Origin of the sequence: Dyadobacter sp. CY326 (assembly GCF_021390515.1) — a bacterium.
Taxonomy (GTDB): domain Bacteria; phylum Bacteroidota; class Bacteroidia; order Cytophagales; family Spirosomataceae; genus Dyadobacter.
The window spans coordinates 230,687-288,357 of the sequence record NZ_JAJUXI010000003.1 but is presented as its reverse complement, the minus strand read 5'-3'; the positions used below and the strand labels follow the sequence as shown (position 1 = coordinate 288,357).

General features: G+C 44.9%; 46 protein-coding genes and 1 tRNA gene (2 of these 47 running past the window's edge). 23 read left to right on the top strand and 24 right to left on the bottom strand.

Annotated features, from left to right (window positions below; genetic code table 11):
• Together LZG73_RS05640 and LZG73_RS05635 are read right to left on the bottom strand one after the other, a co-directional pair.
• Window positions 1-1,806, bottom strand: partial view of a tetratricopeptide repeat protein gene (locus tag LZG73_RS05640; protein ID WP_233846778.1) — the 5' portion only. It extends 1,206 nt beyond the left edge of the window; only the first 1,806 of its 3,012 coding nucleotides appear in the window; it begins with the start codon at window positions 1,804-1,806; the stop codon falls past the left edge of the window.
• 157 nt (window positions 1,807-1,963) lie between these two features.
• Entirely contained in the window at window positions 1,964-2,215 is a 252-nt protein-coding gene (locus tag LZG73_RS05635; RefSeq protein ID WP_233846776.1) for a hypothetical protein, read from the bottom strand.
• Between the two features lie 20 nt (window positions 2,216-2,235).
• Between LZG73_RS05635 and LZG73_RS05630 the strand changes: the two genes are divergently transcribed.
• Window positions 2,236-3,270 (top strand): tetratricopeptide repeat protein, encoded by a 1,035-nt coding sequence (locus LZG73_RS05630; protein WP_233846774.1) that lies wholly within the window; start codon window positions 2,236-2,238, stop codon window positions 3,268-3,270.
• Between the two features lie 4 nt (window positions 3,271-3,274).
• On the opposite strand, the gene menD is transcribed toward LZG73_RS05630, so the two are convergent.
• From menD to LZG73_RS05600, 6 genes are all read right to left on the bottom strand, one after another.
• A complete protein-coding gene (gene menD, locus LZG73_RS05625; protein WP_233846772.1) occupies window positions 3,275-4,987 on the bottom strand; it encodes a 2-succinyl-5-enolpyruvyl-6-hydroxy-3-cyclohexene-1-carboxylic-acid synthase in 1,713 nt (570 codons plus the stop codon).
• An 80-nt stretch (window positions 4,988-5,067) separates the two neighbouring features.
• Complete coding sequence (locus LZG73_RS05620; RefSeq protein ID WP_015810559.1) at window positions 5,068-5,931, bottom strand: RNA polymerase sigma factor RpoD/SigA; 864 nt, start codon at window positions 5,929-5,931, stop codon at window positions 5,068-5,070.
• Window positions 5,932-5,995: 64 nt separating this feature from the next.
• A complete protein-coding gene (pnp, locus tag LZG73_RS05615) occupies window positions 5,996-8,134 on the bottom strand; it encodes a polyribonucleotide nucleotidyltransferase (RefSeq protein ID WP_233846771.1) in 2,139 nt (712 codons plus the stop codon).
• 108 nt (window positions 8,135-8,242) lie between these two features.
• A complete protein-coding gene (gene rpsO / locus LZG73_RS05610) occupies window positions 8,243-8,518 on the bottom strand; it encodes a 30S ribosomal protein S15 (protein WP_233846769.1) in 276 nt (91 codons plus the stop codon).
• Window positions 8,519-8,620: 102 nt separating this feature from the next.
• Window positions 8,621-10,120, bottom strand: coding sequence for an LptF/LptG family permease (locus tag LZG73_RS05605; RefSeq protein WP_233847538.1), 1,500 nt, complete (start codon window positions 10,118-10,120; stop codon window positions 8,621-8,623).
• Window positions 10,121-10,122: 2 nt separating this feature from the next.
• Window positions 10,123-10,515 (bottom strand): START-like domain-containing protein, encoded by a 393-nt coding sequence (locus LZG73_RS05600; protein ID WP_233846767.1) that lies wholly within the window; start codon window positions 10,513-10,515, stop codon window positions 10,123-10,125.
• A gap of 201 nt (window positions 10,516-10,716) precedes the next feature.
• On the opposite strand from LZG73_RS05600, the gene LZG73_RS05595 reads away from it, so the two are divergent.
• The 4 genes from LZG73_RS05595 to LZG73_RS05580 all read left to right on the top strand — a co-directional run bounded on the left by LZG73_RS05595 (window position 10,717) and on the right by LZG73_RS05580 (window position 13,790).
• A tRNA-Met gene (locus LZG73_RS05595) sits at window positions 10,717-10,790 on the top strand.
• A 132-nt stretch (window positions 10,791-10,922) separates the two neighbouring features.
• A complete protein-coding gene (locus LZG73_RS05590) occupies window positions 10,923-12,701 on the top strand; it encodes an ABC transporter ATP-binding protein (protein ID WP_233846765.1) in 1,779 nt (592 codons plus the stop codon).
• 106 nt (window positions 12,702-12,807) lie between these two features.
• On the top strand, window positions 12,808-13,509 hold the full coding sequence (locus LZG73_RS05585; protein ID WP_233846763.1) for a 2OG-Fe(II) oxygenase: 702 nt from the start codon (window positions 12,808-12,810) through the stop codon (window positions 13,507-13,509).
• A gap of 5 nt (window positions 13,510-13,514) precedes the next feature.
• Window positions 13,515-13,790, top strand: a complete 276-nt coding sequence (locus LZG73_RS05580) for an Ada metal-binding domain-containing protein (protein WP_233846762.1) — start codon at window positions 13,515-13,517, stop codon at window positions 13,788-13,790.
• On the opposite strand, the gene LZG73_RS05575 is transcribed toward LZG73_RS05580, so the two are convergent.
• From LZG73_RS05575 to LZG73_RS05565, 3 genes are read right to left on the bottom strand one after another with little or no spacing between them, the layout of a single operon-like run.
• Window positions 13,774-14,685 carry a DNA-3-methyladenine glycosylase gene (locus tag LZG73_RS05575; protein ID WP_233846761.1) on the bottom strand — a complete coding sequence of 304 codons (912 nt, stop codon included), beginning with the start codon at window positions 14,683-14,685 and terminating at the stop codon, window positions 13,774-13,776. The two genes, LZG73_RS05580 and LZG73_RS05575, sit on opposite strands and share 17 nt — an antisense overlap.
• Before the next feature lie 60 nt (window positions 14,686-14,745).
• Window positions 14,746-15,765, bottom strand: coding sequence for a DNA polymerase III subunit delta (gene holA / locus LZG73_RS05570; protein ID WP_233846760.1), 1,020 nt, complete (start codon window positions 15,763-15,765; stop codon window positions 14,746-14,748).
• 24 nt (window positions 15,766-15,789) lie between these two features.
• Entirely contained in the window at window positions 15,790-16,386 is a 597-nt protein-coding gene (locus LZG73_RS05565; RefSeq protein WP_233846759.1) for an ACP phosphodiesterase, read from the bottom strand.
• Window positions 16,387-16,482: 96 nt separating this feature from the next.
• On the opposite strand from LZG73_RS05565, the gene LZG73_RS05560 reads away from it, so the two are divergent.
• Entirely contained in the window at window positions 16,483-16,998 is a 516-nt protein-coding gene (locus tag LZG73_RS05560; RefSeq protein WP_233846758.1) for a peptidylprolyl isomerase, read from the top strand.
• Between the two features lie 66 nt (window positions 16,999-17,064).
• On the opposite strand, the gene LZG73_RS05555 is transcribed toward LZG73_RS05560, so the two are convergent.
• A complete protein-coding gene (locus LZG73_RS05555; RefSeq protein ID WP_233846757.1) occupies window positions 17,065-17,550 on the bottom strand; it encodes a dCMP deaminase family protein in 486 nt (161 codons plus the stop codon).
• A gap of 68 nt (window positions 17,551-17,618) precedes the next feature.
• On the opposite strand from LZG73_RS05555, the gene LZG73_RS05550 reads away from it, so the two are divergent.
• Complete coding sequence (locus tag LZG73_RS05550) at window positions 17,619-18,701, top strand: hypothetical protein (RefSeq protein ID WP_233846756.1); 1,083 nt, start codon at window positions 17,619-17,621, stop codon at window positions 18,699-18,701.
• Window positions 18,702-18,703: 2 nt separating this feature from the next.
• Here the strand turns inward: LZG73_RS05550 and LZG73_RS05545 are convergent, their stop codons facing one another.
• From LZG73_RS05545 to LZG73_RS05535, 3 genes are read right to left on the bottom strand one after another with little or no spacing between them, the layout of a single operon-like run.
• Window positions 18,704-20,482, bottom strand: a complete 1,779-nt coding sequence (locus LZG73_RS05545) for a ComEC/Rec2 family competence protein (RefSeq protein WP_233846755.1) — start codon at window positions 20,480-20,482, stop codon at window positions 18,704-18,706.
• 3 nt (window positions 20,483-20,485) lie between these two features.
• On the bottom strand, window positions 20,486-21,772 hold the full coding sequence (locus LZG73_RS05540) for a T9SS type A sorting domain-containing protein (RefSeq protein WP_233846753.1): 1,287 nt from the start codon (window positions 21,770-21,772) through the stop codon (window positions 20,486-20,488).
• Entirely contained in the window at window positions 21,753-22,700 is a 948-nt protein-coding gene (locus tag LZG73_RS05535) for a PhoH family protein (RefSeq protein ID WP_233846752.1), read from the bottom strand. Before LZG73_RS05535 ends, LZG73_RS05540 begins: the two co-directional genes overlap by 20 nt.
• A 246-nt stretch (window positions 22,701-22,946) precedes the next feature.
• On the opposite strand from LZG73_RS05535, the gene dnaB reads away from it, so the two are divergent.
• Window positions 22,947-24,560: a replicative DNA helicase gene (gene dnaB / locus LZG73_RS05530; protein WP_233846751.1), complete on the top strand. Its 1,614-nt coding sequence runs from the start codon at window positions 22,947-22,949 to the stop codon at window positions 24,558-24,560.
• On the opposite strand, the gene rlmD is transcribed toward dnaB, so the two are convergent.
• Complete coding sequence (gene rlmD / locus LZG73_RS05525) at window positions 24,557-25,957, bottom strand: 23S rRNA (uracil(1939)-C(5))-methyltransferase RlmD (protein ID WP_233846750.1); 1,401 nt, start codon at window positions 25,955-25,957, stop codon at window positions 24,557-24,559. The genes dnaB and rlmD overlap by 4 nt on opposite strands.
• A 63-nt stretch (window positions 25,958-26,020) precedes the next feature.
• On the opposite strand from rlmD, the gene LZG73_RS05520 reads away from it, so the two are divergent.
• The 3 genes from LZG73_RS05520 (at window position 26,021) to LZG73_RS05510 (ending at window position 30,979) form a co-directional block, all read left to right on the top strand.
• Window positions 26,021-28,225 carry a gliding motility-associated C-terminal domain-containing protein gene (locus LZG73_RS05520; protein WP_233846749.1) on the top strand — a complete coding sequence of 735 codons (2,205 nt, stop codon included), beginning with the start codon at window positions 26,021-26,023 and terminating at the stop codon, window positions 28,223-28,225.
• Between the two features lie 492 nt (window positions 28,226-28,717).
• Window positions 28,718-29,371, top strand: a complete 654-nt coding sequence (locus LZG73_RS05515; RefSeq protein ID WP_233846748.1) for an NAD(P)-dependent oxidoreductase — start codon at window positions 28,718-28,720, stop codon at window positions 29,369-29,371.
• Between the two features lie 285 nt (window positions 29,372-29,656).
• Window positions 29,657-30,979 carry a porin gene (locus LZG73_RS05510; RefSeq protein WP_233846747.1) on the top strand — a complete coding sequence of 441 codons (1,323 nt, stop codon included), beginning with the start codon at window positions 29,657-29,659 and terminating at the stop codon, window positions 30,977-30,979.
• Here LZG73_RS05510 and LZG73_RS05505 read toward each other — a convergent pair.
• Window positions 30,976-31,431, bottom strand: coding sequence for an SRPBCC family protein (locus LZG73_RS05505; RefSeq protein WP_233846745.1), 456 nt, complete (start codon window positions 31,429-31,431; stop codon window positions 30,976-30,978). The two genes, LZG73_RS05510 and LZG73_RS05505, sit on opposite strands and share 4 nt — an antisense overlap.
• A gap of 111 nt (window positions 31,432-31,542) precedes the next feature.
• Between LZG73_RS05505 and LZG73_RS05500 the strand changes: the two genes are divergently transcribed.
• On the top strand, window positions 31,543-31,989 hold the full coding sequence (locus LZG73_RS05500) for an SRPBCC domain-containing protein (RefSeq protein WP_233846743.1): 447 nt from the start codon (window positions 31,543-31,545) through the stop codon (window positions 31,987-31,989).
• A 51-nt stretch (window positions 31,990-32,040) separates the two neighbouring features.
• Here LZG73_RS05500 and LZG73_RS05495 read toward each other — a convergent pair whose 3' ends face one another.
• Window positions 32,041-34,158: a Tex family protein gene (locus LZG73_RS05495; protein ID WP_233846742.1), complete on the bottom strand. Its 2,118-nt coding sequence runs from the start codon at window positions 34,156-34,158 to the stop codon at window positions 32,041-32,043.
• 97 nt (window positions 34,159-34,255) lie between these two features.
• Here LZG73_RS05495 and LZG73_RS05490 point away from each other — a divergent pair, with 97 nt between their 5' ends.
• From LZG73_RS05490 to LZG73_RS05480, 3 genes are all read left to right on the top strand, one after another.
• Complete coding sequence (locus LZG73_RS05490) at window positions 34,256-35,101, top strand: ThuA domain-containing protein (RefSeq protein ID WP_409014310.1); 846 nt, start codon at window positions 34,256-34,258, stop codon at window positions 35,099-35,101.
• A gap of 28 nt (window positions 35,102-35,129) precedes the next feature.
• Window positions 35,130-36,032 (top strand): helix-turn-helix transcriptional regulator, encoded by a 903-nt coding sequence (locus LZG73_RS05485; RefSeq protein WP_233846741.1) that lies wholly within the window; start codon window positions 35,130-35,132, stop codon window positions 36,030-36,032.
• An 88-nt stretch (window positions 36,033-36,120) separates the two neighbouring features.
• On the top strand, window positions 36,121-36,576 hold the full coding sequence (locus LZG73_RS05480) for an SRPBCC domain-containing protein (protein ID WP_233846740.1): 456 nt from the start codon (window positions 36,121-36,123) through the stop codon (window positions 36,574-36,576).
• On the opposite strand, the gene LZG73_RS05475 is transcribed toward LZG73_RS05480, so the two are convergent.
• On the bottom strand, window positions 36,577-36,810 hold the full coding sequence (locus LZG73_RS05475) for a hypothetical protein (RefSeq protein WP_233846739.1): 234 nt from the start codon (window positions 36,808-36,810) through the stop codon (window positions 36,577-36,579).
• A gap of 56 nt (window positions 36,811-36,866) precedes the next feature.
• A complete protein-coding gene (locus tag LZG73_RS05470) occupies window positions 36,867-38,090 on the bottom strand; it encodes an RsmB/NOP family class I SAM-dependent RNA methyltransferase (RefSeq protein ID WP_233846738.1) in 1,224 nt (407 codons plus the stop codon).
• 109 nt (window positions 38,091-38,199) lie between these two features.
• Between LZG73_RS05470 and LZG73_RS05465 the strand changes: the two genes are divergently transcribed.
• On the top strand, window positions 38,200-39,438 hold the full coding sequence (locus LZG73_RS05465; RefSeq protein ID WP_233846737.1) for a sodium:proton antiporter: 1,239 nt from the start codon (window positions 38,200-38,202) through the stop codon (window positions 39,436-39,438).
• Between the two features lie 44 nt (window positions 39,439-39,482).
• Here the strand turns inward: LZG73_RS05465 and LZG73_RS05460 are convergent, their stop codons facing one another.
• Window positions 39,483-40,709 carry a GAF domain-containing sensor histidine kinase gene (locus LZG73_RS05460; RefSeq protein WP_233846736.1) on the bottom strand — a complete coding sequence of 409 codons (1,227 nt, stop codon included), beginning with the start codon at window positions 40,707-40,709 and terminating at the stop codon, window positions 39,483-39,485.
• Window positions 40,710-41,190: 481 nt separating this feature from the next.
• Between LZG73_RS05460 and LZG73_RS05455 the strand changes: the two genes are divergently transcribed.
• From LZG73_RS05455 to LZG73_RS05435, 5 genes are all read left to right on the top strand, one after another.
• Window positions 41,191-41,628: a DUF2147 domain-containing protein gene (locus tag LZG73_RS05455; protein ID WP_233846734.1), complete on the top strand. Its 438-nt coding sequence runs from the start codon at window positions 41,191-41,193 to the stop codon at window positions 41,626-41,628.
• A gap of 137 nt (window positions 41,629-41,765) precedes the next feature.
• Entirely contained in the window at window positions 41,766-42,779 is a 1,014-nt protein-coding gene (locus LZG73_RS05450) for an LLM class flavin-dependent oxidoreductase (protein WP_233846732.1), read from the top strand.
• Window positions 42,780-42,815: 36 nt separating this feature from the next.
• Window positions 42,816-43,757 (top strand): YafY family protein, encoded by a 942-nt coding sequence (locus tag LZG73_RS05445; protein WP_233846730.1) that lies wholly within the window; start codon window positions 42,816-42,818, stop codon window positions 43,755-43,757.
• Window positions 43,754-44,290, top strand: coding sequence for an NADPH-dependent FMN reductase (locus LZG73_RS05440; RefSeq protein WP_233846728.1), 537 nt, complete (start codon window positions 43,754-43,756; stop codon window positions 44,288-44,290). The genes LZG73_RS05445 and LZG73_RS05440 overlap by 4 nt, the downstream gene beginning before the upstream one ends.
• Window positions 44,291-44,447: 157 nt before the next feature.
• Window positions 44,448-45,734, top strand: a complete 1,287-nt coding sequence (locus LZG73_RS05435; protein ID WP_233846726.1) for an O-acetylhomoserine aminocarboxypropyltransferase/cysteine synthase family protein — start codon at window positions 44,448-44,450, stop codon at window positions 45,732-45,734.
• Window positions 45,735-45,778: 44 nt separating this feature from the next.
• Here LZG73_RS05435 and LZG73_RS05430 read toward each other — a convergent pair whose 3' ends face one another.
• Window positions 45,779-47,923: a S9 family peptidase gene (locus LZG73_RS05430; RefSeq protein ID WP_233846724.1), complete on the bottom strand. Its 2,145-nt coding sequence runs from the start codon at window positions 47,921-47,923 to the stop codon at window positions 45,779-45,781.
• 325 nt (window positions 47,924-48,248) lie between these two features.
• Between LZG73_RS05430 and polA the strand changes: the two genes are divergently transcribed.
• Window positions 48,249-51,122 carry a DNA polymerase I gene (gene polA, locus LZG73_RS05425; protein WP_233846722.1) on the top strand — a complete coding sequence of 958 codons (2,874 nt, stop codon included), beginning with the start codon at window positions 48,249-48,251 and terminating at the stop codon, window positions 51,120-51,122.
• A 79-nt stretch (window positions 51,123-51,201) separates the two neighbouring features.
• Here the strand turns inward: polA and LZG73_RS05420 are convergent, their stop codons facing one another.
• Window positions 51,202-52,797, bottom strand: a complete 1,596-nt coding sequence (locus LZG73_RS05420) for a SusD/RagB family nutrient-binding outer membrane lipoprotein (protein ID WP_233846720.1) — start codon at window positions 52,795-52,797, stop codon at window positions 51,202-51,204.
• Between the two features lie 44 nt (window positions 52,798-52,841).
• Complete coding sequence (locus tag LZG73_RS05415) at window positions 52,842-56,096, bottom strand: SusC/RagA family TonB-linked outer membrane protein (protein WP_409014319.1); 3,255 nt, start codon at window positions 56,094-56,096, stop codon at window positions 52,842-52,844.
• Window positions 56,097-56,812: 716 nt separating this feature from the next.
• Between LZG73_RS05415 and LZG73_RS05410 the strand changes: the two genes are divergently transcribed.
• Window positions 56,813-57,671, top strand: the beginning of a protein-coding gene (locus LZG73_RS05410) for a family 16 glycoside hydrolase (protein ID WP_233846719.1). 869 nt of this gene lie beyond the right edge of the window; 859 of the gene's 1,728 nt are visible here — the first part of the coding sequence; the start codon lies at window positions 56,813-56,815; its stop codon lies off the right edge, out of view.

Genomic DNA, 57,671 nt, shown 5'->3' with positions numbered 1-57,671 from the left:
CTGCTCGCGGTTCATATACACGTATGCACGTGCCTTCTGGAAAAGGGCATAATCCTTGTCAACCTTTCCTTTCGCCGCAACTTGCTCATAAGTCTTGATCGCCTCGTTGTAATTTTTGGCGGCCAGGTAACAATCGGCGAGCCTTGAATAGGCGTCTTCGATCATCTGCGGTTCCATTCCTTCAATGTTGTTGGTAAATTCCTTGAAGTAAGTTAGCGCTTGTCCGTATTTCTTTTGGTTATAATAAATGTAGCCCAATGCGTACAAACTCTTCCTTGCATAAATGCCCGCTTTCGGATTTTTGGAGATCTGGTTGTAAAGCGCTGCCGCTTCATCCACTTTCTTCAATCCATAAGTCGACTCCGCTTTGTAATAAGTCGCCTGAATAAAGAGTTGCTCGTCAATCGGGAATTTAATCGACTTGTCAAACATCACAATTGCATTGTCAAACTTTTCCTGATTGAAATCCAGCACACCCTGATTGAATGTAAGCCGCTGATAGGTGCCATTTATTTTAGCATTACGCTTACGCAGCCCCTCAATGTACTTTATCGCTCCCACAGAATTGCTCGCACCTGCATATCCTTCCGCTACTAATTCGGTGGCTTCTTCGGTATGCGTGCTTTGCGGATACTTGGTCATGAAGTCATTCAGCTCTTTTACGGCCTCATTATTACTTCCCGACTCTAATTGCACCTTAGCATGGTTGTAAGCCGCTTCTTCCTTAATAACGGGGTTAAAGTCTAACTTAGCGGCATTGTCGAATGATGTTAAAGCAAAGCTTAAATTAGAAGTCTTTAAGTAGCTGATTCCCAGTATATAAGATGCGTACTGCGAAACAGAATCCTTGCCCGGACCAACTGGCTTTAATGTCGTAATTGCACCTTCATAATTGCTATTTCTGAACTGCGCGTGACCATAGTGGAGTGCGACGGTTGGCGGCACAACGCCGGGCTTCATACGCTTATATCGCTCATACGCTGTGACGGCTGCAGCGTAGTCGCCTTTCTCGTAATAAACTTCTGCCACATAAAGTGCAACGTCATCCAATTTAGTATTTCCCCGCTGCTGCTTCAATACTTTCTCTCCGTAAGCTAGTAGCTCATCATAACGCTTCAACTGATATAGAGAAGATATAATCCAGTTAGGAGCATCGTTTTTGTAGAAAGGATGATCCTCGATCCGCTGGAAATCCTGATAAGCTTCTTCGAATTTGTTTTTCTGGTAATTGATAACGCCTGCATAGAAGGAAGCGTCACCCGCGTTGGCAAAGGATGTTTCCGTTTTTACCTGGTTAAACAATGGCAGCGCAGCGTCCAATTGCTGTGTATTGTAATAAGACATTGCCAACTGGTAAGTGCTTTCTAGCTTATTGCCACCGTTTCCTTGCACGGCAACCGCCTTTTCCAGATAAGTTATTGCTTTGTCATATTCCCCCGCCGCATAATAGTAACGGCCCAGATCACCATAGATTTGCTGTGCTTTTGGATGTTCTGAGTGGTTTTTAACAAACCGGTCGACCTGAATTTCAGCCTCGGGATAGTTTAAATAAAGTCCTGTAACTGCAACATAATATTCCGCCGTGACCTTGTTATAATTGGTGCTGCTCAGCAACTTATCATCCTTACTCAAATATTCATTGAATTCCTGCCTGGCTGCTACAAAATTAGACTTCTCATAATATTCAAGGCCGTTTCGGAAATTGGCTTCGGGCTCCGTAACACTCATTGTACTCTGAGCGATAACCGAAGATGCGCCAACATATAAAACCATTCCCAAAGTGGAGGCGCCGTGTTTAAAAACCATAGAGATTGTGTTGGTAAATTTTTGATTTGAATTAGTGAGATCGAGCATATCCGTTAAAAGAGCATTTTGGTCCGCACTTACCTCTTAAAATTGTTTGCTATCTAACGAAATGTGCATTAAAACCGTATACGCTGATAGCATGGGCATTTTTTATTGATCAGAAGATCAATTCGTTCCTGCGCAAAGTCGTCGAAAAATCATCATGCATTGCATCAAAACGCGCTGTAACAGCTGATATAAACACGTCATCCATGCATTTTTCTAATTCTGCTTCGCTTTCAATTTCGTAGTCGTCGATTTTGTAAGTTTGCTCATACATGCCAGATTCGATCTTGACAATGTATTTATTGTTCCATTGATAGAGACCAATCTTGTAATTGGCGTTGGGAATATCTTTAATATATCTCATTTATAAAAAGTTGCAACCTTATGATTATCAGTAATAAACTAAAAGAAATACTAATTTTATTAGTGCTAATATTGTCTTGTTGTACGAGTCAGGATAAAAAAGACGCTGCTGACTTTTTTCTGAAAGCGAACCAAGCATTAAATCAAAAGAACTATGCCGAGGCGCTGCGATTGTACGACGAAGCAATTGCCAAAAATGCAGATTTTTCCGACGCCTATCTTAACAAAGGAATAACTTTATTGAAATTGGGCAAGCCCGGCGATGCTTACGAGGTTTTGACAGAAGCGATCAAGATTGACCCGACTCTTACACAAGCAAATCTAGTACGCGCTGAATCGGGCCTCGATTTAGGCCGGTTGCGGGAAGCAAAGCAAGACTTGAAACAAATCGAAAAGGAGTTTAAAGATTCAACCCGGTTTTTTCTGGTTCGTGGAAATCTATTAAGCGCCGAAGGAAATGCTTCACTCGCACTTGCCGATTATGACAGGGCCATTCAGCTGGACAAGTTGAATGTGGAGGCTTACGTCAATCGCGGCGCCATTTTTTATGGACAAAAGAATACAAAGTCGGCGAAAGAGGATTTTGAAAATGCATTGGCGGTTAGTCCCGGACAACCGGAGGCGCTCAACAATCTCGGATTAATCGCGACAGCCGAGCAGAACTGGTCCACTGCCCTATCCTACTTTGATAAGGTGTTAAGCAAGGACCCGAGCGATCCTTACTCGCTCAATAACAAAGGGTATGTGCTGTTACAAACTGGCCGGGCCAGCGAGGCGAAACCACTTATCGAGAAATCACTTGAAAAGCTTCCCTCAAATGGATATGCGCTGCGCAACATAGGAATTTATTACCAGCAGTCGGGACAGCTTGACAAGGCCATTGAATCCTTTTCCAAAGCAATCGACATTGCTGAGCCGGTAGAAATGTTATATGGCCTCGCAGGTCGTGCATATTGGGCCCAGAATAAAAAAGCGGACGCTTGTAAAATTTGGAAGCAAGGGGTTGTCTTGAAAGACTCGATTGCTGTTATCGAAGCAGCAAAAAATTGTCCGTAACAGCCTACGCTTTACAAGCTCTTTTTAAGGATTTCCAAACTTGCTCATTTTCGTAAGGATCTGTAAAAATTTCCAACAGACTGATGCCTTCGTTTTCCAGGAACTGATTAATCGATGTCTCCAATGTTTCCAATGCATTGCAACTGAAATACGCGATGTCCGAGTCCTCGCAAGTTCGCTTTGCAGAGAAAGCATGCCGCGTTTCAAAATAGGTTTCCAGCTCAGGCAATCCAGCCGGTCCATCAATCATTCGGAAAATGTTTCCGCCTGCATTATTGATTACAACGATTTTCAAATTCTGCGGAAGCGATTCGATGAGTAATCCATTGCGATCATACATGAATGCAACGTCTCCGACAATTAGCAAGGTCTCTTCATTATTCATCAATGCAGCTCCAACAGCGGTGCTCACACAGCCATCAATTCCACTTGTTCCGCGGTTGCAAAAGACACCGGGAATGTATGGCGGCAAGTCTAAAACATTGACGTAGCGAATAGACATGCTATTGGCAACATGTAACTGATACACTTTTCTTGTATACTTAATGACTAAATCTAACGATGTTAGATCGTTTATCTTTGAAAGATTTTGTAAGTAATCTGCCTTGATGCGACTTGACTTTGTATCTTGGATATTCCAATTTTGAATGAATTGTGAATCAGTCTCCGGATCTGAGTTTTGCACAAAAAGCTGATAATCAATCTTTTCAAAGAGATTTTGAAAGAAATACTGCGGGGAAGTTGGAATGATGTTTGTCACTGACTGCATTGGATCAGCGAGAAATGCGTCTTCACTTATATGCCAATGCGCCTTTGGTGGATTTTTTCGAATGAATTGCTTGAAATCCTTCGAAATGAATGACAGACCAGTTGTTATAAGCAAGTCAGGGACCAGATTTTGAATGTCTGTTCTGCCTAAAAAGAGGTCGTGATTGCGTATTATTTTATCGCCTGTAGTGTTCGCAATGTGATCGGCCAGGATTGGGATGTCCCATTCTTCTGATATTTTATTCAGCACTTCGCTCAGCTCCGGATCAGGCATGTTCTGGCCGACAGCGATCAGGATTTTTGGGAAATCCTCGAAATCATCCAACAAATTATTCCACGTTTCCGGAGATAAAATGCTTTCCGAAGCTTGCCGCGTTATCACTTTCAAGTCGGCCGATGCAATCATGTCCTCACCCGCACCCGGATAAAACGGCTCCCTGATGGGCACATTAATGTGAACCGGCCCCGGTGGCGTCGTTGACGCCAGTGTCACTGCTTCATTTGCAATGCGGTTGATCGCCCACTGCACATCCTTATGCGCATAGTCTGACGACAATTCGAATGAACGCTTAATATGTTTGCCGAAAATCTCAGACTGATAAATGGTTTGTCCGTCGTATTGGTGCAGCCATTCCTTGGGCCTGTCTGCCGAGATTACAACCAATGGAACTTGCTGAAAAAACGCCTCTGAAACGGCCGGAGCAAAATTGTAGACTGCACTGCCGGACGTGCATATTAAAACCACTGGAACGCGCGTTTGCTGCGCTATGCCGAGTCCTATAAATCCAGCTGAACGTTCATCCATGCATACATGCATTGCGAATCCGCCATGACGTGCAAATGCAAGTGTTAGTGCTGCACTGCGCGATCCTGGTGAGGCGACGACATGCCTTACGCCTTGCTGGTAACAAATGGCGGCAATGTCCACCAATGGTTGTAAAATAGCCATAACTACAAATAAAAATAGCCTCTTGCGAGGCCATTTAATCATTAATCTATTTCAATACTAGGTTCAACATAACACGCTGATTAACCCAAATATGTTTTAAGCGCTTTGCTTCTCGAAACGTGACGCAATCTTCTGATCGCTTTTTCCTTGATCTGGCGAACGCGTTCGCGGGTAAGGTTAAATTTCTCACCGATTTCTTCAAGTGTCATTGCATGCTCTCCGTTCAAACCGAAATACAATGCGATAACATCTGCTTCGCGCTGAGTCAATGTGCAAAGTGCACGCTGAACTTCTTTACGCAATGATTCATTGACCAAACCTGAATCAGGCTTGTCTTCCAAATCATTCTCCAAAACGTCCAAAAGGCTGTTTTCTTCACCTTGAACGAATGGCGCATCCATGGAAACGTGGCGACCTGAGATCTTCATTGTGTCAACAACCTCAGATGAAGAAATTTCAAGCACTTCCGCTAATTCCTCAGGTGAAGGCTCGCGTTCGAAACGCTGTTCCAGTTCTGAGAAAGTCTTGGATATTTTATTTAAAGATCCAACACGGTTAAGGGGTAAACGTACAATCCTCGATTGCTCAGCAAGTGCTTGCAGGATCGATTGACGAATCCACCAAACCGCGTATGAAATGAATTTAAAACCTCTTGTTTCATCAAAACGTTGTGCAGCTTTTATCAGACCTAAATTTCCTTCGTTGATCAAATCACCCAGCGACAAGCCTTGATTTTGATATTGCTTTGCCACAGAAACCACAAAGCGAAGGTTTGCCTTGGTTAGTCTTTCCAATGCAAGCTGATCACCATCCCTTATTTTTTGAGCTAATGTCACTTCCTCATCCGGCGTCAACAAATCTACCTTACCGATTTCCTGTAAATACTTGTCTAACGACTGACTTTCCCGGTTGGTAATTTGCTTACTGATCTTTAGCTGTCTCATCTATCTTTTATTATTTTTATATATAACGACATTAAATACTGCCCCTGTTACCAAAAACACTATTTTAATCATTTTTGTTCTCTGGCTTAGGCAGTAACACCTTGCGGGATAAGCGGTATTTTCCAGTTTTTTTGTCGATTTCAACCAATTTAACCTGCACTTCCTCTCCTACTTCAAGCACGCCGTCCATTTTTTCAAGACGCTCCCATTTGATCTCAGAGATGTGAAGCAATCCATCCTTACCCGGCAAGAATTCAACAAATGCACCAAATGGCATAATTGACTTCACTTTGCCGCTATACACTTCACCAATTTCAGGCACGAGAATGATTCCTTTGATGCGGGTAACCGCTTTATCCATCGAAGTCTTGTCAGCAGAAAATATACTTACATACCCTGCTCCATCTTTTTCTTCGATAGAAACTGTTGCGCCAGATTCTTTCTGAATGTCCTGAACAACTTTTCCACCAGGCCCGATCACCGCGCCAATCATCTCACGATCAATCTTGATAACGATCGCGCGAGGTGTGTGTGGTTTCAGGTCTGCACGGCTTTCAGTCATCGTTTTATTCATCTCGCCCAGTATGTGCAACCTGCCAGCTTTCGCCTGCATAAGCGCCTCTGTCAATACTTCGAAAGAAAGACCGTTCACTTTCATATCCATCTGGCATGCAGTGATCCCTTTTTCCGTTCCTGTTACTTTGAAGTCCATATCTCCCAGGTGATCTTCATCACCTAGGATGTCTGAAAGAACTGCATACTTGCCTGTTTTTTCATCGGATATAAGACCCATAGCAATCCCTGAAACCGGTGCTTTAATCTTCAAACCTGAATCCATCAATGCAAGGGAACCTGCGCAAACTGTCGCCATGGATGACGAACCATTTGATTCAAGAATGTCGGAAACGATACGGATTGTGTATGGATTATCCTCTGCAACGGGCAACACCTTTTTCAATGCGCGCAATGCGAGGTTACCATGTCCTACTTCACGACGGCCAGGTCCCCGGTTTGGTTTTACTTCCCCTGTTGAAAAGCCTGGGAAGTTGTAATGCAGCATGAATTTGCTGTAACCGTATTTCATTGGCGTGTCAACAATCTGCTCGTCGTTTTTCGTACCCAATGTCACAGTTGTCAAAGACTGCGTTTCTCCTCTTGTAAACAAAGCAGAACCGTGTGCATTTGGTAAAAAGTCAACTTCGGAAGCGATAGGACGAACTTCATCCAGTTTACGACCATCCAGGCGAATCCTTTCATCTAGAACCAGACGACGAGATGCTTCCCAGACAAGATCATTGAAATAACGTTTCGCCAGCGCTTTGTCGAATCCTTCTTCGTCTTCTGGAATAGAAGCCGCAAATTCTTCCCAAACTGCCTTGAAACCGTCTTTTCTAACTGTTTTATTGGTAGAGCCCAACTGGGTTACCGCATATATTTTGTCGTAAGCAAATGCTCTCAAACGCGCTTCCAATGCTTCATCCGCTGCATCGCCAACATATTCTCTTTTTTCTGTTTTGCCAACTACCGCTTCAAATTCTTTCAAAGCCAAGCACTGCTGCTTGATGACTTCGTGCGCAACTTTCAAAGCTTCTACGACTTCTTCTTCGGAAACTTCGCTCATTTCGCCTTCAACCATTGCGATGTCATCATAAGTCGCGCCCACCATCAATTCCAATGTGGCACGCTCCAATTCCGCTGCACCTGGATTGACAACATACTGACCGTCAATTTTAGCAACGCGAACCTCTGAAACCGGACCACCAAAAGGAATGTCAGACGCTGCAAGCGCAGCAGATGCTGCCAATGCCGCCAATGCGTCTGGCAATGCAGTTGCGTCAGCCGACATCAGCAATATATTTACCTGCACTTCTGCGTGGTAATCGTCTGGAAATAACGGGCGCAAAACGCGGTCAACCAGGCGGCTTGTCAAAACTTCCGGATCGGATAGCTTGCCTTCACGACGTTGAAAACTTCCCGGGATACGACCGGCAGACGCAAACTTTTCTTGATAATCAACCGATAATGGTAAAAAATCAAGACCTTCCTTAATATCTTTATTGGCAACAACGGTCGCAAGCAGCATGGTGTTACCCAAACGCACTACAACCGAACCGTCGGCCTGCTTCGCTAATTTTCCTGTTTCAATGGTGATTTCCCTGCCGTCTGGCAATGGTATAGTCTTGGTAACTATATTAAAGAGCATAAAATAATGTTTTTTGTAGCTGCGAAACGCCATGCTGACGTTCCAAAATTTGTTAATTCCGCAAAAAATCAGGGAACTTTCATCTTGATGAAGTTCCCTGATTTTAAATTACTTACGTATGTTCAATTCAGCGATAATCGCACGGTAGCGGTTAATGTCTTTTTTGAACAGATAATCCAACAATCTTCTGCGCTTACCTACCATTTTAAGTAGGCCAAGTCTTGTATCATTGTCTTTTTTGTGCGTTTTTAAGTGATCGTTCAAGTAGTTGATACGATACGTAAATAAAGCAATTTGTGATTCAGCAGATCCAGTGTCTCCGCCTTCTTTCTTAAAACCCTTTGACTCGAAGATTTCAGCCTTCTTTTCCGCGGTTAAATACATAATTGTAACAACAGATTAATTATTTATAACTTTTTACAGCACCCTGCCGTAAATAAGGTCGCAAAATTACGATTTTTGGCCTGAATAAAAAATATAATTTTCCTATGATTGAATAAGTTCTCTTTTCCCAAATCTACTTGCCCACACGGTTTTTATTCTTTTCGCAATCATCATATAACCATCTTTTTCAAAAAGCCGTGAATCGCTCCTGGCCCGGTCTACAAAGTATAAACCTGTCAAAAACAGCACCGTATTGGCCATCCAGGCACCGACGGGCACAACAAGTAATCCTTCCTTCACCCACTTGTCGCCCTGATTTGTCAAAACATAAAGCAGAATAAAGAAGACGATCGATACGAGGACCGGCACCCCAAATCCGCCTTTTTTAATGATTGCACCCAACGGCGCACCGATCAGGAACATGATCAAACAAGATATGGCGCTGGTGTATTTGTGGTGTTTTTCCAATTCATACTTGTTCGCATCCTTCAATTTCGTCTGCAAATATTCCGTTTGCGACTTCGTGTAACTAAGCATGCTGTTAGAAGCACTTTTTGTATTCTGTAAAATCTCTTTTTTCAAACTGTCCGTAACCGGTTTTGCCAGCAGCGAATCAATCCATGGACCTTTTGTAAGCGTTTTATCAGTGCCTGAGCGATAATTGTAAGAATAATATTGCTGACTGCCGGACACGAGGTTTTTTCTGGTTTCATTGTAAGAATTGCGCAGCGAATCAGCCGTTGAAGTCAGATCACTGATGTTCTTCATGAACTCATGATATTTGAACTGTCCCTCGTCCGTCCGTTTCATGCCGAATGAGGCCAGACTTTCGGTCAACCGGAAATGTTTGAAAGAGTTACGGCTGAAATTGGAATAATTCGGCACGCTGCTTCCGCCTATCGGTGAAGATATATACGCAGGTCTCGCGCCGCCTGAACTGACCTCATCCGTGTAGCGGGTCCCGTTATAAAGTTCGATCACCAAATATCGGTTATCGTTGATTGAATACATGCGGCCAGAATCGGCAAGGATGATTTCGGTGTTGCCAAATTCATACGAACGGTTGCTATGCTTGTAAATCACCATTCGTTTCAGCTTGCCATTCTCCTCCTTCTTATCAACCTTAATGCTGAATCCCGGCAAGTCGTTGTAAAAAATTCCTTCCTTGATTTTTAATGTTGCTTTTGTGGTCTTAATATCATACAAAAGGCTATAACCCTTTAAGTTAGCCCAGGGCGACACGCGGTCATTGAAGTAAAATGAAAACACACTCACGGAAACCGCGACAATGAAAAGCGGCGCCATGGCCCTTACAACCGATATTCCGGCACTTTTAATGGCAGTAAGCTCAAAGAATTCGCCCAAGTTACCAAACGCCATCAGCGACGACAGCAACATCGCCAGCGGAAGTGCTGTTGGGACTGTAATCAGGCTGAAAAAGAAGAATAATTGTGCGTAGTCGGTGATCCCGAGATCTTTGGAAACAAAATCGTCAATATAAAAAATCATGATCCGCATCAAAAACACAAAGACCACGACGGACATTGTTATAAAAAAAGGCCCCCAAAAGGACATTAAAACAAGCTTATCAAGCTTTTTCATCATCAACTACCAACGATATCTCTTAAATTATCAATAAAGCCATCCCAAAGTGACGCCATTTCGTCCTCATCACGGTTGGAAGAATAATCCGTCACGCGCAGGAATGTTGTCTGGGTTAACTCGCTTACTTCAAGTTTTAGTTCCACGTGATTGTTATCAAGGTTATCATCACTTGTATTTTCAAAATCAAATCTTACGGCCTTGTTAATCCGCAAACCCGTTTGTCTGGCAATGTGGCTGTCGCCGTCCCATTGGAAATCAAAACGGTGGTCGGGCAGGACTGTGACCCTTTCAGCAAACCATTGTTCCAGTCCCGAGGGTGTCGATATATATGGAAATAGTACTTTTGGAGAGGATCGTAATTCAAACTCAGTTACAAATTTATATTTTTCCATACGAACGAAAATTAAAAAGGGTTAACCACATTAGTGCCGCCTTATATGCTGATTTTAAAAGTTGTAATATAGCATAATTCAACAATAAATGTCACCAAACTTAATTTTTGCTCTGTTATCCTAACGGAAATTTCAGTTTAAAATTGGAAAATCAGGTTGGAGGTTAAGATTTTTTAACATACTTTTGCACCATAATAAGACGGCGGGGTAGCTCAGATGGTTAGAGCGTAGGATTCATAACCCTAAGGTCGGCAGTTCGATCCTGCTCCCCGCTACAAAGTTTCAGACATCCCGATGGATGTCTTTTTTGTTGCCCTTTCTGCCAATATCACTGCTCTTTCGAGAATTAAAATCCTAAACTTTCGGTTTGTCATAATAGTCAAACGATTGATTCGCCTCACAGCTCTATGAAATTACTATTACAATACCTAAGCCGGTATAAAGCGCTCATTTTCCTTGCGCTTGTCCTGGCCGCTATAAACCAGGTATTTTCGTTACTAAACCCCTACATTCTCGGAAATTACCTGATCGATCCATACGCCAACAAAGCGCAGTATTACCGTGACAATGCCCTGGATAACCAGTTTTTCAGAGGCATCACCATTGGTTTACTGATGATTATCGGCGTTGCGATGGTCTCTCGCATTGCCAAGGCATTCCAGGATTATGTTGTGAATGTTGTAATTCAAAAGTTTGGAGCCAGCCTGTATACCGACGGTTTGCGCCACGCATTGCGCCTCCCGTTCCAGGATTTTGAAGACCAGCGCAGCGGAGAGACACTTTCAGTTTTGCAAAAAGTACGGGCCGATTGTGAAAAATTCATCACCAGCTTTGTTAATGTCCTCTTTGCCACGCTCGTAGGCATTGTTTTCGTTGTCGTCGTGGCTTATAAACTGAGCCCGATGCTGCCGCTGATTTATCTGGTCGGTTCGGTCGTCCTCGCCATTTTGACTAGTGTTTTGAGCCGAAAAATAAAGGTCATTCAGAAGAACATTGTGAAGGAAACAACAGCCTTAGCTGGTTCAACAACCGAATCGCTGCGCAACATTGAACTGGTGAAAAGTCTTGGACTTACCAATCAGGAAATCACGCGTTTGAATACGACCACATTCAAAATTTTAAAACTGGAATTGCGGAAAGTAAAGAGCATTCGTTCCATCAGCTTCATACAAGGCACTTTTGTGAACTTTTTGCAGCAATGCATTATGTTCGCGTTGCTGTTTTTTGTATTCCGCGACCGGATTACGGTGGGTCAAATGATGATGATGCAATTTTATTCTTTCTTCATTTTTGGCCCTTTACAAGAACTTGGCAATGTGATCCTCTCCTATCGCGAGGCCGAAGCGTCGCTTAACAACCTGCAATTGCTGCTCGCAAGACCGGTTGAGCACAAACCCGCCAATCCAGAGGTCATTTCTGAAATAGAAGCGCTGCGTTTCGACCACGTGCGTTTTCAGCATCAGTCTGCCATCCGGCCTGCGTTGGAAAACATTTCATTTGACGTAAAACGAGGCGAAACGATTGCATTCGTCGGGCCTTCGGGTTCGGGAAAAACAACACTTGTGAAGCTGCTTGTCGGCCTTTATCATCCGATTTCCGGAAGCGTTTTTTATAATAATGTCAATGGAAGTGAAATAGATTTTGACGAAATCAGGAACAAAATAGGCTTCGTGACGCAGGATACGCAACTTTTTTCAGGAACAATTAAGGAGAACCTGCTTTTCGTAAACCCAACCGCCACGGACGAAATGATCAATGACGTGTTAATCAAAGCGGCTTGCTATAATCTGCTTTCAAGAGCGGAAAATGGCATCGACACGGTCATCGGCGAAGGCGGACTCAAACTTTCGGGTGGTGAACGCCAGCGTTTATCCATTGCCCGTGCGCTCCTGCGCGTGCCGCACTTGATCATCTTCGACGAAGCCACTTCCGCGCTGGATTCGCTGACTGAAGAAGAAATTTCAAACACAATCCGCAACATTACCGATCAGCGTCAGCACATTACGGTGATGATCGCACACAGGTTGTCGACCATCATGCATGCCGATCGCATCTATGTTTTGGAGAAAGGGAACATTGTTGAAACCGGCAGCCACAATGCATTGATCGACGAAAAAGGCTTGTATTATGCCATGTGGCGTCAGCAAATTGGCGAACGCAAAGACGAGCAAGTGCTTTCTGCTTAGTTTTTAAAAAAGCCAAAAGCATAGCAAGATTCGGGTTTTTCATTCCTGCAATCACTGATAGTTTTGCTGCATAGAAAGTGAGCAAGAACTCAGACCGAAAAGCAAAATGAAAAACATCGAAGCGTTCGATTGGAATGCAATTACCGAAGCATTGCACAGCAAAGGATATGGATTAATCGAGCAAGTGTTGGAGCCTGCGGAATGCCAAGCCTTGATCGCATCTTATAATGAATCAGCGCATTACAGGAAAACGATCACAATGGAACGTTATCGCTTTGGTTTGGGTGAATATAAATATTTCGCCTATCCATTGCCGGACATTATACAAAGCCTGCGCGAGCGATTTTATCCGAAACTTGCCCCCATAGCACACCATTGGATGCAGGCGCTCAACATTGGGCAGCATTATCCCGCTGAGTTCAGCGACTTTCAAGCACATTGCCATGACAACCAGCAGACCAAGCCAACGGTGCTGATTTTGAAATACGGCGAAGGCGGCCACAACACATTGCATCAGGATTTATATGGCGACATTTTCTTCCCCATTCAACTAGTAATCTTCCTCAGCGAACCGGGCGAAGATTATGAAGGAGGCGAATTTGTCCTGACCCAGCAAATGCCCCGAGCGCAATCCAGAGCCATTGTTTTGAAACCAAAGAAAGGAGATGTGCTGCTTTTTACCACCAATTTCAGACCGATAATAGGAACCAAAGGTTACTATCGCGCCAATATGAAGCATGGCGTGAGTGAGGTAAAATCAGGCAATCGCTACACGTTGGGAATCATCTTTCATGATGCTTTGAGCTGACAAAAATGATTTACCATTCAGAACTTGGACACTATTCCTTCGCGACGAGCCGCAAATTGAAAGCGCTCATTGACAATGGTTTGGTCAAATTAGGTGGAAACGGGAAACTGAAAATTTACGGCACATTAAACTGTTCTTCCGGCAAGCGAATGAAGCAAGAAAACAGAGTGTTTTTCCGCTCAGAAGAAGATGCGATTTTGCATGGTTTTCGGCCTTGCGGGCATTGCATGCGGAGCGCCTATGCGCAATGGAAAGAAAAAGTATTTATTCCAAAACCTTGACCGTGAGGCTTCTCCACAAATAAAAAACGAGATAACTTTCCCAACCGGCAAAATTGCTGAATAGCGCTTCGATCTTGCTCGTTTCACTCCTTTCATGGATAATGTTGTGGCTGGAAAGCGCATTCAGCAAACCAATGTCGCCATGCGGAATGCCCTCTGGTTCTTTAAGCGATTTCATCAATGCATAATTGGCAGTCCAGGCGCCGATTCCTTTGTGCGCCGTCAATGCCTTTTTACGGGCAGTGAAGTCCGGCAAAGCGCGTAAAGATTCCTTATCCAGACTCCCGCTGGCAAATGCTTTGGCAATGCCAATCACGTAATCTGCCTTTTGTTGGGAAAACTGCATTGCCTTCAAATCGTCAATGTCTACATTCGCCAAAATCTCTGGCTCCGGAAATGTGTAATAGGATTCGTTGTTAAAGTCAATCCTCGGGCCGTAACGCTCAACCAGTCGGCGTTTAACCTTGTACGCAAAAGACAAATTAATCTGCTGACCTATGATGCACCAGCAAATGGCTTCAAACAAATTGGAAATCCCAATCAGCCGAAGGCCTTTGTAGCGCTCGGTCATGTAAGCCAGGCGACCGTCGGTTTTCAACTTATCGTAAAAAGGCTGAATGTTGGTGTCCATATCAAACCACTCGCGAACATAGGCAACGAGATAAGCCTTGTTTTCCTGGCTGGGCTCGCCAACCAGAATGTCCAGTTCAAGAAATCCGCCGTTTTCTTTAATGCAAATCAGCAAAATCTCTTTTTCAATCTCAATCGACTTGAAAATGGCGCCGTCTTTGATAATGTGCAGACAATCGTCATAATTGCGATTTAGGAACCAAAGACATTCGTCAAAGCTGAAAAGCGCTGGAATGGGGATTAAAATCGTGCGTTCACTATTCATTTACCAAAAATATTGCAGCCAAAAATAAGTCGAAACCTGCTTCTTGCTGCATTGTGCACTTTAATGGATTATTTTAAAAACCAGTTCTTTCAGCAATTCTCCCTCGGGAATGCTCACGCCATCCAAGCCTTTCATTCTAGCATCACATTCGCGCAGATAATGAATGATGTTCGCCACCTTGGGCAACGGATAATTGCGGATGGCCAGCAAATAATCCTTCACAAAATATGGATTAACACCCAGTTCCGCAGCAAGCCCTTTCTCCGTTTTGTCCTTGCTGGCATGCGCAAGCAGCAATTTGGAATAAAAACCAAACAGAATGATCAGTATGGGCGCCAGTGGATTATCCTTTGAATTGGCTGAAAAATAGGAAGCGATCTGATTGGCCTTCATCACGTCCCGCGTCATGAGCGCCTTTTGGAATTCAAACACATTATATTCCTTGCTGATCCCCACAAACCGCTCCACCGCAGCTGCGTCAATGCCTTCGTCCACGCGCAGGTTCACCATAATTTTGCGGATCTCATTGGACAACCTTTTCAAATCGTTGCCAATGTTATCAACCAGCATTTGCACTGCCTTCGGGCTTATTTTCACGCCTTCATGCTGACAAAATGACGCCACCCATTCCGGTAACTTGTTGTCATACATCTTCTTAGACTGCACTACAACGCCATTGTTGTTCATGGCTTTGATGAATGTTTTTCGCTCGTCTGCATTGGAGTGAAAACAAAAGACGAGCACCGTGCTGTTCAATGGATTCAGCGCATAATCTTCCAAGCGAGCTTGTTGATCCTTTTGCTCAATGCCGCCCAGTTTGTTCGCGTCTTTAACCAGGATCAACTGCCGCTCCGACATGAATGGATAACGTCGCGCATACCCGATCACGCCCGAAACGTCCGTGTCCTTTCCATATAAGACAAACTGGTTAAATCCCTTCTCAGACTCAGCAACAACTCGTTTTTCGAGCTCTTCCGCAATCGAATCAATATAATAAGGCTCGTCGCCATGCAGGAAATAAATGGGCCTGAATTTCTTGCTTCTGATTTCTTTTAATACAATATCCGGTGTCTGGGCCATTGAAATGCCTGTAATGGAAAGAAGTTAATGTGTCAATATGAACTGTTCCGATTCCTTTTGAAGTTCCGGAAAGAAGGCGGAAAATTTATCGTGATAAAAAGCTTCGTTTTCTCTCAATTCCAGCATGGCATTTCGCAATGGTGCGAGATATGGCGCCCGTCTTGAAAGCCTGTGAAAAGTAAGGTCCACGCCTTCGAGCGAGGCATAGGTTGTCAGCCAATCCTGCCGGATCATGGATTCCACCATCGGAGCCATTTCTTTTGTCACAAACCGAGCGTTTCGTTCGATGAGCGCGTACATGTTGCGCGCATAAGCGGCCAAGGGTTGGGAAGAGAAATTGTCAAAATATTTTGCCAGAAAATAATCGAAGTAAATGTCCATAACAATGCCCGAAAGCTTTCCCTGCGACAACGCAGCCTTATGTGTTGCCTCGCGGACCACGTCATGATGGTCTGTAAAAAAGTCAATAAACCGGTGCAATTTCAATCCTGTAACATAATCCGCATCCCAATCCGCAGTCCTTTCATCGGTCAGCCGGCCCTTCACGAAATCGCCGACATAATTTCCCATGATCACTCCCTCCTTATTTCCGGACAGCAAAATGTGTGCTAAAAAATTCATGTAAATGACAATTTGACAAATTTGCCGTACGTTTGTTTGCGCTCCTTTACTTGGAACAATTTTTTACAACAACAAGTATTTTAATCAAACTAGCAAATGAAAGTCGAAAAAAATAACGTGATAGCGTTGACATACAGCCTGCGAATTCCTGACACAGACGGGGAAACAGATGTGGTTGAAGTTGTTACAGAAGAAGATCCAATGTACTTCATTCAAGGCATCAGCGGGCTTCCGGAAGGTTTTGAGAACCAGATCGAAGGGCTTGTTGCCGGAGATATATTTGAGTTTACTGTGGCACCCGAAGAGGGTTATGGCGAGTTTGACGAAGAAGCAATTGTTGAATTGCCGAAGTCGGTTTTCCAGATGGAAGATGTTAATGAAGATGAATTGCTGCAAATCGGCAATATCATTCCAATGACCAATGAAGACGGCGAAAGAATGCACGGACAAGTTGTTGAAATCAATGGCGATATTGTTGTCATGAACTTCAACCATCCGCTTGCAGGAAAAGAGATGCATTTCAAAGGTCAGATCATCTCCATCCGCCCAGCCACTCAGGAAGAAATCAGCCACGGCCACGTTCACGGAGCCGGTGGCGTGCATCATCATTAATGATTGAATAAGTGAATGACTGAATAGAAAAAGAATATTCAGTCATTCACTCACTCACTCATTCACTCATTCACTCATTGAAACTGCATACTGCTCCACTTCCACTCCGAATCTTTTCAAAAACTCCACTCCTTCCTCAATTGCGATTCCTTTGTATGCTGCGTAGGAATTCAGGAAAATCACTTTCTTTATTTTCATTGTGTAAATAACCCGCGCGCAGGCAATGCATGGGGCTAATGTTACGAAAAGGGTCGATCCTTCGATATTGGAACCGTTTTTTACGGCAAACAGAATTGCGTTTTGTTCGGCGTGCAATGCGAGAGAGCAACTTCCTTTTGCATCTCTTGGACATCCAACTTCCGGAAATTCTTCGTCGCAATTGTGTGTTCCAGCCGGCGGACCATTGTAACCGATTGAAATAATCCGTGTGTCTTTTGTTAATACAGCACCAACCTGGGCTTTGATACAATGGGAACGCAGCGCCAGATTTTTTGCCAATTCCATGTAGATATCATCAAATTTCGGCCGCAAATTCGTTGTAAGTAAGGTCATTAGTTTGGTCAATAAATTTTACACAAACTTATAGAATTGAACACTGATTCAACAATAGATTTTCAAGTATGCGCATTAGAATGATGTTTTTGCTGGCAATGATCTTTACACACGCAACTGCATTTGCCCAGCAGGACCGCGTGGTGATAAAGCTTGCGCAAGATCCGGCATCCTTGTTGAAAACATATAAATTTTACATTCAGGAGGTTGAAGACCAACGCCTTATTCCTGGATCATCATTGGGTAAGGTTATTGCGTTGGGCAAAGAAACGCCCATTGGATTGCCTGGGAAGCTGGACAAAGAACTCTTCACTTACTGGTCGTTCGCTGCTTCGAAAAAGGATCAGACTTACTTGCCGCTTTACATTAGCGTTAAAGAACTGTCTGTGCAAGAAAAGCGCGTTGCTCCTAATAAAGTCACTGGCGAGATGAAGCTGTCTGTAAAATTCCGTTGGTATCGCAACATGCAGCCGGTGGAGCTTACCAATTATCAGACGGCTGTCAATTACACGCGTCCCGAGCGGGATTTTGATTACGAAAAGCTCATTGAGCAGTTACTCGATCAGTCATTGGCGCATTTCCAAAAGTGGATGACGCTCAATGCGGGCAAAAATCCGGCGCTCGCACGAAACGTACAACTGGTTTTCAAAGAACTTGTGACCAATGATCCGGATACGGTCTTTTATTCTCCCAAGCGCCCACTCATCTGGGACGATTTCAAAGTGCGCAATGCGAAGCCTGGCAGCAGATATGCAGCGGCTGTTTTCACGAGTTTTGGTTACGAAGGCCGATCCTATCCAAAAGACGACGACTTGGTGGTGGAAATAGGATTGAAGACATTCATGGTTAAAAGCATGTCATGGGGAAGACCGGAATCACGCACTGCCAGCACATTGCGGCATGAACAAATTCACTTCGACATTACGAGACTGGTTGTTGAGAAATTCAAAGCACGCTTGCGCAATGCGGATCTGTCGATTGAAGACTATGACAGCGAAATCCAATATCAGTTTTTGGAAGCATTCCGCGAAATGAACAACGACCAGGAACAATATGATGGAGAAACCGGTCACGGCCTCAATGCTGGCGCCCAAGCCGCATGGGACAGGAAAGTGGCGGATGAGATTGCGGCTGTCTATGCAGTGCAATAGGTTTATTTCGCCGTAACAAAAACGGTTTGCTGCACTTCCTGGCTGATGGCGTAATTCCTGATGCAAAAGTTATAAGCATTGGCATCTTCGCGTAATGCCTTGTCACTCACGACATATAGAACATCGTTTTGCTTAAAACTCATTGCCAAGTGATTAGGAATCGAATGCGTGACAACATCGTTGGACAGCCTTATTTGCAAACTCTTGGAGACGCCGTAACAAGCGAACATGAACACCACTAAACAAGCCGCTTTCAGAAACTGAAACGACCGCTTCTCATAAGTCAGCCAAATCAATAAAAGCACTGCATACAAAATGACGACCTCAACTTTGTCGAGATTCAGGTTTTCTATCAAATATCCAGGCAGCGATTTTGGAACGGAAACAGCAACATTTGTCAAGTAAGCGGAAAGCAAGACAATCTGATTAACAAGCCATTGCAGCCAAAAAATCTTAACGAGGGAAACCAGCAATAACAGCAGCGCTGCGGGCAAAAGCACATTCGTAAACGCAATGACAAATGGATTGATAAGCCAGAAATAGCTTGGAAATTGATGAAAATAGAACAGACTTAACGGAAAAGTCGCCAATTGCGCCGCGAAGGAAAGCGCTGAAATTTGCCAGACAAATTTAATGATCCGGTTGTTGGGAGTAAAAAAGTTGTTAATCGGCTCGTACAACAAAAAGATGCCGCTCATAGCAAGATAAGAGAGCTGAAAACCAACATCATACAACGCGGCCGGATCAAATAACAAAATCAAAAATGCAGAGAAAGCCAGCGTGTTCATCGCGTTCTGCTTTCTTGCAAAAACTTCTGCTACGACGAAGACAATGCACATTAACGTCGCTCGCTGGACGGATGCTGGCAAGCCCGTTACGAGAGCGTAGAAGCAGAGCAATGCAATCACTGCAACCAAATAAAGCCACTTTCCATAATGCCAGCGCTTTATCCAGCCCAATAAATGACTGATTACCAGGAAAATAATGGCAACGTGCATGCCCGAAACCGAAAGAATGTGAACCGCTCCGGAAGCCGTATAATCGGTTACCAAGTCAGCTTGCAGATCGTCGCGCCGGCCGAGCAACATGGCTTTTACAAGCCCGTAAGCATCATCGTCCGGGATATTTTCGCGTAAAACCTGAGCCGACCATTCCGAAATGTTAGTGCTCCAACGCTGAAACACAAAAGTCTGCTCACCCGGCAAAATTGTAAATGAATTGTTCGAAAGATAATCCGTCCAAACGATTCCTTTGTTCCTAAGAAACGCCCGATAATCAAACTGCATGGGGTTTTTGGCTTCCATAGGCTGTTCCAATGTTCCGCTAACGATCACCCACTCGCCAGGTTTTGGAATGGAGGTCGCATCGTCGGAAACATTGATCAGTGCTTTCACAGAGACCGGAAGCCATTGTTTGTTAATCCTGATGCGCTTGATGATCGCCTCAAAACGCACAGTTTTGGCTCTTTTCTCAGGCAATGTTGTGATTTCGGCTTCATATGCCGTGTAAGTTTTACTATTCAGTGCAGCAATGTTCGTGTCGTTGCGCTGCTCAAACATTGTCTTCGAGAAGCCACCAATAGCAACCGAAAACATGGCAAACGTAACACCAAAAGCGCTTTTGAAACTTTTGGCATAACACAACATTGACACCAGAAAACAGGCGCAGATAATACCAAAAAATATGATTTGCGAATGCAGGAATGCCGGAAACAGAGAACTTAGCAAAATGCCCGCAATGTAAAACAGCACGATCCCGACGAAGGGGGCGCGAGGCAGCATATGTTAGCGGACTACAAAGCGTTTGGTAATCGTTTGTCCGCCAGACGAAACTTTATAAAAATACAAGCCGCTTGGAAACTTGTTTACATCCAGATAATTGAGGTTAACCGCATCAGAAACAATGCGATGGCCCCTTTGGTCAAATACGTTCACGGTAAAAATCTGATAGTTTGGTGTGTATATATTGGCAGTTAATTGGTCACTGACGGGGTTCGGGTAAAGCTCCACAAGCAAGTTATCGCCAGAGATTTTTGAATATTCAACAAGCTTTGCACGTCGCGGACTCAATTGTAAAACCGCATGCATGCGCTCCTTTTGGTCATTCGTAAAAACGCTCATACATGCGTCAGGCGAATAATCCATGTAGTTTTCAATCATATTTCGCGTGGTTACGCCTCGGCAATCTGAAAAGACGGGCGTGCAGGAAATGTCGGTCGTTTCGTTTTTCGTAAAAGCAGTCGGCGTGTCGGCACAATGATCGGTGCCGCAATTCCGGTCGCCCCAGATGTGTATCAATCCAAGCCAATGCCCGACCTCATGCGTGGTCGTGCGGCCCAGGTTGTAAACGGCACTCGTGATCGCGGGCGAATTCCTGCCAAAATAACGAAAGTCAATGATCACGCCGTCCGTTAATGCATCCACAGCTTTTTCCGCCTCGTTGGAAAGGCCAGTCGTTAGCTCATTGATTTCGGTTACAACGGGAAACTGAGATGTGCCTAGATAACGGTCAGAAAGCCTGCAAACCCAGATATTCAAATAACGGTTTGTAAGCCATGCCGGTGAAATTGCAGCCAGTTCGTCAGCGTCGGTGATCGGACTGAACTGTGTTTTTTCATTAAATGTCCTGACAACTGTCACAAGCTTGAATCGAATGCCTGTGTCGACGCCCAGTGAGTCCGTATAAAATCCTTTGTAACCCGAAGTGTTGCTGTAATCTTCATTCAAAACGTCGATCTGGCTCTGAATCTGGTCGTCCGAAATATTCGCATTGCCCTGGCCGCCAATAGGATTGCCTTCCTCACTGTGAATGACATGGACAACAACGGGAATGGTCACGATCTCATCCGCAGACGTCCGCAAAGCCTTGTTGACTTTGATCCTGTTCTGAATCGCTTCTTCGGACTTGTTTCGCAGCTTTTGTAATGCCGGATATCTGGAAAGTTTTAATGCTTCCAGTTCGGTGCTGGCGCAGCGTTGCAACAAAGCATCGCTATCCTGCGCCAGCATGAACGTTCTTGATAAAAATATCAGTAAAATGGTCAGCAGGGACTTACTGCTCAGATTTGTCATAAGCTGCAAGTATATCTTTAACCAAACGGTGTCTTACAACGTCAGATCCATCAAGCTCCACAAAACTGATCCCCTTAATGCCTTTCAGCACGCCTAATGAATCAATCAAGCCGGATTTGAGGTTTTTTGGCAAGTCAATCTGCGACTTATCGCCAGTAATGATGGCCTTAGAACTTGGTCCCATACGGGTCAGGAACATTTTCATCTGCATCGGCGTCGTGTTCTGCGCTTCGTCAAGCAGGATAAATGCATTATTCAGCGTTCTTCCGCGCATGTAAGCAAGCGGCGCAATCTCAATTACGCGACTTTCCAGATACAATTTCAGCTTTTCAGGAGCGATCATATCATCCAGCGCGTCGTAAATTGGTCTTAAATATGGATCAATTTTTTCTTTCAAATCACCTGGTAAGAAGCCCAGGTTTTCCCCAGCCTCGACGGCAGGACGCGTTATAATGATCTTTCTGACTTCCTTATTTTTCAATGCACGGACCGCAATGGCCACAGCAGTGTACGTTTTTCCGGTTCCGGCCGGTCCGACTGCAAACACGAGATCAAACTTTTCAGCTTGTTCCACCAGCAATTTCTGGTTTGGCGTTTTTGCTTTCACTACCAATCCCTTGTTGCCATAAATGATCACATCCGCATCATCCTCAGCGCTGGCAACAGGCGATTTTACAACTCCATTTAAATATCCTTTGACATTATCGTTGGTAACCTTCCCATATTTCTGGTAATGCGCTATCAGCGAATCCATTACATCTGTAATACGGATAATTTCCGGGGCAGTGCCCTGGATGCGGATCTCGTTTCCGCGCGAAATAATTTTGCTTCCAGGGAAAGCAGCGGCAACTTCTTTAATATTCACATTGTGAATACCCAAAAAATCTACCATTGAAACGTCCTCGAGCGTGATGATTTTTTCCAGCAAATGATTTGAAGTTTAGTGTTTGTCTATTTGTTCTAAAATTTAGTAATAATAACGAACAATAGTAAAAGAAAGCGCGAGAAATACAATTATAGTGCCAGACTTTAAAACATATATTGGGGTTATTTTGACCAACTGTTTCATTATCAGAGCCGGACAAAAATGACCGGTTTAAGAAAAAAAATTATTGCAAGAACTTCCTGCCGCATCCTTTCCTGCGCACCCTGCTTTCGTTAACTTTGTCTTAATATGGAAAACGACAGGACCTCAGGCAATTCTTTCAAATCAGGAGCTAAACAAGGCAACTCCACAAGGAAGCCCATCGGTGCCAGAACACCTGGTATCGAGCAGACTTTCAGCAAGTTACCACCCCAGGCAATCGATCTTGAAGAGGCTGTTCTGGGTGCTTTAATGATTGAAAAAGACGCCCTCACGGCCGTTGCCGACATCCTCAGACCCGACAGTTTTTATAAGGAGGCGCACGTCCGCATTTACACCGCGATCATTACGCTTTTTGCCGATTCTGAGCCGATAGACATGCTTACCGTAACGTCAAAATTGCGCAGTATGGGCGAGCTGGAACTGATCGGCGGCGCTCAATACATTATGGAGCTGACCTCCAAAGTCAACTCTGCTGCCAACATTGAATTCCATGCACGCATTATATCCCAGGCTTTCATCAAGCGCGAGCTGATCAAGGTCGCTTCGGAAATTCAGCGGGAAGCATACGAGGACACGACGGACGTTTTCAGGCTGCTTGACAAAACAGAGCAGAACTTGTTCCAGATCTCGGAATCAAACATTAAGAAAAATTACGCTGACATGGGAGCGCTGATGCGTCAGGCATTGGCAGAACTCGATCAGAAAAAGAATAATAAAGACGGGCTTACCGGAGTTCCTTCCGGTTTCAGCGCACTGGACCGGCTTACATCGGGCTGGCAGAAAACAGAATTAATGATCCTGGCGGCTCGTCCGGGTATGGGAAAAACGGCTTTCGTTGTTTCTTCGCTGCGCAATGCTGCGGTGGATTTCAATATGCCGGTCGCAATTTTCTCGCTCGAAATGTCGTCCGTGCAGCTGGTGAATCGTTTGATTTCGGCAGAAGCAGAAATTGACAGTGAAAAAATCAGGAAAGGAAGTCTAGCGCCACATGAATGGGAACAGTTGCATCACCGCATTCACCGATTGACCAATGCGCCGATCTTCATAGACGACACGCCTGCCCTATCCATTCTGGAATTACGAGCCAAATGCCGCCGTCTGAAAGCACAGCACGACATTCAAATGATCGTGATTGACTATCTCCAGTTAATGACAGGAGACACGGGCGGCAAAGGCGCTGGTAACCGAGAACAGGAAATTGCGATGATTTCAAGATCGCTCAAAAACCTTGCAAAAGAACTTGACGTGCCCGTAATCGCGCTTTCGCAGCTAAGCCGTGCCGTGGAAACGCGTGGTGGTGAAAAGCGGCCTCAGCTTTCAGATTTAAGGGAATCGGGATCGATTGAGCAGGATGCGGATATGGTTCTTTTCCTATATCGTCCTGAATATTATGGCATTACAGAAGATGAATCGGGAAATTCGGTTGCAGGAATCGGGGAAGTGATTGTTGCGAAAAACCGTGCAGGATCTTTGGATACGGTGCAATTGCGCTTTATTGGCAAATACACCAAGTTTACGGACCTTGATTCACAATTCACGCCAGCGCCATTCTCCGTGGATCGACCTATCCAGACTTCCAACCCAATTGCGTCGTTCGAAAGTCAAACGAAGCCTGCCCCGGCGGGTGGAACGCTCCGGAGCAGGGCCAATGATTTGAGTAATTTTGATTATAAAGGCCCGGATAGCGAGCCTCCTTTCTAAGCTCTCCTTACAAGCAAAGCCACATTCTCAACATGATGCGTGTTGGGAAACATGTCAACTGGCTGCACTTTTGTCACTTCATAATCTGCGGACATGAGGGCAATGTCACGTGCTTGCGTCGCAGTGTTGCAGCTCACGTACACAACGCGGTCGGGAGCAGCTTTGAGAATGGTTTCGACAACTGGCGCGTCCATTCCCGCGCGCGGCGGATCTGTAATGATCACATCCGGCCTGCCATGTGTTTGCAAAAAGCCCTCATTCATGATTCCGCGCATATCTCCGGCAAAAAATGATGTGTTCGTGATGCCATTCAGTTCTGAATTTCTTCTTGCATCCTGCACAGCCGCTTCCACATATTCCACGCCCACAACTTTCTTCGCCCGACGTGCCACAAAATTGGCGATCGTGCCCGTTCCGGTGTAAAGGTCGTACACGGACTCATTGCCCGTAAGGCCCGCATATTCGCGCGCCACGCTGAAAAGCTGATGCGCCTGCTCGGAATTGGTTTGGTAAAATGACTTAGGCCCAACCAGAAAAGTTAAGTCTTCCATTGTTTCGCGGATAAATGTCTCACCCGCATAATGAATCACTTCCTGATCCTGGTAAGAGTCATTTCCCTTCAAATTCACAATGTAATTGAGTGAAGTAATTTCGCTGTGCGTTTTGTGCAAATAAGCCATCACCTTCTCAATCGCTTCATCATTCTGCTCGCCAAACTGCACGATAACCATCACATCGCCCGAGTTGGCCGTTCGCACAACCAGATTTCGCAGCGTGCCCACATTAAACTTCACGTCGTAATAAGGAATGTTATGCAGCTCGCCAAAGTGGTGTAAGGAATTCCGGATCGTGTTCGAAGGATCGGGTTGCAAGTGGCAATGGTCCACCGTAAATATTTTATCAAAACGCTTTGGGACGTGAAATCCGAGCGCATGCTTGGTAAACTGTGCTCCCGAATCCAGTTGATCTTTTGTGAGCCAGCGCCAGTTTGAGAACGTAAATTCGAGTTTGTTTCGGTAATATTCTGTTTTTGGAGCAGCAAGGATCTCGTTAATGCTTACATTCTTGATGTGCCCGATCCGCTGAAAGTGGTCAACAACTTGCTGTCTCTTGAATTTCAGTTGGTGTTCGTATGCAATATGTTGCCATTTGCAGCCGCCGCATACAACGTTATGGAGGCAATATGGGTCTGTCCTGAGAGACGACTGTTTATGTATTTTGGTAACGATCGCTTCCTTTAATTTTTTCTTTGTTTTGACCACCTGTAAATCCACTATGTCACCAGGAGCCACATTCCCTTCTACAAAAATTACGCCGTCTTCTGATTTAAATATACATTTGCCTTCTGCCGCAAAATCGGTAATTTCAACGTATTCATACTTGATATTCTTAATCATATTCCTTTTTTAATTTTCTAAATTCTAAATCCTATCGGATAATTTCTACACCCACATCAAGCCATGAAAAAGCGGTACATCTTGTTCATTCTGATGCTGTTTGCCCTTTCAAAAACCTATGCTACTCATATCGTCGGCGGCCAACTCTTCATTACTGAAAATCCCAACACTTACTATAATTACAACATTGGCCTGACCATGTATTTCGATGCATTGAACGGCAATCCGGGCGCGGAGGACCAATTCGTTACGATCTATGTCTTTCGTAAACGCGATAACCAGCCCGTTGGTTATCTTCAGGCCCCAAAAATAGAACGAAAATCGGTCAACTATGCTAATCCGTCGTGCGGAATATCGTCGCTGGAAACTTACATGATCACTTACAGCACAACGCTAAGGCTCGAACCGACCGATTTCAGCGATCCGCAAGGCTATTATATGGTGTGGGACCGCTGCTGCCGCAATGGGACGATCACGAACATTAAGGCGCCTGGCGACGCGGGAAGCTTGTTTTATCTGGAATTTCCGCCGCTGTTCAGGAACAATGCGAATTTCAAGAACTCCTCCCCCGTTTTCTCGCCCATCAAAGGAGACTATGCCTGTGTCAATTCTCCGTTTTTCTTTGATTTTGGCGGGAAGGACGCCGATGGCGACAGCCTGACTTACAAACTGATCACGCCGATGCAGGGATTTTCCGACAAAGCCAATCCAAGCGTCGAAGCGCGCGGCTCATCGAGTTATCCGCGTCTCACGTGGATTGACGGGATTACGGTAGACAACATTATTCCGGGCCCAAAGCCTCTGACGGTTGATCCCAAAACCGGAATGCTGTCGGTTACGCCAGGCAATGTTGGGTTGTATGTGTTTGCCGTGCAGGTGGACGAGTATCGGAATGGCGTTAAAATTGGCAGTCTTACACGTGATTTTCAGCTTAAAGTCGTGGATTGTCCTAAAATGGACGCACCAAAGTTGTTATTTAAGCCCAAAGGAAAAGACACCTATTATACTCAAAACGAGATCATTACTGTTAAAGAAGGCGATCCAAATTGCTTCGAAGTGATGGTTACGGACCCTAATATCAACCAGATCATTCGTGTCAAAGGCCGCGCAGTCAACAATTCAAAAGATTACTTCTCCATTCTCCCCGCCGAATTCAAGACGACGATTGCGAACGACACGCTGAAATTCGAAATCTGCCTCGACGAATGTTTTGTCACCTACGATAACCGGCCCATCAAGATCGAGCTTATCGCGGAAGACGAAAGTTGCCCGGTTCCATTGATGGACACATTGAATATTTTCATCCGCCGCGAAAGCAGTGGTAACAATGCTCCCGAAGTCTCCACCTCTCTGCCAGGTCAATATGTGCACGTCACGGCTGGCATTCCTGTTCAATTTGATGTTTTTGGTAAAGACACGGACAAAGACAGCATTGCACTTTCCGGACGCGGTCAGGATTTTAATATGGTGGACATGGCCATGGATTTTAAAGCAACGAGCGGCAAAGCACAGATCCAGCAGAAATTCACGTGGACTCCCCCGTGCAATGCAAAGAAAGGGGACACGCTCGTCGTAGATTTCAAGGTTGAAGACATCCGCTGCATCGGCAATCCGCTTGCGGTTTCCAAGCCCGTGTATTTCATCGTTGACGAATCACCCAACAGCCCTCCTGCCGTGAAGACTTCCCTCGATGTGCAGGAAGTCACTTATACAATCGGCAACAGCTCAGCCATCATTTTCGACGTGCTCGCAACCGATCCCGACACGAACACGATCAGCCTCGTTGCGGCCGGCCGCGGGTTCAGCATCAGCGATGCCGGAATGCAGTTTGCAAATAAAACCGGGATCAAAGAGGTCACCTCTCCTTACTCCTGGTCGCCCGACTGCGCGCTGCTCGAAGGACAATCCGAAAGAGCTTTTCTGATCGACTTCATCACCCAGGATAAAAGTTGCGCAGCAGCAAGCGACACCACCACAGTCAGAGTCATCGTGAAGGACGACACTTCGGACGTCGTCCCGGAATTTCCCAATGTGATCACGCCGAATGGTGATGGCAAAAACGACTGCTTCGTGTTGGAAAATTTGCCGCAGGACAACTGTGTAAACCAGTTCAAAGATGTGACGATTTTCAATCGCTGGGGTAAGCAAGTTTACTACTCCAAAATCAGGAAAAACTGGTGCCCAACCAGCATTTCACAAGGCTATTATTACTACGTCGTCGAGTACACGAACAAGCGTTTCAAAGGAGGTTTGACAATTCTGAAATAAGATTAAGTTGCAATGCAGCGATCGCTTTTGACAAGCAATAAAATATCATAAGTTCAAAAAGTATTGACCATTCGGATAAAATAAAATGTTACTTACAAATTAAATGTAGCATACATCTAGAATACTTTGAGCTAATGAAACTTTATATACTAATCAAACAAACTAAATGTATAAAAAGTATTATTTGTATAACACATAATTTTATATTGCAACTTGTCAAAAGGTTAATACTTTTTATAATAGCTTACCATAAGAGAAATATCAAACATATCATACTAACTCGTAGTAAGTAATTGATAATCAATAAAAAATTGAAGGTTTACTCATTACAAGCCAACATTCTAATGTTGCCCAATCCAAGCATCTTAGACTTACATCCTGAATCTCAGCCACACCTTTCACTCATTTACTCATAAACTTTACACGCTTATGCAGTATTAAAGCAGCAATCACCACTTTAATTAATTTACGTTATTCCCAAATCATTAGAAAATGAAAGTAGCATTAATCGGCGCAACTGGCTTTGTTGGCACCCAAGTTTTAAAGGAATTGATATCGAGAGGACATCAGACAACTGCCATCGCACGGCACATTGATAACATTGATTCGGACAGCGACCTGGTAACTCCCAAGTCTGCAAATGTGCTCAATGCAAGTGAAGTTGCAGATGCAGTGGCTGGCCATGACGCCGTTGTCAGCACCTACAATCCGGGCTGGACAAACCCGAATATTTACGCAGAATATCTGGAAGGCGCGCAAGCCATTCAGGCTGGTGTAAAGGCGTCAGGAGTGAAACGCTTCCTCGTGGTAGGCGGCGCAGGAAGCCTCGAAGTCGCTCCCGGATTACAGCTTATCGACACGCCTGATTTCCCGGAAGAATACAAACCCGGCGCTGGGGCTTCGAGAGAATATCATAAGATCCTTTTGACAGAAAATGACCTCGATTGGACATTCCTAAGTCCTGCCATTGAAATGCACCAGGGAACGTCCGGCGTAAGAAAAGGCACATACAGAACTGCGCTTGAAAATCCTGTTTTTGATGAAAATGGAAGAAGCATTATTTCGTCAGAGGATCTTGCCGTTGCAATCGTGGATGAAATTGAACGACCTCAATTTATCAAAAAGCGCTTTACAGCTTCTTATTGATTTCGAAAGTTTAAGCAAGCCATTGATTTAGAGCAGCTTGTAATCAACTTTTTCTACATTATAAACTTATAAAGCTTTTGATAAATATAAAAAGTATTATACATATCAAAAGCTTTATTTTTATTATAAGTATCAATAGTTTAATTATTATTTAATCATCTTAACCATTTTAAAAGTATAAATTGGTAATTGAGGCTTCGAACGAAAAGTTGTCAGTGTTTGAGCAAAAAATTGAGGGAAATTAAGGTTCTTTGTACTCATTTTTCTGACACTAACTTCCTTATAATGAATTACCGTTTTGCCGGCAGCATTGTGTTTTTAATGCTGCTTTCCAACTCCCAGGCATTTTCACAACGATTCCTTATGGACCTTGTGGACACGACCAACCAGATGGGAAAAGGCATGCTTTCCATTTACCAGCGCTACAATCGGGTCAAAATAGGCGGTTACATTCAACCACAATTTCAATATATAGCAAAAGAAGGCGCTGAAACTTATAATGGCGGCAATTTTTCGCCCATGTCTAACAATCGCTTCATGCTGCGCCGCGGTCGTTTACGCGTGGATTATGCGCATTTGAATGATCACGCAGACCCTACTTCTTATTTCGTTTTCCAGTTCGACGGGACAGAGCGAGGCGTGGCCATTCGCGATTTTTGGGGACGATTTTACGAGAACAAATTCAAGATATTTGCACTGACAACCGGAATGTTTGCCCGGCCATTTGGATACGAAATTAACCTTTCGTCGGCAAACAGGGAGAGCCCGGAACGTGGAAGAATGTCACAAATACTGATGAAAACGGAACGGGATATCGGCGCTATGCTAACGGTCACCAGCCGGCAATCTGTTCGATGGCGTCAGAAATTAAAGCTTGATATTGGTGTTTTTAATGGCCAGGGCGTGGCTGGTCCTGTGGATTACGACAGTCACAAAGATGTGATCGGGCGGCTCAGTTTGAAGCCAACGAAGCTGCCGTCGTTTGGAAACTTCATCATATCTGCGGGAATTTCTGGTTACAAAGGTGGCATCACCAGTCAGGGTGAAACGCTATACCGGACGAAAATCAGTGCGGGCGAATATGTAATGCTGCGCGATTCGTCCGCTACAAATTACCGAAAAACAGCACCGAGAAATTATGCAGGAGCAGATTTCCAAATCTCGATTCCGAACGTGAAGGGTGAAACGGAATTCCGGTTCGAATACATTCGCGGGCAGCAGACTGCCACATTCGCAAGCAGCGAAACGCCCGGCGAATATCCGGTCACGAACGGAATAAAAGACCCGCTTTACATCCGCAAGTTTGACGGCGCTTACTTTTATTATGTGCAAAACCTGGGCAGTCTCCAACACCAGTTTGTGCTTAAATATGATTGGTACGACCCGAACAAGCTTGTGTCAGGCACCGAAATTGCCGACAACAAAGGCTTTACCAAAGCTGACCTTCGATATGACACCATTGGAATGGGCTACGTTTACATTCCCAACGAATCGCTGAAATTCATGTTCTATTATGATTTTGTGAAAAACGAAAAGTCTGCTGTTCGTGGATTTGAGCGCGACGCACCGGACGACATTTTCACGGCAAGGGTTCAATACAGCTTCTAATTGCCAAAGCGTTCGATCAGCACTTTCTTTCTGTATTCAAAGATCTGGGTAACCTCATTTTTGACAAAAAGTGCATTGACAATGTCGCCTATGAAACCCAATGGCACGTTGTAGTTCAAAATATCTTCCATCAAGACTCCGCCTTCAACGGCCGTGAACCGATGCTGATGATGCCAAAACGCATACGGACCAAACCGCTGCTCATCTACAAAATACTGCTTATCAGCAACATGCGTTATTTCGGTGCACCATTTCAACGGAATTCCCATAACCGGTTTGACAATGTAACGAATGATTTGTCCCGCATACATTGCGCCGCCATGGTGTTTAGAAGTGACAATAAAACCCATTTTCGCAGGCGTAATTTCCTTTAAATTCGCAGGATTGGAAAAGAATGACCACGCTTCATCCAGTGAAATCGGGAGCGTTTGCGTAAAGTATAATTCTTGCACTGTTTGACTTTTTTGTGTTTGATTAATATACGGAAAAATCCACTTTATAGACCAAATTATGACCATTGGCACGGTTTTCAATATTTATTGGCATGACCTAATTCCAAAAACATGAACAGAGAACTTATTGCAACTACGTCCATGTCGATCTATTCCAGCCCCGCATCGGTTTGGAAAGCATTGATCGATCCAGAAATTGTCAAAAAATATATGTACGGCGCGGAAGTGTATTCTGACTGGCAAGTCGGCAGCCCGATCACTTACAAAGGAGTTTGGGACGGCCAACCATACGAAGACAAAGGAATCATTCTGGAATTCATTCCGCAACGCGTGCTGAGTTACACTTATTGGAGTCCGTTATCCGGGACGGATGATTTTGAAGACAATTACGCGCACATTACATATCACATTTCTGGATTTGACGACGAAACGACGGTTACTATTACGCAGGACAATCTGCAAACCGATGAGGCTGTTGTCGCCGCCGAAGAAAACTGGATGAAAGTGCTCCGGAATATCAAGCAGATTGTTGAAGACGATCGCAAGCACGTTCTTTGATGCATTAGCAAAAAGCCAATCCGAGTTACTGCCCGGATTGGCTTAGTACATTTATAACTTCATGCTTAGCGCAATGCGCTTTCTTGCTAAGTCCACCTCCGTGACTTTCACACTTACAATTTGTTGAAGCTTCACCACTTCATTCGGATCTCTGATAAATTTGTCAGCCATTTGCGAAACATGGACAAGCCCGTCTTGCTTCACACCAACATCCACAAATGCGCCGAACGCAGTAATATTGGTGACGATTCCCGGCAACACCATGCCCACCTTTAAATCCTCAGGCTTCCTGACCGAGCTGTCGAATTCGAACTGCTTAACGCCTTCGCGTGGATCGCGTGATGGTTTTTCGAGTTCAAGCAGAATGTCTTTCAATGTAGGAAGCCCAACCGAATCACTAATGTAATTCTCCGGCTTGATTTGCTTTCTCAGCTCAGACTTTTGCATCAGGTCTTTGATCGTCGCGCCTGCATCTTTGGCCATTTGACCGACCAAATCATAACGTTCAGGATGTACTGCACTGTTATCCAATGGATTAGCACCATTTTCAATGCGTAAAAACCCTGCCGCCTGCTCATAAGCTTTCGATCCGAGCCGCGGCACTTTCAATAATTGCTGCCTTGATTTGAAGTCGCCGTTTTTTGCCCTAAAATCCACGATATTCTGCGCCAGAGCCGTTCCAAGGCCCGATACATAACGCAAAAGATGCTTGCTTGCCGTGTTGAGATTTACGCCTACGGAATTTACGCAGCTTTCCACGACTGTATCCAAAGCATTTCGCAATGAATTCTGGTCTACATCGTGCTGATACTGACCGACACCAATGGATTTGGGGTCAATTTTGACGAGCTCAGCCAACGGGTCCATCAAGCGCCGCCCTATGGAAACAGAGCCACGAACGGTTACATCCTTATCCGGAAACTCTTCGCGCGCAACATCCGAAGCAGAATAAATTGAAGCGCCCTGCTCGCTGACCATGAACAAGCCAACTTCCTCAGCTTTACCAGCTGACGCCAAAAGCTTCCTGACAAAGTCCTCCGTTTCGCGACCGGCCGTTCCATTTCCCACAGCAATCGCTTCAATCTTAAACTTTTGAATCAAATCAGATAGCCTTGCATTGGCATCGCCCGGCTTGTCAAACGGATAAATAACCTGGTCCGCGTTGAGGTTGCCCTGGCTGTCCAGCACAACAACCTTACAACCAGTCCGGTAACCGGGATCAATTGCCAGAACATTCTTTTGACCCAAAGGAGATGCGAGCAAAAGTTGTCTTAGATTTTCAGTAAAGACCTGAATAGCAGCAATGTCCGCTTTTTCCTTTGATAAATTGGCGAATTCGGTTTCAATGGAAGGTTTCAATAGTCGCTTGTAACTGTCTGAAATGGCAAGCTCCATTTGCGTCAAAACCGCTGGCGGACCTTTGCGGAACAACCGGTCCAAAGCCTCAATGGCCTGATCCTCATCGGGCGAAATGCTGACATTCAAAATGCCCTCTTCCTCACCCCGCCGAATGGCCAGCAAGCGATGCGAGGGAATACGCGATAAAGGCTCTGAAAAATCAAAATAATCCCGATATTTTACGCCTTCTTCCTCCTTTTTCTTCTTGACTTTTGAAGTAATCACCGCCCCACGCTGAAAAAGATTCCGAATCCGCGATCTGGAATCCTGATTTTCATTGATCCACTCCGCAATAATGTCTCGGGCTCCCTGCAATGCATCTTCAACTGAGCCAACCTGATCATTCAAAAACTCCTTTGCTTTGCGCTCAGGATCAGACTCTTTACCATTGAAAATCAACTGTGCGAGCGGTTCAAGGCCACGTTCGATGGCCATTCCCGCGCGTGTTTTTCTTTTCTGTTTATAGGGAAGATAAATGTCCTCTAATTCCAGCAGCGAGAAGACGTTTTCCAGCTTCTTACGAAGTTCCGGCGTCAATTTCCCCTGCTCGTCAATGCTTTTTAATATGACTTCGCGGCGCTTTTCAACTTCTTGTTGCTTTTGCCAAGAATCCTTAATCGCCCCAATCTGCACTTCATCCAAACCGCCAGTCGCCTCTTTCCGGTAACGCGAGATAAATGGCAAAGTCGCGCCTTCCTCAAAAAGCTGAATTGTCTTTCTGACCTGCTTCTCGGAAATAGCAGTTTGCTGGGCAATGAGGGAATAATTCATGGTTTAAAAACGGGTAAATGTAAGCGGCGTGGCCAAAATTATTTCCGCAAATAAAGCAGATATTCGTAGATTTAGTGACTTTAACTTTCCTAAACCGATGCATCATTTTTTCAAAATTCGCAGCATAAGCGTGCTGTCCGCCATGTTGCTGTTATTGCTGATCACACCGAACGCGCAGGCACAGCCCAATGCTAAATTCAAAGTAATCGCCTTTTTTACTGGAAAAAATGACCGTGCACATGTCAGTTTTGTGGGCGAGGCCAACAAGCGGTTTCCTGAGATGGCGAGGCAGAATAACTTTACGTATGATTCAACAAGCAATTGGAACAACCTGAATGATGCGTTCTTAGCGAAATATCAGGTGGTGCTGTTCCTGGATACGCGGCCTGAAACGCCTTCTCAGCGCGAGGCTTTTCAAAAATACATTGAAAAAGGCGGCGGCTGGCTGGGATTTCATTTTGCAGCATTTGCGCTGACGCCCTCTGCTTACCCGCAAAACTGGGATTGGTATCACAATGAATTCTTGGGCTCTGGTCAATATAAAAGCAACACCTGGCGGCCAACTTCCGCAATCCTGAAAGTGGAAGATCCCAAAAGCCTTGTTACCAAAAGCATTTCCGGAACCATGAAAGCATCACCCAATGAATGGTATCGCTGGGAAAATGATTTGAAAGCGAACCCCAACATTCAAGTGCTGTTGTCCATTGATCCTTCCAGTTTTCCGCTCGGAACGGGTCCTAAGGAGCATGAGATTTGGCACAGCGGTTATTATCCCGTTGTTTGGACCAATAAAAAATACAACATGGTTTACATGAATATGGGCCACAATGACATTGATTATGAGCACAATACGAATAAGGAGCTTTCATTTACATTTGATAATCCCGCGCAGAGCAAACTGATTGCAGACGCGATCCTGTGGTTGGGGAATGCGAAAAAGTAGTTTTTTGATTGATCTAAATGTTTTGAAAATGGAAGAAAGGCAGTCGCGGGAGTTTGATAAGGGCAAAATGTCGGGTGTTTTATGGCAATGTGATGGGATTCGGATTGGACACGCTGTCTCGAAATTTACTGAACTGTCCAGCTTCTCGTCGAGCAGCAAAACGGATGTTGTGCGTATGCATTTTGGCATGCGCGGCAATTACAGCTTCGATTACAAGCAGCTCAACAAGACATATGACCTCATTGGCGGCCATCATAACATCATGTATTCCAGCGACTTCGATATGGTGGTCACCAACAAGACGCTCGAACTCGAAACATTCGGCATTCAATTTCCCAAAGAACTGTTTGTTCAGTTCACTGCCGGTTCGAGCGATGCATTGAAACGGTTTTCGCAAGGCATCATGGAAGGAAAAAGCGTGATTCTTTCTGACAAATGGGGCGTGATCGACGCGCCTATTCAGCAGGTTATACAGCAGATTATTCATTGCAAATACGCCGATGACCTCAAAAAGCTTTTCCTTTTATCTAAAAGCATTGAATTGTTGGTTTTGTGCGCAGATGCAGTCAGCGTCTCGCAGGATAAAAAGGAGATTTACATTAAAAACGCGACGGACAAAGAAAAGATCATTGCCGTTCGCGACCTTATTCATGAGCGCGTGCATTGCCCGCCCAACCTCACTGAAATTGCCCAATCAGTGGGTTTGAATGAATATAAGCTCAAACGCGGGTTTAAGGAGACATTTAACAACACCGTTTTCGGCTATTTGACGGATCAGCGGCTCGCGCTGGCGCGTCAGTATTTGCTCGACACTGAACAAACTGCCGCTGAAATCGCAACCACGCTCGGATATGCGACGCCTCAACATTTCAATAATGCATTCAAAAAGAAGTTTGGCGTAACTCCTTATTCGGTTAGAAATAATCCGTGAAACGCAATCAGAACCGGCGCGAAAGCCATTAACATTGCGGAAGATTACAACTCATTCATCATTTACAACACGCAAAACCGAATAGAAAATGGCAGAACAACGCATTATCAGAAACAGCATTACCATTGACGCTCCCGCGTCAGAAGTTTGGGATGCACTCGTTAACCCGGAAAAAACGAAACAATATATGTTTGGTTGCGAGACCGTTTCCGACTGGAAAGTGGGAAGTGAATTGCTTTGGCAGGGTGAATATGAGGGTAAAAATATGGTGCACGTGAAGGGAGAAATCGTCGAAATCGAACCGGAGCAATTGCTCATTTACACAACCATTGACCCCAATTCAAACATTGACGACACGTCAGAAAACTATCTGAATGTGACCTATGAACTTATTCCGGAGGGAGAAAAGACGATTTTGAACGTCAGCCAGGGAGATTATTCGACTGTGGCAGACGGTGAGCGGCGTTACCAGGATTCCTACAACAATGGAGAAGGCTGGAACCCCATTCTTGTAGAAATCAAAAAGCTGGTTGAAAAAGGTTAATTAAGGATTTCCCGACTCGATCGCCCCCACCTGTTCCTCATCGGTTTCCTGCGCGGGCTCATCGGAATCGACCTTTGAGCCTGTGCTCACTTCGGGTGCGTCCGTTCCCGGCACATCCGGAGTGGGATTCATTGGGGCCATTTGGCCCGGTTCCGGGTAACTTGGCGCAGGCGGCTGCTTATCCGGCGCCTCTGCAACCAGCGTGTAATATGCTTCGTTTATCAAAAATTCCATAGTCTTTATATTTATTTTGCCTAAAATGGAAAAAACCATGCCCTAAGCCTGCCCGACTATTTCTTTTGCAACAAAGCCATATAAAACCCGTCCGACTGATCCTTTGAAGGCGAAGTGCGGTGCGCCGAAATGAACTTCCAATCCGCCTTATTGGCCCGCATGAAGCGTTTTACCTGATTTTCTGATTCGGAAGGAAGAATGCTGCAAGTTGCATAAACCATTTTCCCGCCGGGCTTCACCATTTGGCTATATGTTGTCAAAATATGCCATTGTACTTTCTTTATTTCTTCCAAAAATTGCGGTTTCAGCTTCCATTTCGAGTCCGGATTTCTTCTTAAAACTCCTAAACCCGAACACGGCACGTCCAAAAGCAACCGATCCGCTGTCCCGGCGAGCTTTTCAATGATCTCGTCAGATTGAATAACCATCGTTTCAAGATTTTTGACGCCATTCCTGCTTGCGCGTTTTGTCAGTTCTTGCAGCTTATGGTATTCAATGTCCATCGCGAGAATGGAGCCTTCATTTTGAAGCAATGCTGCAATGTGCAATGTTTTGCCGCCGGCACCGGCACAAGCATCAATCACACTTTGTCCCGGCTGAATGTCCAGATAAGGCGCAATAAGCTGAGAACCAACGTCCTGAACTTCGAAAAAACCTTGCTTAAATGCTTCCTGATTCAAGACATTCTGCCGCTTATTCAGGATCAGTGCATCCGGCAAACCATCAACTTGCGCTGTCCCATCTTCACCGAAAAGCTCTTTAACCGAATCAATGCTTGCTTTCAACGTATTAACCCTGATAACCAGCGGAGCCTGTTCATTTAATGCAGCAATCTCACCTTCCCAATTATTTCCTAGTTCCAGCGCGCCAAGTTCATCAATCCAATCCGGAATCGATTGGGCGATTTTGCGCTCGGCAAATCCTTCGTGATATTTTGCCAAAACGTCCGCAGCGTCAATGCTGGCAAATTCCGGCCAGTCCGGAAGGGCGCTTTCTTCCTCAGTTCTTAACTGCAATGGCTTGATCAGCTGCCAAACGCCCACAATTTCCCAAAACTCCTCCGTCTCGTCAACGCGATCGAGCCCCGCCGAAAATTTGATCAACCGCCACCAGCGCACAATTTCATAGGTGTTGCCGGCAATGAATGCACGGTCGCGGGCGCCCCATTTCTTATTGGATTTCAAAAGCTGCTCGACAACGCGATCTGCGTGGCGGTTCTTTATAAAAATGCTTTCCAACGCCTCCACAGTCGCCGCAACCAGTCCTTTATATAGTTTCAAGATTCTTCTGTTTAATGTCTGCGTCTATTTCCGTTGGTAAAATTGGCGATGTCTGTCAAACAAAACAATATGTAAACGTCAAAGGCATGGTTTTTAGAGCCGGACAATTATGGATAGTTACATGGTTACGCTCACAATTATTGGAATTGCCACGCTCGGAATGGCCTGGATGCCTTCATTCACCAAGGTCACCGGCATTTCCGACTCGGTTGTGTATGTGCTGCTGGGCGTAATCGTTTACCAGCTTTTCGACTTCCTCCCCCATCCCAGTCCGCTGTTATTTAATGTGCAGACGATTCACCTGACAGAATTGGTCGTCGTGATTTCGCTGATGGGGACCGGTTTGAAAATTGACAAACCATTTTCTTTTAAATCGTGGAATGTCCCGTTTCGCATGTTAACTATCACAATGGTGCTATGCATTGCAGCGGTGGCTTTTATTGCTTACTGGTTTCTAAAATTTGACCTTGCTTCTGCCCTGCTTCTAGGAGCGGTGCTCGCACCCACGGACCCAGTTTTGGCCGCAGATGTGCAGGTGGGGCCGCCTATGGGTGAGATAAAGGACGAAGTCCGCTTCTCGCTTACGGCCGAAGCCGGAATGAATGACGGCATGGCGTTTCCTTTCACGTGGCTGGCTATTTTGCTTGCCGGTTCGGCAACCGGGAATTTCAGCGAAGTGATGGGCGAATGGCTGACCATTGATCTTGCATATAAAATCGGGGCCGGTGTGATCTTTGGGATCGGTTTGGGCTGGGTCGTCGCTTATTTAATCTTCAACTTTTCAGAAAAACGGGATTCGATAAGCCTGAATGATGGATTCATTGCCGTAGCAGCTGCTCTTTCGATTTTTGGGTTGGTGGAACTCCTTGGTGCTTATGGATTTGTCTCGGTTTTTGTCGCGTCGCTCACGATTCGTAATTATGAACTCAATCACGAATTTCACAAGGATTTGCACAGCTTTTCGGATCAGACGGAGCGAATCCTGGTTGCAATCGTTTTGTTGATCTTCGGTGGAAGTTTGGTCAATGGCATTCTGGAACATTTAACCTGGTCCTACGCGTTACTGGCAGCATTTTTTTTGCTCGTGATCCGGCCGGTTTCTTCACTCATTGCGCTTATTGGCACAAAATTGCACTTCAAGGAACGGATGGGAATTGGCTTTTATGGCATCCGCGGCGTCGGATCTTTTTATTATCTCGCCTTTGCATTGCAAAAAGAAACCTTTTATATGGGCGACGAATTGTGGTCGACCGTTTCATTTATCGTCTTGTTATCCGTTCTCATTCATGGGACGACGGCCACAAGGGTGATGTCCAAGCTTGAAAAGAAGTTTTCCCGGAATGCATAACCCAATATTCGGATGCACTGGGAAAACCTCCTTTCAGGCCCAAGCTAGTAAATGTGCTGCGGCAAGTTAACCTCGAAAGTCGTGCCTTCGCCAATAACGGATTCAATGACCATATTGCCATCCAGGCTGTCAACCAGGTGTTTAACAAGCGCCAGCCCAAAACCAAATCCTTGTTCACCCACTGTCCCGCCTGTCGATGTTGCACTGCCGGACAAAATGGCTTGCCTGCTCTCTTCCGGCATGCCAACGCCTGTGTCGATAACTGCAATTTGCAAGGTTGGCACATCCGGGTTGATAATGAGTTGAAGATCAACTGTCACGGAACCCCCCGGAGGCGTAAACTTGATCGCATTGGAGATCAGATTTCCTGTTATTTGAAGCAATTTGCTCTTAGACACAGGAATGTGTTCGGTTAACGGACTCGTATTGACGTAAAATGTAATGTTTTTATGAACCGCCTGCGGACCGTAGAGTTTTACGAGTTTGTCTTTGAACATGATCAAATCAAACCGGTTCTTATCCTGGCCATTAGACTGCCCCGAAATCTTTTTCTCCTTATGCGATTCCAGAATTTCTTCCGCAAGGTCAAGAATGGAATTACCGCTTTTATGGATCAGGTTTGCAAATTCAAGCACTTCGTCCATTTGATTGCTATCTCCCTGATCCCGAATGATTTGTGCTAGTCCTACAATGCCGCCAAGCGGGCCGCGAATGTCATGCGCTACTTTTTTCTGCGTTTGCTTTGCATCATTGAGCTTTGCACGGAGCGTTTCGAGCACTTTATAGGTTTTTAATCGACTTACGATCTCGTCCGCAATAATCTTCATCAGCTCAATCTTCTCAGGATCAAGTGTCCTGCGTTCCCGATCCAACACGCACAATGCGCCTATATGCATGCCGCCGCTCGTTTTTAACGGCACTCCATAATAATAACGAACCTTTGGGTCGCCCGTAACGTAAAATTTATCTTTAAACCGATTATCCTCCGAAAGATCAGCCACTTCGAAAGATTCTGGTTCCATAATCGTGTATTGACAAACCGAATCTTCGCGAAGCATTTGATCAAGGTCAAGCCCAAAGTTGGAAATTGTCCACTGCGTCAGTGAATCGATCAGATTGACTAGCGAAATGGTTGTGCCGGTGACTTTTGCGGCGAGCTTGGCGAGATCCTTGAATGTTCCCTGGTGATCTGAGTAATCAATGTCAAAATCTGAAAGGGTTAGCAACCTTTGCATTTCATTATCGGGAATCGGAGGCAAATTTTCTGGCACGTGATATAAAGGCTGGTTGTTATGCGAATAAAATTACAAAAGGAATTAATTCTAGAATTAATTCGCGTAAAATAATTGTAAATGACAGGAAGCACGACTTTTGTAAACAATGTTCTACAAGCGCTTATAGGACTAGCATTTTTTACGAAATCCATAGATTAGGAACCGCAAAGCCTGCAAGAGCCTCTTGGAATAATTCAGCATTGCTTTTGGGCGAAGTGTTGTATATTGTGCGATAGACCCGCAAGTATATTTATAACTTATTCCTGATGCCAAAGCCATTCTAAGAATCTAACATCGTAAGAATTGAATTCTATCATTGTTAGATTAATAAACGTTAATAGATAAATGCGTATAAACTGCATACTGGCTGATTAGGATTTTTATAGCTTTTTTACAGTTTACTTCGAATCATTTCAGTTATTGAACAATTTCCAGATGCCAGGAGCGCTTAGCAACGCCATTTTTTAAAATTTCACGAATGACCAAAATTACTTTTACAATATTTTTCGTATTTATATTCTTTACCAGCTTCGCTCAGAATGGAGCTGCCGACAAGATTTTGGGAGAATGGGTTAATGAAGAAAAAGATACCCGCATTGAAATCTACAAGACGGGAAATCAGTATGCAGGCAAACTAGTTTGGTCGCTTGATTTGCTGGAAGCTGATGGCCTGACGCCTAAGAAGGACGTTAATAATACGAATGAGAAACTTCGAACCCGCAGCATGTTAAACATTGATTTGCTGAAAAACTTCATTTTTAGTGACGGACTTTGGGACGAAGGCAAAATGTATGATCCCAAAAGTGGCAAAACTTACAACTGCCTGATCAAGCTGCGCAACGAAAAAATGGAAGTTCGTGGTTATGTTGGCATTCCCCTCCTAGGCAGGACCACTTACTGGGAACGCGTGCTATAACCCTGTTAATGAGACATCTCCGTCTCTAATGATGATGCAAGAAATGGCAGTATACGGCAGGGAAGCACTTTTTTATCCATTTACAGGGAATACAAATGCCAAAGCTGTTGTTGTTCACACAAATAGAGAACACGAGCATGGATCATATAAAATTAGGAATACTAGACCAATCCGTCGTAAGGCAAGGCGCAACTGTGCGCGACGCCATCAATGAAACCATTGCCACAGCCATCCTGGCAGAAGATCTTGGATACAGCAGGTTTTGGGTTTCGGAACACCATAACTCTACATTTATTGCCGGCTCCACACCAGAAGTGCTCATGGTGAAGATTGCCGATGCAACGTCTCACATCCGCGTTGGTTCCGGCGGCATTATGCTGCCTAATCATAGCGCATTGAAAGTTGCCGAAAATTTTAGAATGCTTGAAACGCTGTTTCCGGGCCGCATTGACCTTGGAATGGGGCGTGCGCCAGGGACTGATCGCGTTACTTCATCCGTATTGAACCCTTCCAATGATTTCAGTGAGAGCAGTTATCTGCGCCAACTGGATCATTTGCAGCACTTTTTTAGAGACACAGCAGGAACAGAACGCGGATTTATTTATGCTTCTCCCCAATCGGCTACAATTCCTGAGCAATGGATATTGAGTTCGAGCGGCGGCAGCAGCAACATAGCAGCGCGTTTTGGACTTAAATTGGCCGTTGCCAAATTTATCAACGGCTTTGTTCGCCCGGATGTTATTGAAACTTACCGCAAGAACTTCCGCCCATCCGATCAGAATCCCGAGCCGCACGCCGTTCTTTCGGTGTTTGTGCTTTGCGGTGAAACGGAGGAAAAGGCGCTTGAAATGCGCAAGATGATGGATTACATTCTCGTCGAATTTGAAAAAGGTAAATTTGGACCATTTCCGGATGCAGCGACTGTCAAAAATTATCAATTCACGGCTGGCGAGCTCGAAAGAATCCGTTACAACAGCGGCAGAATCGTCTCCGGAACGAAAGAAGATGTAAAGGAACAACTTACCAAGCTGGCCGCAGACTTCGGTGTGGACGAAATTATCCTTTCCACTATGTCTGACAGCAATGAAGATCGAATCAAGTCATTTGAGCTAATTTCCGAGGCATTTAATTTGAGAGAAACGGTTCAATAAGGCTATTTTTGTGACGAATCCGTTAGCCCGTCACAAATGAACCGTTTTGATCGCATTACTGCCATATTAATTCAGTTGCAATCGCGCAAGATTGTAAAGGCTCAGGATCTCGCAGAGCGGTTTGAAATCAGTTTGCGGACCGTATACAGAGATATCAGCTCGTTGGCAGAAGCGGGCGTGCCGATCATTGGGGAGGCAGGTGTGGGTTATTCGATCATGGATGGCTATCGCCTGCCTCCTGTTATGTTTACGAAAGAGGAAGCGCGCACTTTCATCACCGCCGAAAAGTTGATGGCAAAATTCACCGACCTTTCTACGCAGTCGCAATATCAGTCTGCCATGTTCAAGATCAAGGCAGTGTTGCGGAGCAGCGAGAAATCAATGGTTGAACACCTGGAAAACCACATTGAAGTAAGGCAGTCGGCAAAGCCATTTTATGCTGAAAACAGCAACACGCTGGATGTTTTGCTGAAAAGCATTACGGAAAAGAAGATTTCGAAGATTAAATACAGCTCGCTAAGCGTTCAGGATCTTACGGAGCGGGTAATTGAGCCAGTCGGCATTTACCACGAAAACGATTATTGGTACACCATTGCCTATTGCCATTTACGCAACAATTACCGCAACTTCCGCTCCGACCGCATTCTGCAAATAGAGCTGACTGAAAAAGATTTCCAGCACAAGCATGCGCCACTGAAAGACTTCCTGTCACATGCCTGGGATACGCAAAATCTGCGCTTGATCCGCATTAAGATTGATAAAAGACAGGCGCAATACATTCATAATCAGCGCTATTATTACGGATTTGTATCTGAGATCGTGACCGACGACGGCGTCGAAATGAGTTTCCTCAGCGCTTCTTTTGAAGGATTTGCGCGTTGGTATTTGATGCTCGCGGCAAGCGCCTGCATATTGGAACCGGAATCATTAAAGGACATTGTGAAACGCCTGCTCGTTGATATTTCAGCAAAATTATGATAGTGAAAACAATCAAACTGCTGGGCATATCAGGCAGTCTTCGCGCCGATTCAACAAACACGCTCATCCTGAAAACCATGCGCAACCTCCTTCCAGCGCATGCGGAGCTCGAAATATTTGAAGGCCTGGACGAGATGCCGCATTTTAGTCCGGGGATTCCGGAAACCGAGGGCGTAACGAGGTTTAAACAAGCAATTCTGGATGCGGATGGTGTAATCATTTGCACGCCCGAATATGCATTTGGTGTGCCAGGCACATTGAAAAATGGATTGGACTGGACCGTTGCAACGGGTGAGTTCAATGACAAACCTGTCTCCGCAATCAGCGCTTCTCCGCTCAATAGTGGCGGTGATAAAGCCCTTGCCTCGCTCCTGCTCACACTTACCGCGCTTGGAACGCGCCGCAATGAAGCGAGCGCACTTTCCATTCCCAACATTAAAATGAAGATCGGTTCTGAACAGCAAATTGCGGACGAGCCAACATTGCATGCGCTGAAACAGCAGTGTGACAATTTGTTAGCATTGATTTTGTGAACCGTCGTTCAATAAGTCGGTTTGGTTTGTAATTATGCAATGCATTATATTGGTAAAATGATAGAAAATATGTCTCTGATAAAAGACTACAATTTCTATATGCTAAATATTATAATTCATACATTTGATATCCATCCACTTTTAAAACGTCAAGAAAATGAAATTTGAAACCCTGCAACTCCATGCCGGACAGCAACCAGATCCTGCAACCAATTCACGGGCTGTCCCCATTTATCAGACTACTTCCTATGTGTTCAATAATGCCGAACATGCAGCTAACCTGTTCGCATTGAAAGAGTTCGGGAACATTTACTCCCGGATCATGAATCCAACCAATGATGTTTTTGAGAAAAGAGTGGCTGCACTTGAAGGCGGCGTGGCTGCTTTGGCGACCGCTTCGGGACATTCGGCGCAGTTCATTGCGATTAATAACATTACGACAGTTGGCGATAATTTCGTGACCACGTCATTCCTATATGGCGGATCGTTCAACCAATTCAAGAATTCCTTTAAAAACATTGGCGTTGAAGCGCGATTTGCTGATGGCGACGACGTGAACAGTTTTGAAAAGCTGATCGATGACAGAACGAAATTCATTTATCTCGAAACAATCGGCAATCCAAGTTACAGCGTCCCGGATTTTGAAGCTTTCGCGGCCCTGGCCAACAAATATGACCTCCCGCTGATCGTAGACAACACTTTTGGAGCAGCCGGAGCCATTTTTCAACCAATAAAATACGGAGCGCATATCGTTGTGCAGTCTGCCACAAAGTGGATCGGCGGACACGGAACATCCATTGGCGGCGTGATTGTAGATGCCGGAACTTACAACTGGGGCAACGGCAAGTTCAAGCAATTCACCGAACCGTCACCAAGTTACCACGGAATTGTTTTAAATGATGTTTTCGGCATCGGCGGACCGTTTGGAAACATTCAGTTCATCATTCGTGCACGCGTAGAAGGTTTGCGTGACTGGGGTCCTTCCCTATCGCCATTTAACGGTTTCTTGTTCCTGCAAGGCCTTGAAACGCTGACATTGCGCGTGGAAAGAATTGCTGAAAACGCATTAAGACTGGCTCAATGGCTTGAAAATCAGCCACAAGTCGAAAGCGTTAATTATATTGGATTGGAGAATAACAGATATCACGAACTTGCCAAAAAATACCTGACACGCGGTTATGGCGGGGTGCTTTCGTTTACATTGAAAGGCGACAGGGCAACAGCAGAAAAATTCGTCGATAACCTGAAACTGATCAGCAACCTCGCCAATGTCGGCGACGCAAAAACGCTTATCATTCACCCGGCATCCACGACGCACTCGCAATTGAATGAGATCGAGCAAGTTTCAGCCGGTGTACACCCAACGCAACTTCGGATTTCAACCGGGATAGAGCACATTGACGACATCATCGCGGACATTGAAGGCGCGTTCGGAGTGCTTTAAAATTAAGTTGTCAGCCCGGCGCCCGGGCCGGGCTGGCAACGCTTTTACTCCTTAATTCCTTCCAGCGCAAACATGAACGCGAACTGCAAGGCCACTTCTTTCAAATATTCAAATCTGCCCGAGGCGCCGCCATGACCTGCTTCCATATTGGTTTTTAAAAGCAGCACATTCTTGTCTGTTTTGTGCGTTCTAAGTCTCGCAACCCACTTTGCCGGCTCGAAATACTGAACCTGGCTGTCGTGCAGGCCAGTGGTCACAAGCATATTGGGGTAAGCTTTCTTCTCCACATTGTCATATGGCGAATAAGTTTTCATGAACGTATAATATTCCTTGTTTTTCGGATTACCCCATTCGTCGAACTCATTGGTTGTCAGCGGAATGGTCTCATCAAGCATGGTTGTCACCACATCCACAAAAGGCACGTCGGCAATGATGCCTCGCCAAAGTTCCGGTCTGAGGTTAGAAATCGCGCCCATGAGCAGACCGCCCGCGCTTCCGCCCTCCGCGTATAAATGTGCAGACGAAGTGTATTTTTGCTTGATCAGATATTCAGCGCAGTCGATAAAGTCGAAGAATGTGTTCTTTTTCTTCAAAAGCTTTCCGTCTTCATACCATTGCCGGCCCATTTCCTGCCCGCCACGCACGTGCGCAATCGCGTAAATGAATCCCCGGTCAAGCAGGCTCAACCTTGTGCTGCTAAAACTTGCGTCCATGCTATTGCCATATGATCCATATGCGTACAAAAGCAATGGCGTTTTTTCACTTTTTTCAGTTCCCTTTTTGTATACAACCGAGATCGGCACTTTCACGCCATCGCGGGATTCCGCATAAAGCCGCTCCGTCACATATTTTTCCGGATCGTAGCCGCCCACAATTTCCTGGCGCTTTTTGAGCTCCTTCTTCTTGGTTTCCATGTTATAATCATACACAGAATTCGGCGTGGTGAGCGAAGTGTAAACGTAACGCAGATTGGTCGTGTTAAACTCAGGATTAGAGCTCGCATAAGCAGCATACGCAGGCTCGCCAAAGTCCACATAATGCTCTGTTTTGTTCTTCACATTTTGAATGCGCAATTGCAGCAAGCCATTTTTCCGCTCGGTAACGACCAGAAAATCCTTAAAAACATCAATTCCTTCCAATAACACGTCTTTTCGCGTTGGAATCACCTCTTTCCAGTTCTCGACGCCCGTTTTGTTCAAAGGCGTTTCCATCAGTTTGAAATTAAGCGCATCCTTGTTGGTAACAATCAAGAACTTGTCGTCGTGATGCTCAATGTCATAAAGCACATCTTTTATACGCGGCTGGAAAACGGCAAATTCTCCTTCCGGCTTGTCTGCATCCAGAATCCTGTATTCTGAGGACATTGTGGCCGAAGAAGCGATGATAATGTATTTCTCCGATTTGGTTTTGCCCACGCCAATGTAATTGCTGTTGTCCTTTTCCGCGTAAACGACCACATCCTTTTTGCTGTCCGCGCCAAGTGTGTGTCGTTTGATCTTTTCACTCAGCAAAGTTTTTGGATTGGTCGCCGTGTAAAACAATGTCTTGTTATCATTCCCCCATTCCGAACCGCCGCTGGCCGGGAAAATTGCGTCTTTAAACAATTCTCCTGTTTCAAGATTTTTAATGTAAATCGTGTATTGACGTCTCGACACCGTGTCCACGCCGTAAGCAAGCAGCTTGTTATCCGGGCTAATGTTGAAACCCACTGCCGAATAATATGGATGCCCTTCTGCCAGTTTGTCTACGTCCAAAAGCATTTCTTCCTTTGCCTCCAACGTTCCCTTTTTCCGGCAATATTTAAAATACTGCTGCCCCTCTTCGCTTCTTGTATAATACCAGTAACCATTGCTGAACACGGGAACCGACTCATCCTTTTCCTTAATTCTGCCTTTCATTTCAGCAAAAAGATCTTCCTGAAATTTCTTGGTCCCTTCCATCATCTGATCCGTGTATGCGTTTTCCGCTTTCAGATAATCGACAACTTTATTGCTGTCCGGGCCTTTGCTGAAAAAATCAGCCATCCAATAATATTCGTCATTGCGCTTGTCGCCATGCATGCCAGTCTCATGGTCTTTCTTTTCTGCCACGGGAGGTGTTGCTTCGGGCCATTGATATGCTTCGTTCACTTCTTTATTTTGGTTACAGGAAAAAATGATAACAGCTAAAAACGGTAAAATGATTCGCATAATGGAGTGATTTAAGATTAGGGAAATATGGAAACAACATGCGAGAATTAAATATAAGACTTGCTAAGTCTTCGAGACTTAGCAAGTCTTATATTTAATTCTTATGAAATAAAAACAACTTTTAATAAATACTCAACAGCCTTAACATATAATACATTATATTTACTTATTAATGTATAATATGTTTAATACTTTTAATAAATAATAAAAGTGTCATTCATATAATATTTCACTTTTGATTGCCCTTAAATCTACAAAAAAGCCGTTGTAAACCATTTCCTCAGCGCACTTACATTATATTTGAGTTTCGTAAATAAAAGACCTCATGGATAGACCCGTTCACAAACTTTTCCTTCTTGACGCGATGGCGTTAATATATCGTGCGCATTTTGCATTTATCAAGGCGCCGCGCATTACGTCGAAAGGATTGAACACAAGCGCTGTTTTTGGATTTACAAATACATTGCTTGAAGTTTTGCAAAAGGAAAAGCCGACGCACATCGGCGTTGCATTTGACACATCGGCTCCCACCTTCAGGCACGTTCAATATGAGGCATACAAGGCACAACGGGAGGCGCAGCCAGAGGACATTACTGTTGCTGTTCCGCTGGTGAAACGCCTGCTGGACGCAATGTGCATTCCCGTTTTGGTGCTCGATGGATATGAGGCTGACGACATCATCGGGACGATTGCAAAGGAGGCATCGGCAGCGGGTTTTGAAGTGTTTATGATGACGCCGGATAAAGATTACGGCCAGCTCGTGGAGCAGCATGTCCACATATATAAGCCAGCGTTTCTGGGCAAAGGCGCAGAAGTGCTCGGCGTTCAGGAAATTCTGGATCGCTGGCAAATTCAGCGCATTGACCAGGTGATTGACATTCTCGGGCTCATGGGCGATGCGGTGGACAACATTCCGGGCGTGCCGGGTGTGGGCGAAAAAACCGCGCAAAAACTGATCGCAGAATACGATACGATTGAAAACCTGATCACCCACGCCGACGAAATCAAAGGAAAGCTGGGCGAAAAAATCAGGGAAAACATTGATAAAGCAGTCCTGAGCAAGCAGCTGGCCACGATCGACATTAAAGTCCCCGTTCCTTTCGATCCCGAAGACCTGACCGTTTGCGCTGCTAATGCTGACAAGATCATCGCGCTTTTTGACGAACTGGAATTCAAGACATTAAAAACCAGAATCCTAGGCTCCAACAATGCATCAACAATTGCCCCCGCTTCAAAGCCGGCGCAAAATAAAAAAGCTGGCCAATTGGATCTTTTTGGAAATCCGACCAGTGAGTTGGGCAATCAGCCGGCCATAATCAGTGAAGGCATTTCTGACGATGACGCGCCCGAACAAGCCTATGAAGATCTGCACATCCCAACAACCAAGCAGACGATCGACAACACATTCCACCGATATCACACTGTCGACACGCCGGAATTGCTCAAAAGTCTTGCCTATTATCTTTCGTTGCAAACGTCATTCTGTTTTGACACGGAAACGACTTCGCTCGACACGATTGACGCCGAATTGGTAGGACTTTCGTTTGCGTATCTGGAAGGAGAGGCTTTTTATGTTCCCGTGCCTGCGGATCGTGAAAAGGCATTGGAAATCATTGAAAATTTCAGGGAAGTTTTCGAGAACGAAAACATTGAAAAGATCGGGCAGAACATTAAATATGATTTGCTCGTGTTGCGCAGTTATGGCATTGAAATCCATGGCAAATTGAGCGACACCATGCTCGCACATTATCTCCTCGAACCGGACAAACGGCACGGCATGGATATCCTGGCTGCATCATATTTAAATTATGAGCCGGTTTCCATCACATCATTAATTGGGAAAAAGGGCGTGAAACAGGGCACCATGCGCGATGTTTCCATTCCTGAAATTACCCAATATGCCGGTGAGGACGCGGACATTACATTGAAGCTCAACACGATTTTTTCAAAAGAACTTCCGAAAGTCAACGCCTACAAACTCTTTCAAGATGTGGAAATGCCGCTGCTGAAAGTGCTTGCCGCAATGGAAAGCAAAGGCGTAAGGCTGGATATCAATGCATTAAAAGAAATGTCGAATGTGCTCGAACTGGATTTGAGACAAACGGAAAGTGAGATTTACGCATCGGCCGGACAATCGTTCAACATCAGTTCGCCGAAACAGCTGGGTGAAGTGCTGTTTGATAAAATGAAACTGATTGAGAAGCCTAAAAAGACCAAAACAGGCCAGTATGCGACCGGAGAGGACATTCTTTCAGAACTTGAAAACAGCCATGAAATTGCCCGCAAAATCCTAGATTACAGAGAGTTGCAAAAACTCAAATCGACTTATGTGGATGCATTGCCATTGCTCGTAAGCAGCCGCACAGGGCGCATTCATACATCTTATAACCAAGCCGTTGCGGCCACGGGGCGATTGAGTTCGACGAATCCTAACCTGCAAAATATCCCCATCAGAACGCCGCGCGGACGGGAAATCAGAAAAGCATTTGTGCCGGATAATGAGGATTTTCAGATCCTTTCAGCGGATTATTCGCAGATTGAACTCCGCATTATGGCCGCATTCAGTAGTGATGAAAGCATGATCGAAGCGTTTAACCAAGGTCGTGACATTCACGCAACAACCGCCAGCAAGGTTTTCAAAGTGCCGCTGGAAGAGGTGACTTCCGATATGCGGAGAAAGTCTAAAATGGTCAATTTTGGCATAATTTATGGCATTTCAGCATTCGGGTTGGCACAGCGCCTGGCTATTCCGCGGAGCGAGGCTGGTGAGATTATTCGGGCTTATTTTGAAGAATTTCCGGCCGTGAAAGGTTATATGGACAAGGTCGTCAATGATGCGCGGGAAAAGGAATTTGTTGAAACCATTCTTGGCAGAAGGCGTTACGTTCCGGACATTAATTCGCGCAACCAAACGAACCGCGGCTATGCCGAACGAAACGCCATTAACGCCCCGATTCAGGGATCAGCAGCGGATATGATTAAGGTTGCGATGATTAACATTCACGATTTTATCGCCAAAGAAAAACTCAAATCCAGAATGATCCTGCAAGTGCATGACGAATTGGTTTTTGACGCCCACCGGGATGAAATTGATCTTTTAAAAGAAAAAGTGGACGAGCTGATGCGCGTGGCGATTCCTTTGCCCGTAAAAATGGAAACAGGAATCGGCATCGGAGCCAACTGGCTTGAAGCGCATTGATATTTTTTTAATCTATTATAACAAAAAAAGAGCGATGATTAGTCGCTCTTTTTTTGTTATAAACGTTATGAACAATCAATTACTTCGATAACCAAAGCGGCTGATTGATATCATCTTTACCGGCAAACTGGCTTTGAATGGCCGCATTGTAATTTGCAGCATTCGTTGTGCGCTCCGAAAGCGGATATTGCCAGCGAACCGCGATACGGCCTGAATTACCCGTTCCCACGCCCGTCATGAATTTTGGAAAACCTGTGCGGATGTAATTGAAATACGCTTCCATTCCCGAGTTCATGAAGAATGCAAGATATTTCTGCGTCACGATCTGCTCGATGCCCGCAATGTTGTTACCAGCGAATTTCACAAGCGGCTGCGCGTAATATTCGTCAAAGTTGAAGTTAACCGTGTAGTTGGCAAAATCGGACGAAGCGCGACCTCCCGTTTTGGAATAAGTCATTGTCAATGCGCCAGTTTTCACACCATAAAACTCCTGAGAAGCCTGGATTCCTTTTTTATACCAGCTTTCTGCGCTGCCCGTTGCCCAGCCTCTCGCGATTCCTTCCGCAATGTTGAAGCACATTTCAGGATAACCAACGATGAAAGTGCTTTCACCAACGTAATTTGAATAATAGCGCGATCTGCTTTGGAAAGAATATTCACCCGGCGCAAAACCAGGACCATTGTCTTTTCCTGCCTTGTTGGACATGTCCGACAAATCTTCACCTGAGCTCGCTGCAATGAATGCAGTGTAATCAGAAGGCTTTTTGCCCGCTTTCAATTGCGCTCCGGCCGGTTCAGTCGTAACCATTACACGCGGATCTTTGCGTGCGGTCAGCAATCCAACATAAGTCTGTGCCATGTTCTGACGCGTTGCATCAAACCCAAAGTTGTCTGGATTGGAAGGATATTTGTTGTAAACATTGGACTTAAATTCCAAGTTATCCGCCATTCCGGTAAACAAAGGATATTTTGTCGGGTTGGCAATGATGTCTGCAAACTGGCTCTTCACATTCAATCCAGCCTCAGCTTCTTTTTTGCTCAAACGAATCAAAATACGCAGACGGAAGCTGTTCACCACTTTTTGCCACTTAGCAAGATCTTCTCCCAAATAAAAATCACCCGTCAACTTCGTGTTTCCACTAGCAATCAATGAAGCTATTTCCGCATTTGACTGGTCTAACCACGATAGGATCTGAATGTACACATCTTTCTGGGAATCATATTTTGGAGTAATGATTTCCAGCCCTTTAAGCGCCTCAGACGAAGGCAGGTCGCCTCCTCTGACAGACATTTGATCAAAAAAGAAAGCGCGGAAGAACTTACCGACAGCCGAGTAAACATTCACATCAGCCAATCCAGCACGTTTTGCCTCTTCCTCCATTTTCACAACATTTTTCAATGTTGAATAATGATCCGTGAAAGTTGACCAGTTGTATTCGTTATTTCCGTAATAGTTGTAATTGATCGCATAAAACTGGTTCCAGCGCATTTCATCACTGAATGGCGTGCCTGTGTTACCATACATATCCGATTCTATGCCTTGCAAAATCAGCGATGGCGGGGCTGTAACCGCACGGTTTGGATCTTTTTCAAGCTCCTCAAAGCTTCTCTCGCATCCTGACAACATCAGGGCAAAAGCCGTGCATAAGGTGATAAGTTTATGATTGAATTTCATTGTTCAGATTTGAATTGTTTAAATAATCTGTCTTAGACTTTGGATTAGAATGTCAGGCTCACGTTAACACCATAGCGGCGCACCGAAGGAGTTTGCAATCCAGAACCGCCGTCGTCAATGTATTGGTTAAGATCCACGTCTTTTTTCTCAGCAAAATAAAGCAGGTTACGACCTACGAGCGAGATGGAAGCATTGCGGATAAACTTGCTTTTTTCAAGCAAAGCAGCCGGGAAACGATATCCGATCACAACTTCGCGAAGCATTCCGAACGAGCGGCTCATCAGGTTACCTTCATCTGAATTGTAATAGCGGCTCACCCAGTCCTGCACGTTCTGCGCAGTTGCGTTCGGCTTGAATTTCAGCTCGGCAAGGTTTGTAATGTTGCCATCCGCGTCGAAATTAAGCGCAGTTCCGTCCACAACCTGAACACCTTCGCCAACATACGTTTTGTTCTCCGTGTTGTTTTTGAAAGCGATGTAATCCGTTTCGCGTGAAGCGCCCATTTGTCCCTGGATCAGCTCGATATGGCGTCCTCCGCGGAAAGTTTGCTTCTGAATGTAGTTTGAAATTACACCACCGATGCGGCCGTCAAACTGGAAGCCAAGGTTGAAGTTTCCATAAGAAAACTTGTTGTTGATACCGAATACAAATTTGGAATATGAGTTACCCAAATATCGTGATTGCGTGGAATAGATCGGGCGGCCCGAGTCGTCATTAATAATCTGTCCGTCAGCCGTTTTAGCAAATGCGCGACCATAAAACTTATCCATTCTGTCACCCACTTTAAAGAATGTGTTGAACTGATCCTGACCTGGATAGATCTCAGTCAGCACTTTCTTGTAGGTTGAATAGTTGGCAACAATGTCCCAGTTCAGGCCTTTTTCGCTGCGGATTGGAGAACCGGTTAATGATATTTCAAAACCGTTTTTACGCGTTTTAATCCCGTTTACCAATGCTGCCGTATAACCTGTTGTAGATGAAATTGGCAAAGCAAAAATACTTGGGCCATCATTTGATACGTAATAAGTTGCATCAAGTCCCAAACGGTTTTGCATAATCCGAACGTCCAGTCCAACCTCAGTTTGCGAAGTTGTGCTCGGCACAATATTCGGGTTGTTCAATGTGTTCGTGTAATAAGCAGCAGGCTTGTTATCATAAGCAAATGGCGTCGAATACACCGCTGAGTTTTGGTAAGTAGGGCCACCATAAGACGAGCTGTATTCCTCACCATATCCCAGGAAATACGATGTTCCTGGCGTAGCGCCGATGTTCGCCGTCGTCAAACCATCCTTCACATTAGCATAAGATGCGCGTAATTTCAAGAACGAGATCACTTCCGGCAGTTGCGTGTAATCCGATATCACCGTAGACAAAGCAACGGAAGGATAAAAGAATGCATTGTGTCCTTTTGGAAGTGTCGAAAGTTTATCCATACGACCTGTTGTCGAGACCGTCAGGAAGTCTTTGAATGTGAAATCCGCAGAATAGTAAGCAGAAGCAACGCGCATGTCCGAAATAAAGTTGGCACTTTTCACGGGATTTGCGGAGTTTCCAAAGTTGTACAAGCCAGGCACATTCAGGTAATCTGTGGATGTGTATTGCGAGTTGTACGAGAAGCTGCGAATGTTACCACCGCCCCAGATTTTCGCATTGAATCCTGGAAGAATGTCTTTGTCAAACTTGATAAGCAAGTCCGTGTTGTTCTCAAACAGGTTACGACGGTCTTCACGGTAATCACCGCGACGCTCATCACGACCATAAGCACCAGCCGAGTAAGGCATTTTTTCGTTGCGGAACAAGTTCCAAGTATTTACTTGTGAACGGAACGTGGCTTCCAGAAAATCGTTGAATTTGTAAGTCATAGCCGCCTGGCCGATGATATCCGTTTTCTGGTGGCCTCTCAACCATTCATAACTCATAAAATATGGGTTGTTATAACGCTGATATTCCGCATAAATCTGCTGAATGCCCTCTTTTCCAGGCTGCCAGTAATTACGCATATCGTCCACATTCCAGTCGGCGCCAGCCCATAATACAATGTTGTAAATGATGGAGTTAGGACCATAATTCACATCAGGAATGTTGGGCGTATACTGGCGGTTGTATTGAAGTGAGGAATTAAATGTCAGCTTTTTAGAGAAATTGTAATCCGCTGTAATGTTGAAGTTCGTAATGTTCAGCTTTGTGTTCGGAACAATTCCTTTTTGGTGCATGTGCGACGTTGAGAAACGCACATTGTATTTTTCACCGGAAGCAGAAACTGAAATGTTATTTGTTGACAAAATGCCTGGCTGCAAAAAGCGGCTCAAATTGTCTTTTCCGCGTGCAACCCAAGGTGTGCCGGATCTTACTCCCGTCACAGGGTCAACGGGGCTGTCATATTGCGGAATCAGCTGACCTTCAAATTTCGGGCCCCATCCACCGTCATAATCACCATCATTCAAACCGCCGCCTTTTCCATCACCAAATGCGTAACGACCGTGGTCACCTGGTCCGTAAACGTCCTGCACTTTTGGAATGGCGTAAAAACCGTTGTCAACCATCGTCGATGAGTTGAAATCAACAGAAAATCCACGCTTGTCTTTTGAACCTCTTTTGGTTGTGATCAAAATGGCACCATTCTTACCACGAAAACCGTAAAGCGCAGAAGCTGAGGCACCCTTTAACACAGAATAAGTGTCAATGTCGTCTGGGCTCACATTCCATGTATCCGAGTTAACGGGCACACCGTCCACAACGAAAAGGACGTCAGAGTTACCGCGCAACTGAATGTTAGGCTTGCGAAGCATTTCCTGCTGCACACCCACCGTCAGACCGGCAACTTTACCAGCCAAGGCGTTGATTGCGTTGGGTTCACGCGCCTTAACCGTTGCGTTTCCATCCACTGTCTGGATTGCCACACCGATTCTGCGAATGTCCTTTTTGATACCCAATGCAGTCACGACCACCTCATTAAGCTGGCGCAAATCTGCTGATAATGAGATATCAATGACACTTCTGCCAGCAATTTTAACTTCCTGAGAACTAAATCCTAAAAAGGAAAAAGTAAGATCAGTAGCATTTTCATTTACATCAAGCTTGTACTTTCCTTCCGAATCCGTGATGGTTCCGTTGGTAGAACCTTTCACAATAATACTAACGCCAGGAATCGGCGCATTATCCTCTTTTGCAGTCACTTGACCAGTAATTGCGGTCTGCGCGAAAGAGAGATGAGACAATAAAATGCATGAAATCAGCATGCAGGCCCGGGTGCTCCGGCTGAGCATTTTCAGCCGAAAAGTCGCGTAAAGAGTTTTCATCATGAGCAGGAATCATTTGGGTTACAATAGATAAAGAAATCCGTCGAATAACTGAATCGATCAAAGCGCAAAAATCCCGCTTATTCTCATCAACTATGTTAAGTATTTATTAACATTATATAAACAAATCTTGCTGCTGCCCTCAGGTCAATACAACGCAATATCCCCACCCAGACCCTGCACTAGAAACGCTATGCGTAAAACTAAAACTACATTTTGGAAATCAGAACATTGAAAAGTTAAGAAGAATCGACTGTCCGCTTGCTTTAAATTTAAAGCATTTAAACCGAAAAAAATAACAGTCGCACAGACTTATCGGCCTATCAATAAGTTCATTATGGTTACATTTTGCAAAACCTTGCCAGATTGACATTTTATATTGGAAAGAGAATAAAGCCGACCTGTAATCGGGCAGTTCTAAAACATTTGGTGCTAAAAATTTCTGGGCGCGAATGCATTTGAATGCAGGAAACATACGCAACTATACTGTATATACGCAGCGACTTGTGTTTAAATCCTATTAAACTTTCTTGGTATTTTAAAAATTCCGCAAAGGAGTACGCAACCAGAATGGTGCGACAATGCCGACTGCCAAATTTCCTTCTATGAAGAATATGCTATTCGATTTAAAATTAATTACAATTTAACCGGATATATTAGTAGAAAAAAGTGCGAACTTCGCTTTTTAATTGTAAACAATACACTTAATATATCCAATGCGTCATTTGATTCAGAAAGTTTCCCTGCTTTTTCTGACTTGCCCGGTTATCGTCATGGGGCAGACAGCGAAAGGAAATTATTCCCTGCTCCCTTTAAAAGACCTCAGTTCATTTGAAAGCACCAGTCCAAACTGGTCCGTACAAGGTGACGTGGCAATCCTTCCTTCGGGGACCGCAAAGCCCAAAACAACATCTGGCGAAGGCGTTTTGATTGGAAGCCCAGGCAACCCGCTTACTACAAAATTGAAAGCCGGAGACATGCGCCTCTCCCTGGAATTTATGGTTTCTCCCGGTGCAGAAGGCAACATTGTGCTTCCGGGCGGCCAAAAAGTAAAAATTTCTGACAGCAGCCAACAACGCGAAGCAAATGCCTCAACTTCCGGTTACGTGGGTCAATTTCCAACACAAAATGCTTCCAAAGCGCCCGGACTATGGCAAACGCTCGAACTTGTATATGATGCAACCGTTTCCGGAGTTGCCAATTCTGCACGCCTGAACTTGCTTTCATTGAATGGCGTCACGGTCCTGGAAACAGTTTACCTACCGAATTCACAAGCCGCAAACGAAGGCAGACCATTGTCCTTTGAAGTAAGTAAAGGCACTATTGCTTTCAGAAATGTAGGTTATCAATTGCTGGCAAGCCGCAAAACGCTCGCATTGAACAACCTTTCCTACAAAGTGTATTCCGATAAATGGGATGCAAAAGAATACAGCAAACTCGACCACGAAGGAAAATCGGCCATTCTTACGCAGGAAGTAACCAATGGAATGCGCGAGTTTCACCTTGTTTATGAAGGCGATATGGATGTGCAGGAAGCTGGCGATTACATTTTCACAACCATCTATTCTGGACCAG

Excerpts from the sequence above, each read along its gene's own strand:
- LZG73_RS05440 (WP_233846728.1), top strand. The coding sequence starts at position 43,754 with ATGATAGTGAAAACAATCAAACTGCTGGGCATATCAGGCAGTCTTCGC.
- LZG73_RS05590 (WP_233846765.1), top strand. The coding sequence starts at position 10,923 with ATGAAATTACTATTACAATACCTAAGCCGGTATAAAGCGCTCATTTTC.
- menD (WP_233846772.1), bottom strand. The coding sequence starts at position 4,987 with ATGGCTATTTTACAACCATTGGTGGACATTGCCGCCATTTGTTACCAG.
- LZG73_RS05550 (WP_233846756.1), top strand. The coding sequence starts at position 17,619 with ATGCGCATTAGAATGATGTTTTTGCTGGCAATGATCTTTACACACGCA.
- rlmD (WP_233846750.1), bottom strand. The coding sequence starts at position 25,957 with ATGATTAAGAATATCAAGTATGAATACGTTGAAATTACCGATTTTGCG.
- pnp (WP_233846771.1), bottom strand. The coding sequence starts at position 8,134 with ATGCTCTTTAATATAGTTACCAAGACTATACCATTGCCAGACGGCAGG.
- LZG73_RS05510 (WP_233846747.1), top strand. The coding sequence starts at position 29,657 with ATGAATTACCGTTTTGCCGGCAGCATTGTGTTTTTAATGCTGCTTTCC.
- LZG73_RS05520 (WP_233846749.1), top strand. The coding sequence starts at position 26,021 with ATGAAAAAGCGGTACATCTTGTTCATTCTGATGCTGTTTGCCCTTTCA.
- LZG73_RS05475 (WP_233846739.1), bottom strand. The coding sequence starts at position 36,810 with ATGGAATTTTTGATAAACGAAGCATATTACACGCTGGTTGCAGAGGCG.
- LZG73_RS05515 (WP_233846748.1), top strand. The coding sequence starts at position 28,718 with ATGAAAGTAGCATTAATCGGCGCAACTGGCTTTGTTGGCACCCAAGTT.
- LZG73_RS05600 (WP_233846767.1), bottom strand. The coding sequence starts at position 10,515 with ATGGAAAAATATAAATTTGTAACTGAGTTTGAATTACGATCCTCTCCA.
- LZG73_RS05485 (WP_233846741.1), top strand. The coding sequence starts at position 35,130 with ATGGAAGAAAGGCAGTCGCGGGAGTTTGATAAGGGCAAAATGTCGGGT.
- LZG73_RS05445 (WP_233846730.1), top strand. The coding sequence starts at position 42,816 with ATGAACCGTTTTGATCGCATTACTGCCATATTAATTCAGTTGCAATCG.
- LZG73_RS05435 (WP_233846726.1), top strand. The coding sequence starts at position 44,448 with ATGAAATTTGAAACCCTGCAACTCCATGCCGGACAGCAACCAGATCCT.
- LZG73_RS05430 (WP_233846724.1), bottom strand. The coding sequence starts at position 47,923 with ATGCGAATCATTTTACCGTTTTTAGCTGTTATCATTTTTTCCTGTAAC.
- LZG73_RS05585 (WP_233846763.1), top strand. The coding sequence starts at position 12,808 with ATGAAAAACATCGAAGCGTTCGATTGGAATGCAATTACCGAAGCATTG.
- holA (WP_233846760.1), bottom strand. The coding sequence starts at position 15,765 with ATGGCCCAGACACCGGATATTGTATTAAAAGAAATCAGAAGCAAGAAA.
- LZG73_RS05630 (WP_233846774.1), top strand. The coding sequence starts at position 2,236 with ATGATTATCAGTAATAAACTAAAAGAAATACTAATTTTATTAGTGCTA.
- LZG73_RS05500 (WP_233846743.1), top strand. The coding sequence starts at position 31,543 with ATGAACAGAGAACTTATTGCAACTACGTCCATGTCGATCTATTCCAGC.
- LZG73_RS05495 (WP_233846742.1), bottom strand. The coding sequence starts at position 34,158 with ATGAATTATTCCCTCATTGCCCAGCAAACTGCTATTTCCGAGAAGCAG.
- LZG73_RS05580 (WP_233846762.1), top strand. The coding sequence starts at position 13,515 with ATGATTTACCATTCAGAACTTGGACACTATTCCTTCGCGACGAGCCGC.
- LZG73_RS05450 (WP_233846732.1), top strand. The coding sequence starts at position 41,766 with ATGGATCATATAAAATTAGGAATACTAGACCAATCCGTCGTAAGGCAA.
- LZG73_RS05490 (WP_409014310.1), top strand. The coding sequence starts at position 34,256 with ATGCATCATTTTTTCAAAATTCGCAGCATAAGCGTGCTGTCCGCCATG.
- LZG73_RS05565 (WP_233846759.1), bottom strand. The coding sequence starts at position 16,386 with ATGAATTTTTTAGCACACATTTTGCTGTCCGGAAATAAGGAGGGAGTG.
- LZG73_RS05465 (WP_233846737.1), top strand. The coding sequence starts at position 38,200 with ATGGATAGTTACATGGTTACGCTCACAATTATTGGAATTGCCACGCTC.
- LZG73_RS05420 (WP_233846720.1), bottom strand. The coding sequence starts at position 52,797 with ATGAAATTCAATCATAAACTTATCACCTTATGCACGGCTTTTGCCCTG.
- LZG73_RS05455 (WP_233846734.1), top strand. The coding sequence starts at position 41,191 with ATGACCAAAATTACTTTTACAATATTTTTCGTATTTATATTCTTTACC.
- LZG73_RS05635 (WP_233846776.1), bottom strand. The coding sequence starts at position 2,215 with ATGAGATATATTAAAGATATTCCCAACGCCAATTACAAGATTGGTCTC.
- LZG73_RS05545 (WP_233846755.1), bottom strand. The coding sequence starts at position 20,482 with ATGCTGCCTCGCGCCCCCTTCGTCGGGATCGTGCTGTTTTACATTGCG.
- rpsO (WP_233846769.1), bottom strand. The coding sequence starts at position 8,518 with ATGTATTTAACCGCGGAAAAGAAGGCTGAAATCTTCGAGTCAAAGGGT.
- dnaB (WP_233846751.1), top strand. The coding sequence starts at position 22,947 with ATGGAAAACGACAGGACCTCAGGCAATTCTTTCAAATCAGGAGCTAAA.
- LZG73_RS05605 (WP_233847538.1), bottom strand. The coding sequence starts at position 10,120 with ATGAAAAAGCTTGATAAGCTTGTTTTAATGTCCTTTTGGGGGCCTTTT.
- LZG73_RS05480 (WP_233846740.1), top strand. The coding sequence starts at position 36,121 with ATGGCAGAACAACGCATTATCAGAAACAGCATTACCATTGACGCTCCC.
- LZG73_RS05560 (WP_233846758.1), top strand. The coding sequence starts at position 16,483 with ATGAAAGTCGAAAAAAATAACGTGATAGCGTTGACATACAGCCTGCGA.
- LZG73_RS05555 (WP_233846757.1), bottom strand. The coding sequence starts at position 17,550 with ATGACCTTACTTACAACGAATTTGCGGCCGAAATTTGATGATATCTAC.
- LZG73_RS05415 (WP_409014319.1), bottom strand. The coding sequence starts at position 56,096 with ATGAAAACTCTTTACGCGACTTTTCGGCTGAAAATGCTCAGCCGGAGC.
- LZG73_RS05540 (WP_233846753.1), bottom strand. The coding sequence starts at position 21,772 with ATGACAAATCTGAGCAGTAAGTCCCTGCTGACCATTTTACTGATATTT.
- LZG73_RS05575 (WP_233846761.1), bottom strand. The coding sequence starts at position 14,685 with ATGAATAGTGAACGCACGATTTTAATCCCCATTCCAGCGCTTTTCAGC.
- polA (WP_233846722.1), top strand. The coding sequence starts at position 48,249 with ATGGATAGACCCGTTCACAAACTTTTCCTTCTTGACGCGATGGCGTTA.
- LZG73_RS05620 (WP_015810559.1), bottom strand. The coding sequence starts at position 5,931 with ATGAGACAGCTAAAGATCAGTAAGCAAATTACCAACCGGGAAAGTCAG.